The 56,230-nt window shown below is 69.3% G+C and carries 54 protein-coding genes and 2 tRNA genes (1 of these 56 cut by a window edge); 23 read left to right on the top strand and 33 right to left on the bottom strand.

The window, feature by feature from the left end:
- The 7 genes from H5T77_RS06835 to H5T77_RS06805 all read left to right on the top strand — a co-directional run.
- A protein-coding gene (locus H5T77_RS06835; RefSeq protein ID WP_292646768.1) for a TetR/AcrR family transcriptional regulator crosses the window boundary here: on the top strand, positions 1-437 show its 3' portion. The gene continues 241 nt to the left of window position 1, outside the view; 437 of the gene's 678 nt are visible here — the last part of the coding sequence; the start codon falls outside the window, past its left edge; its stop codon occupies positions 435-437.
- Positions 438-480: 43 nt separating this feature from the next.
- On the top strand, positions 481-1,938 hold the full coding sequence (gene gndA / locus H5T77_RS06830) for an NADP-dependent phosphogluconate dehydrogenase (protein ID WP_292646766.1): 1,458 nt from the start codon (positions 481-483) through the stop codon (positions 1,936-1,938).
- Between the two features lie 65 nt (positions 1,939-2,003).
- Positions 2,004-2,759, top strand: coding sequence for a class I SAM-dependent methyltransferase (locus tag H5T77_RS06825; protein WP_292646764.1), 756 nt, complete (start codon positions 2,004-2,006; stop codon positions 2,757-2,759).
- 97 nt (positions 2,760-2,856) lie between these two features.
- Positions 2,857-3,309 carry a MarR family winged helix-turn-helix transcriptional regulator gene (locus tag H5T77_RS06820; protein ID WP_292646763.1) on the top strand — a complete coding sequence of 151 codons (453 nt, stop codon included), beginning with the start codon at positions 2,857-2,859 and terminating at the stop codon, positions 3,307-3,309.
- Between the two features lie 43 nt (positions 3,310-3,352).
- Positions 3,353-5,854 carry an MFS transporter gene (locus H5T77_RS06815; protein ID WP_292646761.1) on the top strand — a complete coding sequence of 834 codons (2,502 nt, stop codon included), beginning with the start codon at positions 3,353-3,355 and terminating at the stop codon, positions 5,852-5,854.
- Between the two features lie 6 nt (positions 5,855-5,860).
- Positions 5,861-6,679 (top strand): YceI family protein, encoded by an 819-nt coding sequence (locus H5T77_RS06810; protein ID WP_292646759.1) that lies wholly within the window; start codon positions 5,861-5,863, stop codon positions 6,677-6,679.
- A gap of 159 nt (positions 6,680-6,838) precedes the next feature.
- A complete protein-coding gene (locus tag H5T77_RS06805) occupies positions 6,839-7,735 on the top strand; it encodes a LysR family transcriptional regulator (protein ID WP_292646757.1) in 897 nt (298 codons plus the stop codon).
- A 16-nt stretch (positions 7,736-7,751) separates the two neighbouring features.
- Here the strand turns inward: H5T77_RS06805 and H5T77_RS06800 are convergent, their stop codons facing one another.
- Together H5T77_RS06800 and H5T77_RS06795 are read right to left on the bottom strand one after the other, a co-directional pair.
- Complete coding sequence (locus H5T77_RS06800) at positions 7,752-8,087, bottom strand: hypothetical protein (protein ID WP_292646756.1); 336 nt, start codon at positions 8,085-8,087, stop codon at positions 7,752-7,754.
- An 82-nt stretch (positions 8,088-8,169) separates the two neighbouring features.
- A complete protein-coding gene (locus H5T77_RS06795; protein ID WP_292646754.1) occupies positions 8,170-8,520 on the bottom strand; it encodes an ArsR/SmtB family transcription factor in 351 nt (116 codons plus the stop codon).
- A gap of 89 nt (positions 8,521-8,609) precedes the next feature.
- Here H5T77_RS06795 and H5T77_RS06790 point away from each other — a divergent pair, with 89 nt between their 5' ends.
- Positions 8,610-9,932 carry an NAD(P)-binding domain-containing protein gene (locus H5T77_RS06790; RefSeq protein ID WP_292646752.1) on the top strand — a complete coding sequence of 441 codons (1,323 nt, stop codon included), beginning with the start codon at positions 8,610-8,612 and terminating at the stop codon, positions 9,930-9,932.
- Between the two features lie 30 nt (positions 9,933-9,962).
- Here H5T77_RS06790 and H5T77_RS06785 read toward each other — a convergent pair whose 3' ends face one another.
- Entirely contained in the window at positions 9,963-10,397 is a 435-nt protein-coding gene (locus H5T77_RS06785; protein ID WP_292646749.1) for an arsenate reductase ArsC, read from the bottom strand.
- A gap of 30 nt (positions 10,398-10,427) precedes the next feature.
- Positions 10,428-11,099, bottom strand: a complete 672-nt coding sequence (locus tag H5T77_RS06780; protein ID WP_292646746.1) for an arsenate reductase/protein-tyrosine-phosphatase family protein — start codon at positions 11,097-11,099, stop codon at positions 10,428-10,430.
- A gap of 135 nt (positions 11,100-11,234) precedes the next feature.
- Between H5T77_RS06780 and arsB the strand changes: the two genes are divergently transcribed.
- A complete protein-coding gene (arsB, locus tag H5T77_RS06775; RefSeq protein ID WP_292646822.1) occupies positions 11,235-12,275 on the top strand; it encodes an ACR3 family arsenite efflux transporter in 1,041 nt (346 codons plus the stop codon).
- A 22-nt stretch (positions 12,276-12,297) separates the two neighbouring features.
- On the opposite strand, the gene H5T77_RS06770 is transcribed toward arsB, so the two are convergent.
- The 7 genes from H5T77_RS06770 to H5T77_RS06740 form a co-directional block, all read right to left on the bottom strand.
- Complete coding sequence (locus H5T77_RS06770) at positions 12,298-15,498, bottom strand: BTAD domain-containing putative transcriptional regulator (protein WP_292646744.1); 3,201 nt, start codon at positions 15,496-15,498, stop codon at positions 12,298-12,300.
- A gap of 63 nt (positions 15,499-15,561) precedes the next feature.
- Positions 15,562-17,628, bottom strand: a complete 2,067-nt coding sequence (locus H5T77_RS06765) for an MMPL family transporter (protein WP_292646741.1) — start codon at positions 17,626-17,628, stop codon at positions 15,562-15,564.
- A 73-nt stretch (positions 17,629-17,701) separates the two neighbouring features.
- The gene (locus H5T77_RS06760) at positions 17,702-18,709 is read right to left on the bottom strand and encodes an SDR family NAD(P)-dependent oxidoreductase (RefSeq protein WP_292646738.1); all 1,008 of its coding nucleotides are present in this window, start codon (positions 18,707-18,709) and stop codon (positions 17,702-17,704) included.
- Positions 18,706-20,043 (bottom strand): cryptochrome/photolyase family protein, encoded by a 1,338-nt coding sequence (locus H5T77_RS06755; protein WP_292646736.1) that lies wholly within the window; start codon positions 20,041-20,043, stop codon positions 18,706-18,708. The genes H5T77_RS06760 and H5T77_RS06755 overlap by 4 nt, the downstream gene beginning before the upstream one ends.
- Entirely contained in the window at positions 20,040-21,308 is a 1,269-nt protein-coding gene (locus tag H5T77_RS06750; protein WP_292646732.1) for an SAM-dependent methyltransferase, read from the bottom strand. Before H5T77_RS06750 ends, H5T77_RS06755 begins: the two co-directional genes overlap by 4 nt.
- On the bottom strand, positions 21,305-22,060 hold the full coding sequence (locus tag H5T77_RS06745) for a DUF1365 domain-containing protein (RefSeq protein WP_292646730.1): 756 nt from the start codon (positions 22,058-22,060) through the stop codon (positions 21,305-21,307). Before H5T77_RS06745 ends, H5T77_RS06750 begins: the two co-directional genes overlap by 4 nt.
- A complete protein-coding gene (locus H5T77_RS06740) occupies positions 22,057-23,328 on the bottom strand; it encodes an NAD(P)/FAD-dependent oxidoreductase (RefSeq protein ID WP_292646728.1) in 1,272 nt (423 codons plus the stop codon). The genes H5T77_RS06745 and H5T77_RS06740 overlap by 4 nt, the downstream gene beginning before the upstream one ends.
- 103 nt (positions 23,329-23,431) lie before the next feature.
- On the opposite strand from H5T77_RS06740, the gene H5T77_RS06735 reads away from it, so the two are divergent.
- A complete protein-coding gene (locus tag H5T77_RS06735; protein WP_292646725.1) occupies positions 23,432-23,869 on the top strand; it encodes an SRPBCC family protein in 438 nt (145 codons plus the stop codon).
- 8 nt (positions 23,870-23,877) lie between these two features.
- Entirely contained in the window at positions 23,878-24,771 is an 894-nt protein-coding gene (locus H5T77_RS06730) for a MerR family transcriptional regulator (RefSeq protein ID WP_292646723.1), read from the top strand.
- A 13-nt stretch (positions 24,772-24,784) separates the two neighbouring features.
- Here the strand turns inward: H5T77_RS06730 and H5T77_RS06725 are convergent, their stop codons facing one another.
- The 4 genes from H5T77_RS06725 to H5T77_RS06710 all read right to left on the bottom strand — a co-directional run bounded on the left by H5T77_RS06725 (position 24,785) and on the right by H5T77_RS06710 (position 28,997).
- Positions 24,785-25,555, bottom strand: a complete 771-nt coding sequence (locus tag H5T77_RS06725) for an enoyl-CoA hydratase/isomerase family protein (protein ID WP_292646721.1) — start codon at positions 25,553-25,555, stop codon at positions 24,785-24,787.
- A 411-nt stretch (positions 25,556-25,966) separates the two neighbouring features.
- Positions 25,967-26,440 carry a nucleotidyltransferase domain-containing protein gene (locus H5T77_RS06720; protein WP_292646718.1) on the bottom strand — a complete coding sequence of 158 codons (474 nt, stop codon included), beginning with the start codon at positions 26,438-26,440 and terminating at the stop codon, positions 25,967-25,969.
- Between the two features lie 53 nt (positions 26,441-26,493).
- A complete protein-coding gene (locus tag H5T77_RS06715; protein WP_292646716.1) occupies positions 26,494-28,347 on the bottom strand; it encodes a YhgE/Pip domain-containing protein in 1,854 nt (617 codons plus the stop codon).
- The gene (locus H5T77_RS06710; protein WP_292646714.1) at positions 28,344-28,997 is read right to left on the bottom strand and encodes an ATP-binding cassette domain-containing protein; all 654 of its coding nucleotides are present in this window, start codon (positions 28,995-28,997) and stop codon (positions 28,344-28,346) included. Before H5T77_RS06710 ends, H5T77_RS06715 begins: the two co-directional genes overlap by 4 nt.
- 204 nt (positions 28,998-29,201) lie before the next feature.
- Between H5T77_RS06710 and H5T77_RS06705 the strand changes: the two genes are divergently transcribed.
- Positions 29,202-30,338, top strand: a complete 1,137-nt coding sequence (locus H5T77_RS06705) for an alkaline phosphatase PhoX (protein ID WP_292646713.1) — start codon at positions 29,202-29,204, stop codon at positions 30,336-30,338.
- A gap of 70 nt (positions 30,339-30,408) precedes the next feature.
- Here H5T77_RS06705 and H5T77_RS06700 read toward each other — a convergent pair.
- Positions 30,409-30,482 (bottom strand) — tRNA-Met (locus H5T77_RS06700).
- Positions 30,483-30,636: 154 nt separating this feature from the next.
- Here H5T77_RS06700 and H5T77_RS06695 point away from each other — a divergent pair.
- Both H5T77_RS06695 and H5T77_RS06690 read left to right on the top strand, forming a co-directional pair.
- A complete protein-coding gene (locus H5T77_RS06695) occupies positions 30,637-31,170 on the top strand; it encodes an MFS transporter (RefSeq protein WP_292646711.1) in 534 nt (177 codons plus the stop codon).
- 10 nt (positions 31,171-31,180) lie between these two features.
- Positions 31,181-31,762: a TetR/AcrR family transcriptional regulator gene (locus H5T77_RS06690; RefSeq protein WP_292646709.1), complete on the top strand. Its 582-nt coding sequence runs from the start codon at positions 31,181-31,183 to the stop codon at positions 31,760-31,762.
- Positions 31,763-31,815: 53 nt separating this feature from the next.
- On the opposite strand, the gene H5T77_RS06685 is transcribed toward H5T77_RS06690, so the two are convergent.
- The 6 genes from H5T77_RS06685 to H5T77_RS06660 form a co-directional block, all read right to left on the bottom strand.
- A tRNA-Met gene (locus H5T77_RS06685) sits at positions 31,816-31,889 on the bottom strand.
- A gap of 155 nt (positions 31,890-32,044) precedes the next feature.
- Positions 32,045-34,948, bottom strand: coding sequence for a UPF0182 family membrane protein (locus H5T77_RS06680; protein WP_292646707.1), 2,904 nt, complete (start codon positions 34,946-34,948; stop codon positions 32,045-32,047).
- A complete protein-coding gene (locus tag H5T77_RS06675) occupies positions 34,945-35,553 on the bottom strand; it encodes a PPA1309 family protein (RefSeq protein ID WP_292646705.1) in 609 nt (202 codons plus the stop codon). The genes H5T77_RS06680 and H5T77_RS06675 overlap by 4 nt, the downstream gene beginning before the upstream one ends.
- Positions 35,550-36,596, bottom strand: a complete 1,047-nt coding sequence (locus tag H5T77_RS06670) for a YlbL family protein (protein ID WP_292646703.1) — start codon at positions 36,594-36,596, stop codon at positions 35,550-35,552. Before H5T77_RS06670 ends, H5T77_RS06675 begins: the two co-directional genes overlap by 4 nt.
- Before the next feature lie 84 nt (positions 36,597-36,680).
- Entirely contained in the window at positions 36,681-36,917 is a 237-nt protein-coding gene (locus H5T77_RS06665; RefSeq protein WP_179659494.1) for a hypothetical protein, read from the bottom strand.
- A 37-nt stretch (positions 36,918-36,954) separates the two neighbouring features.
- Positions 36,955-37,392, bottom strand: coding sequence for a molybdenum cofactor biosynthesis protein MoaE (locus H5T77_RS06660; RefSeq protein ID WP_292646696.1), 438 nt, complete (start codon positions 37,390-37,392; stop codon positions 36,955-36,957).
- 57 nt (positions 37,393-37,449) lie between these two features.
- Here H5T77_RS06660 and H5T77_RS06655 point away from each other — a divergent pair, with 57 nt between their 5' ends.
- A complete protein-coding gene (locus tag H5T77_RS06655) occupies positions 37,450-38,808 on the top strand; it encodes a zinc-dependent metalloprotease (protein WP_292646693.1) in 1,359 nt (452 codons plus the stop codon).
- Between the two features lie 79 nt (positions 38,809-38,887).
- Positions 38,888-39,427: an NUDIX hydrolase gene (locus tag H5T77_RS06650; protein WP_292646691.1), complete on the top strand. Its 540-nt coding sequence runs from the start codon at positions 38,888-38,890 to the stop codon at positions 39,425-39,427.
- Here the strand turns inward: H5T77_RS06650 and H5T77_RS06645 are convergent.
- Positions 39,424-39,972 (bottom strand): AraC family transcriptional regulator, encoded by a 549-nt coding sequence (locus H5T77_RS06645; protein WP_292646689.1) that lies wholly within the window; start codon positions 39,970-39,972, stop codon positions 39,424-39,426. The two genes, H5T77_RS06650 and H5T77_RS06645, sit on opposite strands and share 4 nt — an antisense overlap.
- A 364-nt stretch (positions 39,973-40,336) precedes the next feature.
- On the opposite strand from H5T77_RS06645, the gene H5T77_RS06640 reads away from it, so the two are divergent.
- Positions 40,337-40,966, top strand: a complete 630-nt coding sequence (locus H5T77_RS06640) for a dihydrofolate reductase family protein (protein WP_292646687.1) — start codon at positions 40,337-40,339, stop codon at positions 40,964-40,966.
- Here H5T77_RS06640 and H5T77_RS06635 read toward each other — a convergent pair.
- On the bottom strand, positions 40,888-41,430 hold the full coding sequence (locus H5T77_RS06635; RefSeq protein WP_292646684.1) for a M48 metallopeptidase family protein: 543 nt from the start codon (positions 41,428-41,430) through the stop codon (positions 40,888-40,890). The two genes, H5T77_RS06640 and H5T77_RS06635, sit on opposite strands and share 79 nt — an antisense overlap.
- A gap of 11 nt (positions 41,431-41,441) precedes the next feature.
- On the bottom strand, positions 41,442-42,494 hold the full coding sequence (locus H5T77_RS06630) for a PHP domain-containing protein (protein WP_292646681.1): 1,053 nt from the start codon (positions 42,492-42,494) through the stop codon (positions 41,442-41,444).
- 539 nt (positions 42,495-43,033) lie between these two features.
- Between H5T77_RS06630 and H5T77_RS06625 the strand changes: the two genes are divergently transcribed.
- The 3 genes from H5T77_RS06625 to argS all read left to right on the top strand — a co-directional run bounded on the left by H5T77_RS06625 (position 43,034) and on the right by argS (position 46,027).
- A complete protein-coding gene (locus tag H5T77_RS06625) occupies positions 43,034-43,192 on the top strand; it encodes a DUF5679 domain-containing protein (protein ID WP_091051197.1) in 159 nt (52 codons plus the stop codon).
- Positions 43,193-43,426: 234 nt separating this feature from the next.
- Positions 43,427-44,197, top strand: a complete 771-nt coding sequence (locus H5T77_RS06620) for a hypothetical protein (protein ID WP_292646672.1) — start codon at positions 43,427-43,429, stop codon at positions 44,195-44,197.
- 156 nt (positions 44,198-44,353) lie between these two features.
- Positions 44,354-46,027 (top strand): arginine--tRNA ligase, encoded by a 1,674-nt coding sequence (gene argS / locus H5T77_RS06615; RefSeq protein ID WP_292646819.1) that lies wholly within the window; start codon positions 44,354-44,356, stop codon positions 46,025-46,027.
- 21 nt (positions 46,028-46,048) lie between these two features.
- On the opposite strand, the gene H5T77_RS06610 is transcribed toward argS, so the two are convergent.
- The 3 genes from H5T77_RS06610 to H5T77_RS06600 all read right to left on the bottom strand — a co-directional run bounded on the left by H5T77_RS06610 (position 46,049) and on the right by H5T77_RS06600 (position 47,872).
- Entirely contained in the window at positions 46,049-46,213 is a 165-nt protein-coding gene (locus tag H5T77_RS06610; protein ID WP_292646670.1) for a hypothetical protein, read from the bottom strand.
- Between the two features lie 79 nt (positions 46,214-46,292).
- Positions 46,293-46,775, bottom strand: coding sequence for a carboxymuconolactone decarboxylase family protein (locus H5T77_RS06605; protein WP_292646668.1), 483 nt, complete (start codon positions 46,773-46,775; stop codon positions 46,293-46,295).
- On the bottom strand, positions 46,772-47,872 hold the full coding sequence (locus H5T77_RS06600; protein ID WP_292646666.1) for an NAD(P)H-dependent amine dehydrogenase family protein: 1,101 nt from the start codon (positions 47,870-47,872) through the stop codon (positions 46,772-46,774). Before H5T77_RS06600 ends, H5T77_RS06605 begins: the two co-directional genes overlap by 4 nt.
- A 103-nt stretch (positions 47,873-47,975) precedes the next feature.
- Between H5T77_RS06600 and H5T77_RS06595 the strand changes: the two genes are divergently transcribed.
- Positions 47,976-49,619 carry a GMC oxidoreductase gene (locus H5T77_RS06595; protein ID WP_292646664.1) on the top strand — a complete coding sequence of 548 codons (1,644 nt, stop codon included), beginning with the start codon at positions 47,976-47,978 and terminating at the stop codon, positions 49,617-49,619.
- Positions 49,620-49,729: 110 nt separating this feature from the next.
- Here the strand turns inward: H5T77_RS06595 and H5T77_RS06590 are convergent, their stop codons facing one another.
- The 4 genes from H5T77_RS06590 to H5T77_RS06575 form a co-directional block, all read right to left on the bottom strand.
- A complete protein-coding gene (locus H5T77_RS06590; RefSeq protein ID WP_229788002.1) occupies positions 49,730-49,894 on the bottom strand; it encodes a hypothetical protein in 165 nt (54 codons plus the stop codon).
- A 135-nt stretch (positions 49,895-50,029) separates the two neighbouring features.
- Positions 50,030-50,347 (bottom strand): WhiB family transcriptional regulator, encoded by a 318-nt coding sequence (locus tag H5T77_RS06585; protein ID WP_292646656.1) that lies wholly within the window; start codon positions 50,345-50,347, stop codon positions 50,030-50,032.
- 105 nt (positions 50,348-50,452) lie between these two features.
- A complete protein-coding gene (locus H5T77_RS06580; protein WP_292646654.1) occupies positions 50,453-50,668 on the bottom strand; it encodes a hypothetical protein in 216 nt (71 codons plus the stop codon).
- A gap of 137 nt (positions 50,669-50,805) precedes the next feature.
- The gene (locus tag H5T77_RS06575) at positions 50,806-52,875 is read right to left on the bottom strand and encodes an ATP-dependent DNA helicase UvrD2 (protein WP_292646651.1); all 2,070 of its coding nucleotides are present in this window, start codon (positions 52,873-52,875) and stop codon (positions 50,806-50,808) included.
- Between the two features lie 99 nt (positions 52,876-52,974).
- Here H5T77_RS06575 and H5T77_RS06570 point away from each other — a divergent pair, with 99 nt between their 5' ends.
- Complete coding sequence (locus tag H5T77_RS06570; protein WP_292646649.1) at positions 52,975-53,220, top strand: mycoredoxin; 246 nt, start codon at positions 52,975-52,977, stop codon at positions 53,218-53,220.
- 15 nt (positions 53,221-53,235) lie between these two features.
- On the opposite strand, the gene nudC is transcribed toward H5T77_RS06570, so the two are convergent.
- Positions 53,236-54,147 (bottom strand): NAD(+) diphosphatase, encoded by a 912-nt coding sequence (gene nudC, locus H5T77_RS06565; RefSeq protein ID WP_292646646.1) that lies wholly within the window; start codon positions 54,145-54,147, stop codon positions 53,236-53,238.
- A gap of 25 nt (positions 54,148-54,172) precedes the next feature.
- On the opposite strand from nudC, the gene H5T77_RS06560 reads away from it, so the two are divergent.
- On the top strand, positions 54,173-56,014 hold the full coding sequence (locus H5T77_RS06560; protein WP_292646643.1) for a hypothetical protein: 1,842 nt from the start codon (positions 54,173-54,175) through the stop codon (positions 56,012-56,014).
- Positions 56,015-56,230: the final 216 nt, after the last annotated feature.

The raw sequence follows: 56,230 nt of genomic DNA, 5'->3' as shown, positions 1-56,230 counted from the left end.
ACGAGCTGCTGCGCCGCGTACGGCCCAACCTGGCTCGCACCGGGACTCCCAGCGAGGTGATCGGCGGGGTCATCGGGTCGTGCGTCGACTGGGCGGCCGAGCACCCCAACCTCTACCGCTTCGTCGCCGCCCAGCAGCAGACCAAGGCGCTGCACCGCGCCCGGATGGGTCGGACCCGCTTCCTCAACGAGCTCGTCGAGGCGATGCGCGGCTACCTGAGCGAGTCCGAGCTCAGCGGCGAGCCGCCCGACGGCGTCCTCGCCGGGTTGATGGGGATGGTCGACGCCAGCATCATCTGGTGGCTCGACCACGGCGACGAGACCCGCGACGAGGTGGTCGAACGGCTCACCCGTCAGGTCGCGGGCGTGCTCTTCGACCTGCTCGCCCAGCTCGGGCTCGAGATACCCGAGGACATGGTCTTCACCCCGCGGGCATGATGGTGGCACCCGCCCAACCCAGATGCAGCAACGAGGAGCAGCGATGCCGAACACCGACAACAGGTCCGCGAACATCGGCGTGGTGGGCCTGGCCGTGATGGGCTCCAACCTGGCCCGCAACCTCGCCTCGCGAGAGGGAAACACAGTGGCGGTCTACAACCGCACCTACGCCCGCACCGAGGAGCTGATCACCGAGCATCCCGAGGCCGGCTTCCTCGCCTCCGAGACGATCGACGACTTCGTGGCCACCCTGGCCAAGCCGCGTACGGCGATCATCATGGTCCAGGCAGGCAAGGGCACCGACGCGGTGATCGAGCAGCTCGCCGAGCGGTTCGAGCCCGGCGACATCATCGTCGACGGCGGCAACGCCAACTTCAACGACACCATCCGCCGCGAGCGCGAGCTTCGTGAGCGGGGCCTGAACTTCGTCGGCACCGGCATCTCCGGCGGCGAGGAGGGTGCGCTCAACGGTCCCTCGATCATGCCCGGCGGCTCGGCCGAAGCCTGGGAGACGCTGGGCCCGATCCTGAAGAGCATCGCCGCGGTCGCCGAAGGCGAGCCCTGCGTCACCCACATCGGCACCGACGGGGCCGGCCACTTCGTGAAGATGGTCCACAACGGCATCGAGTACGCCGACATGCAGCTGATCGCGGAGGCCTACGACCTCCTGCGCCGGGTGGGCGGGCTATCTGTGGAGCAGCTCGTGGACGTGTTCAAGGACTGGAACACCGGTGATCTGGAGTCCTACCTGATCGAGATCACCGCGGAGGTGCTCGCCCAGAAGGACGCCGAGACGGGCTCGCCGCTCGTGGACGTCATCCTCGACCAGGCCGGGTCGAAGGGCACCGGCGTCTGGACGGTGCAGAACGCCCTCGGCCTAGGCATCCCGGTCTCCGGCATCGGCGAGGCCGTCTTCGCCCGGGCGGTCTCCTCCAAGCCGGCCCAGCGCGGCGCGATGCGGGCCTCGGTGACCAACCGCCCGAAGGCGCCGGAGGTCCCCGACACGTTCGTCGACGACGTACGCGCGGCTCTGTACGCCTCGAAGGTGGTCGCCTATGCACAGGGGTTCGACCTGATCGTGGCCGGAGCGAAGGAGTACGGCTGGGACATCGATCTCGGCGCGCTCGCCAAGATCTGGCGGGCCGGCTGCATCATCCGGGCCCGCTTCCTCGACCGGATCGTGGACGCCTACGCGACCAAGCCCGACCTGGAGACGCTGCTGGTCGACCCCTACTTCGCCGACGGCGTAGCCTCCGGCGAGGATGCCTGGCGGCGCGTCGTCGGGATCGCGGCCGCCGCCGGCGTCCCCGCGCCCGGCTTCTCCTCGGCGCTCGCCTACTTCGACTCGCTCGCCGCCGACCGGCTCCCGGCCGCGCTCATCCAGGGCCAGCGTGACTTCTTCGGCGCGCACACCTACCGGCGCGTCGACAAGGACGGCACCTTCCACACGCTGTGGTCCGACGACCGCACCGAGGTCGAGACGACGCCGTCGACCCACTAGGCCCGCACCGGGAGATACCGAACTTGGGGCTGTCGGCACAGCGGACGGCGGACCTAGCCTGAAGCATGGGTTTCGACGTCGTCGCGGAGAGATATGCCCGGTTCATGGGACGCTACGCCGAGCCCCTCACCCCGCACTTCGCCGAACTCGCCCGGGTCGGCATGGGCCAGCGGGTGCTCGACGTCGGCTGCGGACCCGGCACGCTCACCCGCCATCTCGTGACCCTCACCGAGGCCCATCTGGTAGCCGCCATCGACCCCTCACCACCCTTCATCGAGGCGGTCGCCCGCGAGCTGGCCAGGGTCGACGTGCACACCGGCGTGGCCGAGGCGCTCCCCTTCGCCGACAACTGGTTCGACGTCTCCCTGGCCCAGCTGGTCGTGCACTTCATGACCGACCCGGCGGCGGGCATCGAGGAGATGATCCGGGTCACCCGGCCCGGCGGCACCGTCGCGGCGTGCGTCTGGGACGCCGACACCGGTGCCGTCTCGCCGTTCTGGTCGTGCGTGCACGAGATCGACCCGGAGGCCGAGGACGAGGCGCTTCTAGCCGGCTCCCGGATGGGTGACCTCGAGAAGCTGTTCAAGCAGGCCGGCCTCCGCAAGGTCGAGCGCAGCGGCCTGGCCGTCCGCGTCACCCATCCGACGTTCGAGGACTGGTGGGACCCGTACACCTTCGGCGTCGGCCCGGCGGGCGACTACATGGAGTCCCTCGACGACGCCGGCCGCGCCGCGCTCGAGGAGGTCGCCCGCCGACGGCTCGGGAATGGCCCGTTCACCGTGACCGCGACGGCCTGGGCCGCCCGCGGCACGGTCGCCTAGCCCGCCTCCTTGGACCCCGACTCGCCCGCGAAGCAATTTGCATCGGTCCCCTATTCTTCATAAGGTTGTAAAAGTCAACCAATCAAGAGGGGCGATGATGGAACAGGCGACCTACCGCGACCTGATGCATCGACTCAGCGAGGTCGGGGCCGTCAAGAGGGGCCTCGCGCGCAACCTCCCGCCCGGCCTACCGGCCGGCTCCGCAAGCGTGCTGGGGCTCCTGAGCCAGCACGGCGAGATGACCATCAGCGAGCTCACCGATCTGCTCGCCGTCGACATCTCGGTGACCAGCCGCCACGTCTCCTACCTGGCCGACCACGACTGGCTCGCACGCTCCCCCAACCCGGCGGACGGCCGATCGCGCCTGCTGTGTCTCACCGCCTCCGGGCGAGCCCTGCTCGCCGGGTTCTCCGACCACATCACCGAGCTGCTCTCCGAGCGGCTCAGCGACTGGAGCGACGACGAGGTCCACGAGCTGATCCGGCTCATGGCCAAGCTGCACGACAGCGTCGTCTGCCCAGCACACACGCTCACTCACGTACGCAGCTGAGGCTCTGCCCAGCACCGCTGTGCTCGATACAGAAGGGAAGTCCATGGCAACGACGACCGCCGAACGGACGCACGCAGGTCCACCGGGAGGCTCGTCCGACGGTGCCCCCGGGGCCCTGCACGGTCAGATGTCTCACCGCGAGATCATGGAGGCGCTCTCGGGCCTGCTGCTCGGCATGTTCGTGGCGATGATCTCCTCCACGATCGTCTCCAACGCGCTTCCGGAGATCATCGCCGACATCGGCGGCGGGCAGTCGGCCTACACCTGGGTGGTCACCTCCACCCTGCTCACCATGACGGCCACCACCCCGCTGTGGGGCAAGATGGCCGACCTGTTCAGCAAGAAGCTGCTGATGCAGATCGCGCTGGTCCTCTTCGTGGCGGCATCGGCCGTCGCCGGCCTGGCCCAGAACCCGGAGCAGCTGATCGCCGCCCGGGCGGTCCAGGGCATCGGCATGGGCGGCCTGACCGCCCTGGCCCAGATCATCATGGCGGCGATGATCTCCCCGCGTGAGCGCGGCCGCTACTCGGGCTACCTCGGTGCCGTCTTCGCGGTCGCCACCGTCGGCGGCCCGCTGCTCGGCGGGGTCATCACCGACGCCGACTCGCTCGGCTGGCGCTGGTGCTTCTACGTCGGCATCCCGTTCGCGATCGTCGCCTTCATCGTGCTGCAGAAGACCCTGCACCTTCCCGTCGTCAGGCGGGAGGGCGTCAAGGTCGACTGGGCCGGCGCGTTCTTCATGGCGGCCGGCGTCTGCCTGCTGCTCGTCTGGGTCACCTTCGCCGGCGACAAGTACGACTGGGCCTCCCGGGAGACCGCGGCCATGGTCGGCGGCTCGGCGGCGCTCCTGGCGATCTTCGGCATCGTCGAGTCGAAGGCCGCGGAGCCGATCGTCCCGTTGCGACTGTTCCGCAACCGGACGATCACGCTCTCCTCGCTCGCCTCGCTCTTCGTCGGGGTGGCGATGTTCGCCGGGACGATCTTCTTCAGCCAGTACTTCCAGCTCGCCCGCGACAAGTCCCCGACGATGGCCGGGGTGATGACGATCCCGATGATCGCCGGTCTGTTCCTCTCCTCGACCATCTCGGGACAGGTCATCACCCGCACCGGGAAGTGGAAGGCCTGGCTCGTGGTCGGCGCCGCGCTGATCGTCGGCGGGCTGGGCATGCTCGGCACGATCCGCTACGACACCGAGTACTGGCACGTCGCCGTCTTCATGGCGGTTCTCGGGCTGGGCGTCGGCATGACGATGCAGAACCTGGTCCTCTCCACGCAGAACCAGGTCGCACCCGCCGACCTCGGCGCCGCCAGCTCGATGGTGACGTTCTTCCGCAGCCTCGGCGGCGCGATGGGCGTCTCCGCGCTCGGCGCCCTGATGGCGAACCGGGTCGGCGACTACGTCAAGGACGGTCTGGCCGACCTGGGACCGAGGTACGCCGCGATGGCCCAGAGCACCTCGGGCGAGATCCCCGACATGGACAAGATCCCCGAGCCGCTGCGGACCGTGCTGGAGAGTGCGTACGGCCACGGCATCGCCGACATCTTCCTGGTCGCCGCGGGGGCAGCCGTCGTCGCGCTCCTCATGGTGGTGTTCATCAAGGAGGTTCCGCTGAAGACCAAGGGCGGGCTCGCCCAGGCTGCCGAGGAGGCGGCCGACGTCGACGGGCCCGCGGCTGTCGCCGAGGCCGTCGCCGGGGTGCCCGAGCAGCACCCAGCTGCCACCGCCGCTCCGGCACCATCCACTCCGGCACCATCCACTCCGGCCGCATCCACCCCGGCCGGCAACGGGATCGCGCTGCACGGATTCGTCCGCGGCGCCGGCAGCGTCCCGCTCCCGCACGCCGCCGTCACGCTGATCTCGCTGTCGGGGCGCCAGCTCGGCCGGTCCGTCGCCCATGCCGACGGCTCCTACGCGGTGGACGCACCCGGGTTGGGGACATACGTCCTGATCGCCTCGGCCGACGGCTTCCAGCCGCAGGCATCGACCGTGGTCGTGGGCGGTGAGCCGGTGGCGTACGACCTCCTGCTCAGCGGCACTACGGGCCTCAAGGGCATGGTGCGCAGCGGCGACGACGGTGCCCCGGTCCAGGGTGCGATGGTGATCGTGACCGACGTACGCGGCGACCTGCTCTCCACCGGAACGACCGTCGCCGACGGCACCTTCTTCGTCGACGAGCTGGTCCCGGGACCGGCCACGGTCGCGGTCAACGCCGAGGGCTACCGCCCGCACGCCGTGCCGATCGAGATCGGCGCGACCGGGGTCACCCGGGTCGAGGTGGAGCTGGTCACCGGCGCCCGGTTGACCGGTATCGTCAAGGCATCCTTCGGCCCTCTCGCAGACGCTCGGGTGACGCTGGTCGACGCGGCCGGCAACGTGGTCGGGACCGCGACGACCGGCGCGGACGGGGCGTACGCCTTCGCCGATCTCGACGGCGGGGAGTACACGGTCCTGGCGACCAGCTATCCGCCGGCGGCCGGCGCGGTGAGCCTCACCGGCCACGGCGTCGACGGCCACGAGATCGTCCTCTCCCACCCCGAGGACTGATCCGCGATGGCACTGACCGCACAGATCCGCACCCGCGACGGCTGGGCCGTGGCGCACGCGGTCGTCACTCTCACCGACACGGCCGGCGGTCAGGTGCTGCGGGCCGAGGCCGGCGAGGACGGTGTCGTGACCGACGGCACCGTCCTCGCCCCCGGGCCGTACGTCGCGATCGTCGCCGCGCTCGGGTGGTCCCCCACCGCGGCGACGGCGATCGTCACCGCCTCGGGAACGGCCGCGCTCGGCACGATCACGCTGTCCCGCCAGGGAGACACCTCGCTCCCGGCCCCGGGACCGTGGACGATCGACCCCGCCCACTCCACCGTCGGCGCGGTCGCACAGCACCTGGGCATCTCCAGCGTGCGCGGCCGGTTCACCGACTTCAGCGGGGTCGTCGAGATCGCCCCGGACCATCTGGAGAAGTCACGCGTCGAGGCGGTCATCCGGGCCGCCTCGATCGACACCGGCAACCGGATGCGCGACGAGCATCTTCGCAGCGGCGACTTCCTCGACGTCGAGGCGTTTCCCGAGATCGTCTACCGCTCCACCGGCCTCACCCCGGCCGGACCGGACCGCTGGACCGTCCACGGAGACCTCTCGATGCACGGCCAGACCCGCACGGTCGACCTCGACGTCGCCTACCTCGGCACCGGTCCGGACGCCTGGGGCGGCACCCGGGCCGCCTTCCGCGCGACCGCTCAGCTGCGGCGCGACGACTTCGCGATGAGCTACAACCAGGCCGTCGCCACCGGTATCGCGGCCATCGGCACGACCCTCAAGGTGGAGCTGGACATCCAGGCCGTCCAGGGCGAGACGCTCCCCACCTGAGCCGAGGCGTCAGCCGCGTCGGCCGAGACGTCAGCCGCGTCGGCCGAGACGTCAGTTGCGTCGGCCGAGTTGGCAGCTGCGTGCCATCTCGGCCGACGGGAGTGACGCCTCGGCATTCTTATTACCGCCGGCAGACTGAGACTCTGCGAATATGAATGCATGGAGCTGCGCCATCTTCGCTACTTCGTCGCGGTCGCCGAGGAGCGCCACTTCGGCCGGGCGGCCGAGCGGCTCCACATGGCGCAGCCACCGTTGTCGCAGCAGATCCGCCAGCTCGAGGCCGAACTCGGGCTGACCCTGCTCACCCGGACGACGCGACGGGTCGACCTGACCCCGGCAGGGGCGGCGTACCTGGAGCGGGCGCGGGAGATCCTCGGCGCCGTGGACGCCGCCGCCCACGAGGCGGCCAGCATCGCCTCGGGTCGGCGCGGGCGTCTGCTGATCGGCTGCGTCGGGTCGGCGACGTACTCGCTGCTTCCGGCCCTCGCCCGCACCCTGCGTGCCGAGCTGCCGGAGGTCGAGTTCGGGTTCCGGGGCGAGATGCTCTCGCCGGACCAAGCCGCGGCGCTCGCCGATGGAACCCTCGACCTCGGCCTCCTCCGGCCCCTGCCCACGGGTGGCTCCGGGGGCCCCGGCCTCTCGATCACCCACCTGCGCCAGGAGAACCTGTTGGTGGCGATGCCGAAGGACCACCGGTTCGCCGGCCGTCGTCGCGTACGCATCGCCGACCTCGACGGCGAAGACCTGGTCATCCACGCCGGCAGCGGTCGCTCGGCGATGAACGCGATGATCCAGGACCTCTTCGACTCCGCCGGGATCCACACCCACATCGCTCACGAGGTCGCCGAGACCTCCACCCTGGTCACCTTCGTGGCCGCCGGCCTCGGGGTCGCCATCGTGCCCGAGCCCACCGCGGCCCTCGCCGTCCCCGGGGTCGTCTACGTCCCCCTAACCGGCACTCCGGGCGTCGAGCTCGTCGCCGCCACTCGCGCCGGCGACGAGAGCCCGCTGCTCGCCCGCGCGCTCACCATCCTGGCCGACCTCAGCAACAACTAGCCGAGTCGGCTCAGCCTCAGCGCAGCACGAACCAGAGGCCGACGACAGAGGGCACGATCCCGAGGAGCAGCCACGGCGTGAACGGGCTGCGGCGGTGGATGAGGAAGCCGCCGGCCAGGCCCAGCACTCCGAAGGCCGCTGCGATGACGCACAGCCCGATCCGTGAGGCCTGGTAGACCGGGTCGATCGCCACGGCCGCGATGACCAGGCCGACCACCAGGTGGGCGACGGTGAAGACGGCGAGCACGGACGCGACCCACTGCTGCACGTTCGTGAGCGACTTGTCATTGACAGGCCGGATCGGGTTGTCCGGGTCCATCAGGTGTCGCGGTCGTCGCGGTTGCTCGTTCACGGTCGTGCCCTTCTGGTCCGGCTGCCACCCCATGCTTACCAGGCGCGAGAGCACCGGGAGGATCCGCCCAGGATCTCGGAGCCTAGGAGCGGGAGGCCAAGGTGGCCGCGAGCGAGTCGAGGATGCCGGGGACGATGGAGAAGTAGGCCCAGCGGCCGCGCTGCTCACGGGTGACCAGCCCGGCCTCGACCAGCAGCTTCATGTGATGGGAGACCGTCGGCTGGGACAGCCCGACCGGCTCGGTGAGGTCGCAGACGCACGCCTCCTTGTCATCAGCGGCCGCGATGATCGAGAGCAGCTTGACCCGGTGAGGGTCGCCGAGCGCCTTGAACATCCGCGCCAGCGCCTCGGCCTGGTCGTCCTCGAGGACGCCTGCGGTCATCGGTGAGCAGCACGCGACGGCGGCGGACGGGAGCACAGGGAGAGCGGTCATAGCGGACAGTCTACCCAACAACATTGACGAACGTCGATACGTGATCTAGGGTCGGCAACATATCGACGTTCGTGAATCTGAGGAGCATCATGACCGACCTACCTGTCGCCGTCATCGGCGCCGGACCCCAGGGCCTCGCGGCCGCAGCCCATCTTCTCGAGCGTGGCCTCACCCCGCTCGTGCTCGAGCAAGGATCGGAGCCGGCTGCAGCCGTCGCCGAGTGGGGCCACGTACGCCTCTTCTCGGCCTGGCCCGAGCTCGTCGACAAGGCCGCCGCCCGGCTGCTCGCGCCGACCGGCTGGGACGCCCAGACTCAGGGCTACCCCACCGGCGCGCAGTGGCGTGAGCGCTACCTCGTCCCGCTCGCCGACGCCCTCGGCGAGCACATCCGCTACAGCGCCACGGTCACCGGCGTCTCCCGCAAGGGCCGCGATCGTCTGGTCGACGCCGACCGCGCCGAGCAGCCCTTCGTCCTCCATGTGACCGGTCCGGACGGCTCCGAGGAGCGCCTCGAGGCGCGAGCCGTCATCGACGCCTCCGGCACCTGGCGCAGGCCCAACCCGGCCGGCGCCGACGGGCTCCCGGCCCTCGGCGAGCGCGCGGCGCACGCTGCAGGCGTGCTCGGCTACGCCGTGCCGGACCGCGCTCACCCCGAGGCGTACGCAGGCCGCCACACGCTCGTGATCGGCGCGGGCGACTCCGCCTTCAACGCCGTCAACGAGCTCACCGCCATCGCCAAGGACCACCCGGGAACGAAGATCACCTGGGCGATCCGCCGCGCGGTCTCGACGAACACCTTCGGCGGCGGCGAGGCCGACGAGCTCCCGGAGCGGGGCGCCCTCGGCGTACGCGCCCGAAAGGCGGTCCAGGACGGCACCGTCGAGATGGTGACCGGTTTCCGCACGGAGCGGGTCGACGGAGCCACCCTCATCGCCGAGGACGGCCGCCAGATCGAGGCCGACCAGGTCGTCGTACTGACCGGATACCGGCCGGACACGAGCTTCCTCAGCGAGATGCGTCTCGACCTCGACCCGACGCTGGAGGCGCCGCGAAACATCGCGGTCCAGATCGACCCCAACCTCCACTCCTGCGGCTCGGTGAGCGCCACCGGCGCCAAGGACCTCGCCCAGCCCGAGCCCGACCTCTACCTGGTCGGCATGAAGTCCTACGGCCGCGCGCCGACGTTCCTGGCGATGACCGGCTACGAGCAGGTACGCAGCGTGGTGGCCGAGCTCGCCGGCGACCACGACGCGGCGGCCCGGGTGGAGCTGGAGCTCCCGGACACCGGGGTCTGCGGCGGCGCCGGGGTCTTCGACGACCCCGACAGCGCCAGCAGCGGCGGCTGCTGCGGGACCCCTGCGCCGAGCGAGGAGCTGGTCACGATCAGCAGGGCGCCGATCACGCTCTCGTGATCTAGTGGCGCGTCCCGGAAGGACACACCACTAGCGCTGCGGGGGCACACCGAGCTCGTCGAGCAGGCCGAGCACTCGCTGCTCGATCTCGTCGCGGATGCCGCGTACGTGCTCGATGCCCCCGCCCTTCGGGTCGGTGACCTTCCAGTCCTCGTAGCGCTTTCCGGGATAGAACGGGCAGGCGTCACCGCAGCCCATGGTGATGACCGCGTCCGCGCTCCGGACGACCTCGTCGGTCCAGGGCTTGGGGAACTCTCCGGAGATGTCGATCCCGAGCTCGGCCATGGCCTCGACCGCGACCGGGTTGATGGCGGCGGCCGGCGCGGAGCCCCCGGACCAGCCGATCGCCTTCTCCCCGGCGTAGTGCGTGAAGAAGCCGAGCGCCATCTGCGAGCGGCCGGCATTCTCGACACAGAGAAACAGAACGGCCGGCTTGCTGTCGGTCGCGGAGTCGTCGGTGCTCATCGAGTGGTTCTCCTGGTGGGGTGTGAGGGGTCAGGAATCGAAACGGGAGGCGAGCGACCTGATCCGGTGCTCGAGCTCGAGATAGGCGGCGTCGAACGCCTCGGGGCCGTTGCCCACCGGGTCAGGGATCGACCAGTGCAGCTCGCCGCGGACCTTCGGCGTCTCGTGGGCGCGGTCGCACACGGTGACCACCAGGTCGTCCGGGTCGAGCACGTCATCGAGATGACGGGGCTCGACGATCGGAAGCTCGAGGTCGCGGCGAGAGGCGACAGCGACCGCCCCAGGATTGATGTGCTCGGCGGGGTGAGTGCCTGCGGAGTCGGCAGGGATCGTGCTGACCTGGCGCCACAGCGCCGCGGCCAGGTGGGATCGCGCCGAGTTGCCGGTGCACACGAACAGGACACGCCTGGGCACCGCCACGGGGGACGCGGTGCCCAGGCTGTCGAGCATGTCCTGCTCGAGGTGCAGGTACGTGCGTCTCCCGTCGCCCTCGGACTGGTGGCGGGACACGACGCCTGCGCTCACCAGCGCCTGGACGTGGTGAGCAAACAAGTTCGACGGGACATTCAGCATCCCGGCGAGCTCTGTGGGGGAGGCATCACTCGTCTGGAGGCTGTCGACGATCCGAAGCCGCATCGGATCACCGAGCGCCGCATGGATCTTGGCGCGGCGCTCCAGCTCCGAACTTCTCTCAACCTCCATTGACTCAATATTGACTGAGCAATCTTCCGCAGTCAAGATGTTCCCGAGATGGCCGACGAAACCGAGGAGCTCCTGGTGACCAACACTGCCGACGCCGCTGCGTCCGACAAGGACCAAGCGCCCGTCCTCCAGCAGATGTCGGTCCTCGACCGGTTCCTGCCGGTCTGGATCCTGGCAGCGATGGCGCTGGGGATCGGGCTGGGCCGAGCGATCCCTGGCCTGGACCGGGCGCTGGACGCGATCAAGATCGGCTCGGTCAGCCTGCCGATCGCGATCGGCCTGCTGCTGATGATGTATCCGGTGCTGGCCAAGGTGCGCTACCGACAGCTCGACCGGGTCACCGGCGACCGCAAGCTGCTGATCTCCTCGCTCGTCCTCAACTGGCTCGTCGGGCCGGCCCTGATGTTCGCGCTGGCCTGGCTGCTGCTGCCCGACCTGCCGGAATACCGGACCGGACTGATCATCGTCGGACTGGCCAGGTGCATCGCGATGGTGCTGATCTGGAACGACCTCTCCTGCGGCGACCGCGAGGCCGGCGCCGTGCTGGTCGCGATCAACTCCGTCTTCCAGATCCTGGCCTTCGGCGTGCTCGGCTGGTTCTACCTGCAGGTGCTGCCCGGTTGGCTGGGGCTGGAGCAGGTCGACGCCGACTTCTCGTTCTGGACGATCGTCGTCTCGGTCCTCGTCTTCCTCGGGATCCCGCTGCTGGCCGGCTTCCTCACCCGAACGTTCGGTGAGCGGAAGATGGGCCAGGAGGCGTACGAGTCGAAGTTCCTGCCGAAGATCGGCCCGGTCGCGCTCTACGGCCTGCTCTTCACCATCGTGATGCTGTTCGCGCTGCAGGGACACACCATCACCTCGCAGCCGCTGGACGTCGTCAGGATCGCGCTCCCGCTGCTGGCGTACTTCTTCCTCATGTTCGGCGGCAGCTTCGCCCTGGGCGCCGGGATCGGGCTGGGATACGAGAAGACGGCCACCCTCGCGTTCACCGCGGCGGGCAACAACTTCGAGCTGGCCATCGCGGTGGCGATCGGCGTCTTCGGCGTGACCTCCGGCGAAGCACTGGCAGGCGTGGTCGGCCCCCTGATCGAGGTCCCGGTCCTCGTGGCCCTCGTCTACGTCTCACTCTGGCTCCGCGGCCGGATGGCTCCTGCTTCGACCCAGCCGTCGAAGTGACGCCGTTCCCCGTCGACGACGACTAGCCTCCGAGCACCTCGAGCACGCGGTCGGCCTCGCGCTGCAACGGCGCGAAGCCGTGCTCGACCGCCAGCTGCCGGCCCTTGGCGGCGTGGATCCGGGCGGCGGCGTGGTCGCCCTCGGCGTGGAGCGCCTGCGCCAGCCCGATCCGGGCGCGGGTCTCGGTGAACGAGGCGACGTGGGTGTGACTGAGCCGCACGGCGTACTCATAGGTCTCGGCGGCGTCGCGGAGGCTTCCGGTCGCATAGAGAGCGGCCGCGTAGCTGCAGGCCGTGGAGGCTACGAAACGTACGTCCCCGTGGGCCCGCGCGGTCAGGTGGGCCCGGTCGGCGAGCTCGAGCGCCGAGGCGTGGTCGCCTCGGACCAGGGCGAGCAGGCTGAGCTCCTCGAGCGCGTTGGCCTCGGCGAAGGGGCTGCGGTTGCGAGTGGCCTGCGCCAGCGCTGACTCCAGCCGAGCGCCTGCCGAGTCGAGCAGGCCCAGGGCGCGCTCGGCCGCGGCCAGGGTGGAGAGCTCGAGCGGAGTGGAGCTGCCCTGCACCTCGCTCAGCTGGACCGCCAGGAGATTGTGGCGACGCCCCTCCTCGAAACGACCCTGCTGCGTGCAGGTGATGCCGAGGGCCTGGTGTGCCCAGGCACGCAGCCCCTCGGTGCCGGCCGCCTCGCCGAGGATCTCCAAAGCGTGCGCATAGGCGGACTCCGCCTCGCGTCCCGCATCCGCGACGCGGTGACGGTGACCGTCGACGATCGCCGCGAAGGCCTGGCCCTGCCTCCAGCCGCTGGTGTCGAGGAGCGTGCGGGCACGGTCCGACTCCGCCCAGGCCTCGTCCATGCGCCCCAGGACCCCGAGCACATCGGCCCGCAGCGTACGCAGGAAGGCCTCGGCCCGCACCTCGCCCTCCAGCAGGGCGGCCTCGGCTCCGACGGTCATCAGGTCGAGGTAGGTGGTCACGTCGAGGCGGGTGCGGTAGTGGATCCTGGACTGGTCGACGAGCTTCCAGGCGTAGTGGCGCTGCTGCGGGTCGGCCCCGGCCTGCTTCACGAACGCGATCAGCAGCTGCGCCTCGTGGTCGAGCCAGGTGCGAGCATCGTCGGCCGAGTCGAAGCGGCTTCCCGACGAGGGCTCGATCTCCAGCGCGCGCAGCCGCCCCGGATAGGCAGTGCCGGCGGCGCTGACGGTGGTGTCGAGCAGCCAGTCGGCAAGCCTGCCCTGCGCCTGCGGCTGCTCGGGGTCGGCCGCGGCCAGATCACCGGCATGGAGCCGGAGGAGGTCGTGGTAGTGGTAGCGACCGACGCCGTCCTCGGAGACCACGGTCTGCAGCATGTTGGCGTCGACCAGGTCCTCGAGCAGCCGCTGTGTGGTCTCCGGGTCGCGGGCGAGGACGGCACCCGCCGGAGCGGGGTCGAAGTCGTAGGCCGAGATCAGCGAGCACAGCCGGAAGGCACGCTGCACCTCGGCGGGCATCGCCGCGTAGGAGATCTCCAGGCTGGCCGCGACGCTCACCTCACCGACGGCCAGCTCGGCGAGCCGGTGGGAGCTCGCGCTCAGCCGGTCGGCGTACGTCTCGATCGACCACTCCGGCCGGCTCAGCAGTCGGGCCGCAGCGATCCTGAGCGCCAACGGGAGACGGCCGCACGCCAGCGCCAACGACTCGCTCGCGCGAGGTGCGGCGGCGACCCGCTCCCCGCCGACGATCGCGCCGACCACGGCGACGGAGGCCTCGATGCTGAGCTCGCCGAGGTGGATCTGGCGGCCGAGGTCGATCATGCCCGCGAGCGCCGGCAGCCGGTGGCGGCTCGTGATGATCGTCCGGTTCTCGCCGAGCCCGGGCAGCAGCGGGACGACCTGACTCGGACTGTCGACACTGTCCAGCACGATCAGCATCCGCCGGTCGGAGAGCTCGCTGCGGAGCAGCGCCGCGGCGTCGGCGTCGTCGGTCGGGATCTGCTGGCCGGAGAGGCCCAGCGAGCGCAGGAACCGTCTCAGCACCGAGCCGGGTGCCACCGCCTCTCCCGAGACGCCATGGAGGTCGGCGTAGAGCTGGCCGTCGGGGAAGTCCCCGGTCAGACGGGCCGCGGCGGTGAGCGCCAGCGCGCTCTTCCCAGAGCCGGCCGGGCCGGTGACGAGCACTGCCGCACCGCCGTCCTCACCGAGGCCGGCGGTCAGGGTCGCGAGCTCGTCCTCACGCCCGATCAGCGCCGGCGCCGCCGGCACCTCGCGAGGTACGTCGCGCCTGCGCGCGCCCTCGACCAGGGTCGGCCGCCTGGCGTGCCATCGTCCTTCCAGGGTGCCTTGGCGGACGTCCTCGAGGACCGGGCTCGGGTCGAGCCCGAGCTCCTCGGCCAGGACGGATCGGACCGTCTCGTACGCGGCGAGCGCCTCGGCCTGGCGTCCGGCCGCCGCCAGCACCTTCACGTACGCCGCCCACAGCGGCTCGTCCAGGGGACGCAGCCGGGCGAGCTCGCTCACGACCGGGAGCGCGTCGATGGCCTGGCCCTCCGCCACGCTCAGGCCGGTCCATCTGAGCACGACCGCGACGTACTCGTTCTCGACGGAGCTCGACAGCCACGGCGCCTCCTCGAACCGGTCCGGACGCCCACGCCACAGGCGCACCGCCTCGGTCAAGGTGTCCAGGTCGTCAGCGGCGGCGAGCTCGCGGAAGCGGACGAGGTCGAGCTCGTCGGAAGTGGCATCGAGGCCGAGCGCGTTGCCGTCGTGGGTCACCGTGATCGGGGCGACGAGCGCCCGCAGCCGCCGGAGCAGCTGGGCCATCCGCTTGCCCGCCGCGTCCGAGGTCAGCTCCGGCCACAGCAGGTCGAGCAGCTCGTCGCGCCCGACCTTCTCCCCCGGCTCCAGGGCGAGTCGCCTCAGCAGCAGCCCGACCTGTTCAGGCAGGTCGAGCGCCACCCCGTCTCGGACCACGACGGTCGGGCCGAGCACGGAGATGCTCACCACCGCGCTGTCGTCGGCGTCCCGGCTCAGCGAAGGGGCCTCGGTGAACTGCGCCGCCTCCTCCGCGGTCAGGTCGAGCGCGCGGGCGAGCGCGCGCAGAGATGCCGCCCTCGGCCGCCGGGTCCGGCCCTGCTCCAGGTCCCGGATGGAGGCGACGCTGACGCCGGCAGCCTCGGCGAGCGCACCCTGCGTCAGAGATCGCTTCTCACGCAGCAGCCGAAGCCTGATGCCGAGCAAACCCTCAAGGCGCACCCTGGCCCCCGTATCGACCCCGAGTCTGGCGAATCACCACGAGATCGTATCGGCTCGAAGCGATCAGGTGTCGATGGTCGACCCTTCGGCCTTCCGCCGGGAGATCGCCGCGGACCACCAGATCCTTTCCCCGACCAGCGCGAAGACCGCAGGCACCACCACGGTGCGGACTAGAAAGGTGTCGAGCAGGATGCCCAGCCCCACGATCAGGCCCACCTGGGTCAACGTGATCAGAGGCAGCACACCGAGCACCGCGAACACCGCGGCGAGCACGATGCCGGCGCTGGTGATGACCCCACCGGTCAGCCCGACCGCCATGACCATCGCATCGACGGTGCTGTGCTCGGCACTCTCCTCCCGGGCCCGCAGGACGAGGAAGACCGTGTAGTCGACACCGAGCGCCACCAGGAACAGGAAGGCGTAGATCGGTGTGCTGACGTCGAGCGCAGGGAACCCGAAGACGTGTGTGCTCATCCAGGCACCCAGGCCGAGCGCCGACAGGGTGGCGATCACGCTGATGGTGACGAGCACCAACGGGGTCACGACCGACCGCAGTACGACGAAGAGCACCAGCAGCACGACCAGCAGGATCAACGGAATGATGACCTTGAGATCACGCTCGGCGCCGTTTCGGCTGTCGAGGTCCTTGGCCACGCTGCCGCCGACCAGAGCACCGGTCCCGTCCAGCTCGCTGCGCATCGTCTCGATCGTCTCGATGCTCTCCGCCGTCGCGGGCGCGTCCTCGAGCGTCGCGGTGATCTTCACCAGGTCGTCGGTCTCGCCGGACGGACGCGCGCTGTCGACCCCGTCGATCTGGTTGACCGTCGCGAGCACCTTCTCGGCCTCGTCTGCTCCCACCACGATCGTCACCGGATCGGCAGCACCGGGCGGGAAGTGCTTGGAGAGCGTCTCCAGACCGTCGACGGACTCGGCCTCGACGCGGAACTGATCAGTCTGCGACAGGCCCACCTTGACGCCGAGGAGCCCCGAGGCGAGGACGCCGAGGATCACCGCGGCCGCAGCCAGCACCACTGCCGGACGGCTCACCACGGCGCGGGCGATCCGGAACCAGACGCCGTCGCGCGACTTCTCCTCCTCGCCGTTGCGGGGAACGAACGGCCAGAAGAGGCCGCGGCCGAACAACGACAGCGCGGCGGGCAGAACGAGGAGCGCGAACAGCAGGGCGATCAGCAGGCCGATGGCAGCCGAGACACCCAGGGACCGGGTGTTCGGGGCGACGCTGAGCGTCAGCACCAGCAGCGCGAGTACGACCGTGAGGTTGCTGGCCACGATCGCCTCGCTGGATCCGCGCACCGCGGCGGCGAGGGCGTCGCGGTGGTGCGCGTGCCGTCGGAGCTCCTCGCGATAGCGCGAGACCATCAGGAGCGCGTAGTTCGTGCCGGCGCCGAAGACCAGCACGCTGGTGATCCCCGACGTCGATCCGTCGAGGCCGGTGCCGATCCACTCCGCGATGATCTGGGTAGCCACCGACGCGGTGCGGTCGGCCACCGCGATCACGGTCAGCGGCACGAGCCACAGCACCGGCGAGCGGTAGGTCAGGATCAGCAGGAGGGCGACGACCACAGCAGTCACGAGAAGCAGTCGCAGATCTGCCCCTTCGAACGCCGAGGAGATGTCCGCGGCGAAGGCGGCACCACCGGTGAGCTGGACCGTGAGGCCGTCGGGCCGGTCCTCGTCGGCCGCTTCGCGCAGGTCGTCGACGAGCTCTGTCAGATCGAGGCCGGTCACGTCGGCATCGACGTCGACGGCGACGATCAGCGCCTCGCCGTCAGTGGCCGGGATCGGTGGCGAGACCTCGTTGCCGGTGACCTCGGCCCAACGCCGCGACACCTCGCCGACCCACTCCCGATCCTCCTCGGTCAGCCCACCGGCACGCTCGACCACGGCGACCGCGGGCAGCACGTCCCCGCCCGGAAACCTCTGCTGCAGCTCCGCAACCTGCGCGGACTCGGCATCCGCCGGCAGCGGGTCAGGGGCCGAGCTCGTCTCCCCCAGCGACGACCCCAGCGCCATCACCCCGCCGGCCAGGAGGAACGCGACCACCAGGACCACCCACGCCGTCGCCTTCCTCGTGGTGACTCGCGCGAGACGTTCTATCGCAGACCGCATGGTCGGGCCTTCCAAGTTTGTCGTGTTGTGCAGGTCGGCGAAAGGGATCGAGTCGCCGGTCCGGGCGTCGGGCCTACGGCCGGTCCACGCCAGCAGCCGCCGCCACCCATCGCCACAGCCTGTCGGTGTCGCCGGGTTCGGGACGGGTCGAGGACCGGTAGCTCGTCGGACGCTGCTGCCGGTCGTGCCAGAACGTGCCGGAAGCGGGGGACGGGTCGGTGGCCCCGAGCCACACTGCTGTGTCGGCGCCTGCCTCGGCCGGCCGCAGCAACGGCCGGCTCAGCGTACGGAAGGCGGGAAGCGATCGGGACAGACCCGGCGTGTCCGCCCAGCCCGGGTGCATGACGTAGGTCGAGAGGCGATCTGGTGACCAGCGCCGGTCCAGCAGCGGCGCCAGCTCCACCTGCATGCGCTTGGATCTGGCGTAGGCCACCGCACCCCCGTAGTCGCCGCGTTGGAAATCCGGGTCGTCCACCGGCAGCGGCTGGGTATACATCCCGCCCGAGGCGACGAAGACCACCCTGGCGCCGTACTCCGAGCGTCGCAGCGCCGGGAGCAGCCGCTCGGTCAGCCGGATCGGTCCGAGCACGTGGGTGGCGACGGTCAGCTCGTGGCCGTCGACCGACTCGGTCCGTTCCGGGGGCATGACCCCGGCGTTGTGCACGAGCACGTCGAGAGTCGTGGTGCCACCGTCACGGGAGCAGAGGTCTTCGGCGAACGCATCGACGACGGACAGGTCCGAGACGTCGCAGCGCTCGATCCGCAGATCGGCGACCAGACCCTCGTCACGCAGCTGGCGCTCGATCCGGGCGACCGCCGATGCGGCGCGCTCGGGTGAGCGCACGAGGACGTGCACGCGAGCGCCGAGCCGCGCCAGTCCCAGCACAGTGGCCGCACCGAGACCGCTGCCTCCGCCGGTGACCAGTGCCGTCCGCCCGGTCAGGGCTCCAGGACGCGGGTCGGCAGACGCCCACCGGCGGCGACGGATCGCATAGCCCAGGCGGGAGTAGCCCAGCACGACCGTCCGGTCGAGCACTCGGTCCAGGCCCCTGTCCTCGGTGGTCGTACGCGACGGAGTCATCGGGTCGAGTCCTTCACCTCTGTCATCCGGGCCAGCGCCTCGTGACGCTCCTCGGCGTGGTCGACGATGCGACCAGGGTAGCCCTTGGCCGTCCCGTCGGGGTGGAGCCACGGCTCGTGTGCCGCCGCGCCGGGAAGATGGCGAAGCTCAGGCACCCAGCGTCGGACGTAGTCGCCCTCCGGGTCGAACCGGAGCCCTTGGGCGACCGGGTTGAACACCCGGAAGTACGGCGCGGCGTCGGTCCCGGTCCCGGCGACCCACTGCCAGCCGTGACTGTTGGATGCCAGGTCTCCGTCGAGGAGATGGTCGAGGAAGTGCCGGGCCCCGGCCGGCCACCACATGTGCAGGTCCTTGACCAGGAAGCTCGCGACGACCATCCGTACGCGGTTGTGCATCCAGCCTTCCGCGAGCAGCTGGCGCATGCCGGCGTCGACGAAGGGAAAGCCCGTCGTGCCCGACTTCCAGGCCGCCATCAGGGCGGGGTCCTCGTCGTAGTGCATCCCGCGTAGCCCGCCACGCAGGTCTCGCCAGGCCGACTCGGGGTTTTGCCAGAGCACGTCGGCGTAGAACTCGCGCCAGGCCAGCTCGGCGACGTAGCGCTCGACGTCATCACCGGTGGCATCCGTGCTGCGCGCGGCCAGATCCGCCAGGAGCGTACGCGGGTGGATCTCGCCATACTTCAGCGCTGTGGAGAGGCGGCTGGTCCGATCCAGGTCAGGTCGGTCCCGGGCCGAGGCATAGCCGGCCAGGTCCTCGTCGCAGAAGTCCTCCCAGCGGCGGAGGGCCGCGCGCTCACCGGCCTCGCGGTCAGGATGGGACGGCAGCGGCTCCGAGTCGAGCTTCGTCATCCACTCGACCTGGGGATCACCTGCCGGCGCCCTCCACCCGTGCTCCCGCCAGGCCCGCAGGAAGGGCGTGAAGACTCGGTAGGGAGATCCGCCCGTGTTCAGGATCCTGCCCGGGGTGACGGCGTACGGGCTGCCGGTGCCGACCAGGGCGATGTCGTCTGCCGCCAGACGCTGCTCCACGGCTGCGTCGCGCCGCCGGCCGTAGGGGGTCGTCTCGGTCGAGACGTGCACCCGGCTCGCCCCGGCCTCGGCGGCGACCTGGGCCACGACCTCGGCCGGGTCACCCTCCCGGATGACCAGGGCCCCGTCGGTCTCCTCGCGCAGCGCCGCGAGCGAGGCGAGGAGACGCTCCCATCTCGGCCCCGGGTGGGCGAGGCGCGGGTCGATCACGAACAGCGGCACGACCTGCCCGTCACGAGCCGCGGCCTGCAGCGCGGGATGGTCCCCCAACCGCAGGTCCCGCCGGAACCACATCAGCGATGTCATGGCATCTCCCGCCGGTCGGCTTCCAGACGGATCTGGGCAACATCGATGACCCCGGCGCGGAAGCCCGCCTCGCAGTAGGCCAGGTAGAACTCCCAGGTGCGCCGGAACTCCTCACCGAAGGCGTCCGACCGGATCGACGGCCACGCGGCCAGGAAGGCTGAGCGCCAGCGGCGCAGCGTCTCGGCGTAGTCGGCGCCGAACGTGTCGGTGCGGGTCACCGCCAGGCCGACCCGGCCGGCATGCTCGTAGATGGCTGTCTCGGACGGGATCAGGCCGCCCGGGAAGATGTGCTTCTGGATCCAGCCGTAGGAGTGGCGGGTCGCCAGGTAGCGCTGGTGCGGCATGGTGATCGCCTGCAGGGCGATGGCCCCGCCGGGGCGGACCAGCCGGGACAGGGTGGCGAAGTACTCCGGCCAGTAGCGCTCGCCGACCGCCTCGATCATCTCGATGCTGACCACGGCGTCGAAGGTGCCGACGACGTGTCGGTAGTCCCGCACCAGCACCTCGACCCTGTCGGCGTACCCGGCGTCCTCCACCCGTTGCCTGGCCATCGCCGCCTGCTCCACCGACAGCGTGACGGTGGTGACCCGGGCGCCACGACGGGCCGCCTCGATCGCGAGAGTCCCCCATCCCGTACCGATCTCCAGCACCTCGTCACCGGCGCCGACGCCCGCCAGGTCGAGGGCGGCGTTGACCTTGCGCAGCTGCGCCTCCTCCAGGTCCTGCCCGGCGAGCGGACGCGTGCGGTCGAAGACGGCGGAGCTGTAGCTGAGGGTGGGGTCGAGGAACGCGGCGAACATCTCGTTCCCCAGGTCGTAATGGGCGGAGATGTTCTCCTGGGTGTCCTCCACAGCCCCACGCTGGTCGGCGGGGATCGGCTGGTCGACCAGGCCGCGCAGACGCAGCATCCAGGCCGGGAGCAGCCCGGAGAGACGTTCGGCGTACGGCGTGAGCGCATCCGCGAGGTCGGTGCCGTCAGCGGTGTCCCAGTCCTCGGCGGTGTACGCCTCGCCGAGGCCGATCTTCGGGTTCGCCGCGAGGCGGCCGAAGAACGACTCCGGGCGCCGCAGCACGATGCCCGGCCTTCCGGCGGTGGGCGAGCCGCCGCGACGGTAGAGGAGACTCCCGTCCGGAAGCACGACGTCGACCGGGACCTGCCGGGTCGCCAGACGCAGTATCTGCTTGGCGATACCTGCTCGCAGGCTCCCGGTCGACGCCGGCGCCTTGCGCACCGGCCGGTTGAGCGTCACGGACTCCGCGCTCATGATGTGGCCTCCTTCTGGGTGGCAGGACGAGTGAAGACGGGCAGCTTGCGCAACCACAGCCGGATCCCGTGGAACCGGATGAGAGCGCTGACCCGATGGGGCATCAGCAGGTGGGTGAGGCTCACCCGGAGCAGCGCGCGACGCGTCGCCGGCTCGGGGGTACCTCGGGTGGTCGCCGTCAGCACGCGGACGCCGTCGCGGTCCAGGCCAACGGTCACCGCGACCTCCCCCGGGTCGACCCGCAGCCGGATCTCATAGCTGCCGGCCATGTCGTTGAACGGCGAGACGTAGAAGGCCTTGTCGATGCGGGCGTGTCCGCGACGATCGACGTCGAGCAGGTAGGCGTGGCGATCGCCGTAGGTGTTGTGCACCTCGAAGACGACCGCTCGCAGCACACCGTCGTCCGACTGCACCCAGAAGACCGTGAGGGGGTTGAAGACATGACCCAGAACGCGGGCGTTGGCCAGCATGAGCACCCGATCGGTCGGCGCGAGGTGGACGCCGCATCCGTCCAGGAACACACCGAGATCACCACGTACGCCACGCCCCGACGAGCCCCCGTCGAGATGGTCCTCGACCCGGAACCCGGCCAGAGGACGCAGCCAGAGAGGGAGACGAGGCGGATCGTCGACGTCGATGAGCCACTGGTAGCTGCGGTGGCGAAAAGCGTGCCGCACCGGCACCTCACGGGCGTGGCTGACATGACCCACGACCAGCGCGGGGACCTCGGGAAAGGCCGGTGACGGGATCACCAGGTCGCTCCGAACGATTCCGCCGCCTCCACCCCGGAGCGGCAGCCGTCCTCGTGGAAGCCCCAGCCGAGGTGCGCCCCGGCGAAGGCCAGCCTGGGGCCGCCTGCGGTACGCAGCCGCGTCGCCGCCGCGACGGCCTCGGTGGTGAAGACCGGGTGCTCGTAGGTCATCCGTGCGGTGACCTTGGCCGGGTCCACGTGCTCGGTGGCATTGAGGGTGACCACGTGCTCGTCGCGGTCGTCGAGGCCCTGAAGACGGTTCATCCAGTAGCTGACGACCACCTTGTCGGCGCTGCCGCCGCACGCGGCCAGGCGGTAGTTCCACGACGCTCGAGCTCGGGGAGGATCCGGCAGCAGGGTGGCATCGCGGTGCAGCCAGGTCTCGTTCCGTGCGTATCCGATGGCGGCCAGATCCGCCTTCTCCTCCGGGGTCGCATCCGCCAGGAGCCTCAGGGCCTGGTCTGCGTGGGTCGCCACCACCACTCGGTCGAAGCCTCTGGTCCCGGTCGCGGTGCGCACCTCGACACCATCGGCAGATCGCGCCACCGCGGTCACGGGCTCGCCGACGCGGACGTCTCCGAGCCGCTCGGCGAGCTTGTCCACGTAGGTGCGGGAGCCGCCCACGACTGTTCGCCACGTGGGTGATCCGGTGACCTGGAGCATCCCGTGGTGGTCGAGGAAGGCGAACAGGTGCCGGGCGGGATAGCCGGCGGCGTCCTCGTCACCGCACGACCAGACGCAGGAGACCAGCGGCACTGCGAAGTGCTGGATGAAGTAGTCGCTGAAGCCGCCGTCGGCCAGGAACTCTCCCCAGGTCAGGTCGCTGTCGGTCTCGAGCAGGCGGCGGGCTCGGCGGTGGAAGCGGGGAACCTGCGCCAGCATGCGGACGAAGCGTGGATCGCGGAGCCGCCCCGGCTGGGCCAGGATGCCGCCGAGACCCCTGCCCCCGGCGTACGCCAGACCGCAGTCGTCGCAGACGATGCTCATGCTCATCTCGGTCGGCCGGGTCTCGACGCCGAGCTCGCCGAAGAGGCGGAGCAGGTTCGGATAGGTGCGCTCGTTCATCACGATGAAGCCGCTGTCCACGCGCAGGACGGCACCCGATGCGGTCGCGACGTCGTGGGTGTGCGCATGGCCGCCGAGTCTCTGGTCGGCCTCGAAGAGCGTGACGTCGTGGGTGCGTCCGAGGAGGTGGGCTGCGGTCAGTCCGGAGACCCCGCCCCCGATCACGGCGACCGTCGGCCGCAGGGTGCTCGCCGCTCGGCTCATGACATCTCCCTCTTCGAGCAGCGGCGTTGCCGCTGGCTAGTTCCAGGGATCGAATGTACAATCCTTGTTCAAGGTATGTCAAAGGTTTGAAAGGGACGCGATCATGAGAATCGACCGAACCGTGGAGACCTCCGCGCCGACCGCCGAGGTGTTCGACTTCTTGGCCGACTTCACCAACACCGAGCACTGGGACCCGGGGACCGTGCGCACCGACCTCGTCTCCGGAGACGGCGGGGTGGGGACGACCTACGCGAACACCTCTCGCTTCCTCGGGCGCACCACCGATCTCACCTACGTGGTGGAGACCTACGAGCCCGGCAGCCGGATCGTGCTCCGCGGCGAGAACAAGACGGTCGTCGCTCATGACACGATGACGTTCGTACCGACAGCCAACGGCGGGACATCTGTGCGCTACGTGGCCGAGTTCGACCTGAAAGGCATGACCAAGATCGTGGCCCCACTGCTGGCTCCCGCATTCACCCGCCTGGGCGACAAGGCTTCCGAGCAGCTGCGCGCGACCCTGGGCCAGCTGGCGCGGTAGCCGACCAGATGTACACCATCAAGCACGCGGCGCAGCGGGTCGGCATCACCACCGCGACGCTTCGTGCCTGGGAACGCCGGTACGGGGTGATCACCCCACACCGGTCCGAGAACGGCTATCGCCTGTACGGCGATCACGACGTCGCCGTACTGCTCTCGATGAAGCACCTCGTGGACCAGGGCTGGTCGGTCGGCCTGGCTGCGGCCGAGGCGGTCCGGCTCGATCGCGAACACTCTGCTCCGGACACGACCCCGGGGTCGCCGGAGAGCGGCCGCGCCGCCGACCCGCGCCCCGACCTCGCGGAGCGACTGACCGCTGCCGCATCAGCACTCGACACCACCGACCTGGCCGCAACCCTGGACCAGGTGTTCGCTCTGGGCAGCTTCGAGACGGTGATGACCGACCACGTCTTTCCCGCCCTCGAGAAGCTCGGCGAGGCATGGGCGGACGGCCGGGTCAGCGTCGCCGGCGAGCATCTGTCGTCGAACGCGGTGATGCGGCGCCTCGCCGTCGCCTACGAGGCGGCAGCCGCCCACGGGCACGGCCCTCGCATCGCCCTCGGACTGGCTCCCCGCACCCGGCACGAGATCGGGCTCTTCGCGTTCGCCGTCGCCGCCCGCCGCGGCGGCATGGACACCGACTACCTGGGTGCCGACCTTCCGCTCGACGACTGGCTCGGTGTCGTCGACGATCCCGATCTCGCCGCCGTCGTGCTCGCGATCCCGACCTCCGCCGACCTCCCCTGCGCCGACGAGGTGATCACCGCCCTGTGCGACCGCCGCCCCGATCTCGTCGTGGCCGTCGGCGGCGCCCAGCAGGCCCACGCTCCCGAGCCCGCCTTCCGCCTGGGCCACGACATCGCTGCCGCGGCGGGGATCCTCGCCGCGGCGATCTCCCGATAGCAACGGACGAGACTCAGCGCCCGAGCACCGCGCGGAGCCGTCCGACCTGGGCGGTGCGCTCGGCGAGACGCTGCTCGTCGAGACTCCGCCTCGACGCAGCCGCCAGGAGCTCGTGCGTACGCCGCACCGCGGTCGCGTCGTGGGCGACGAGCGACCCGACCAGGTCGGTGAGCGTGGAGTCCAGCTCGGTCGCCGGCACCACACTCTGGGCGAGGCCGATCCGCTCGGCCTCGAGAGCTCCCACCTTGCGTGCGGTGGCGCAGATCTCGAGCGCCCGCGCATAGCCTACGGCCTCGACCAGCGGCTTGGTGCCGGCCAGGTCGGGCACCAGCCCCAGCGCAGGCTCCTTCATGGAGACCCAGGCGTCCTCGGCCATGATCCGCAGGTCGCAGGCCAGCGCCATCTGGAAACCGGCACCGATCGCGTACCCGTCGATGACGGCGATCGAGATGAACCTCGGGTCGGCCAGCGCCGCGAACGGCCGCTGATACTCACCGATCAGGTCGATGACCTCCTGATCGCTGCGTGCCAGCGTCGCGACCAGGCTCCCCGGCACCTCGGTCTCACTCGGGTCGACCAGCGACAGGTCCAGCCCCGCGGAGAACGTGCCGCCGGCCCCGCGCACCACCACGACCCGCACCTCATCCGGAAGCGACTCGAGGAACGCTGCGATCGCCGCCCACATCGCCGGATGCTGGGCGTTGCGTACGTCAGGACGGTTCAGCAGCACGGTCGCCACCGCACCATCGATGCTCAGAGCGACACCTGGTTCGTTCACGTTCATGGCTTTGCCGATCCCTTCGGAAGGAGTACGTCTGGCGACGCATGACCAAACCTAGAGGGCGCGGAAATGTCGTGACACCGGCAGTGCCTAGGCATCCGGCAGGAGCATCTTCCCAGCCTCAGCAAAGAGCCCGCGTAGCGAGGCCTCCCACCCAGGTAGGTCCTTTGCGAGCGTCAACCACGTGAGCTCACGGTTGATCTCGTCGTACTGTGGATGATGAAGTTGCGGTTGGCCACGGCGAGTGCCCACTCCACGTCGTCGGGCGCCAAGACACCGTGCCGGGACATTCGGTTCGCCGCCTCGCCGAGCTTCATCATGAGCGAGTCTCCAGCCTCCTGAAGGAGGGGGCGGCGAGGTAAGCGTCTAGCCAGGCCTGGATGTGCAGCAACTCCTTGGCTCCCTTGAGATCCATCAGAGCAGCACCGCATCACGTCGTACGTCATCGTCAAGCCCCGGCTTCAGGCCGCCGTAGTCGACTAGGTCGACCTCCCGTCCGAGGATCTGCTCGAGCATCTTCTTGAACCGGATGAACCCGAAGGACGACGTTCCTTCCGGCGCCTCGACGATCAGGTCTATGTCAGAGTCGAACCGCGCCAGGCCGCGAGCCACAGATCCGAAGACCGCGAGGCGGCGGTAGCCCGCGTCGTCGGCGACACTCCGGAGGACCGGCCCAGCGGCCTCGACCAGGTCTGCGGGGTGAAGCCGTGCCAGGTCCTGTGCCACCTTCAACTGCTGACTGACCGCAGGCTGACTCACGCCGAGCTCGGCGGCGATCTCCCGCTGACTCATCCCTGAGGCCACCATCGCGCGCAGCGCGAGCCCACGCCGAAGCCGCGCGACCTCTTCCTCGTGTCGCGCTTGGCGGTACGCAGCCAACACCGTCATAAGGCCACCTTATCAGGATATCTGCCGCTCCAGTCGCCGTCCGCTGGGCCGACTCAGATGGCGATCTCAGGGCGCACTCGCTTCGGCGTCCAGACCCGCTGCCTACGGGCGCCGACGCTCGTCAGCAGCAAGGCACCGACGAGGAAGGCAGCCAGGACGAGTGCGTCCGCGACGACGCGCCCCGACAGCCCGCCGTACATCAGCTGCCGCAGCCCGTCGACGGCATAGCTCATCGGCAGTACGTGGTGGAGCCAGTGCAATGGTTCGGGAATCGTCTGCCAGGGGAAGGTGCCGCCGGCGGTGACGAGCTGGACCACCATCAGGACCAGGCCGAGGAACTGCCCCGGTGCGCCGAGGAGCGCGTTGAGCATGTGCACGATCGCGATGAACGTCGCGGAGGTGAGCAGCAGGAATCCGAACGTGCCGAGCCAGTTGACCGGGGTGATGTCGACGGCGAGACCGACGACCACGAGCACGACGACCATCTGCGCGGCGCCGATGAGGGCAGGGGTGAGCCAGCCGCCCAGCGCCACTCTCAGCGGGGTCTGGTTGGCGGCCAGTGCGCGGGTCGAGATCGGCCGGACGAGCAGGAAGAGGACGTACCCGCCGATCCACGCGCCCAGGGCGAGGAAGAACGGCGCGAGCCCAGCACCGTAGGAGGACGCCTTCGCCTCGGAGACCGAGTCGATGGCGACCGGGTCGGCGATCGTCGAGGCGATCCGGTCGCGCAGCTCCTCGTTGGTGGCGGGCGCCTGCTCGGCGCCGTCCTGCAGACCCTCCTTCAGGTCGCGGGCCCCGGTCGTGAGCTTGCCGGCGCCGTCGCGCAGCTGGATCGCGCCAGCGCTGAGCTCACCGGCGCCGTCCGCCGCCTGGGAGATCCCGGCGACGAGATCGGGCATCGCGCCGGCCAGCTGCTCGTTGCCGTCGGCGACCTGGTCCGCCCCTGTGGCGAGCTGGTCGAGCCGGCCGGAGACATCGCCGACACGCTGGTCGACCCGGTCGAGCGGGGCAGAACCTCGGTCGTAGATGGCGAGCACCTCGGCTCGCTGCTGCTCGTCCAGGCCCTGTGCTTCGAGACGGGTATCGAGATCAGCCCGGTTCGACTCGTACGCCGCGACAGCATCGTCGACGGCGGTCGCGGCCCGCTGCCCGGTGGCGGCGATCTCGCCGTTCGCGTCGGCCACCTTCCGGGCGCCGGTGGCGAGCTCGCGTGTCTTGGCGGGCAGGTCGGTGACCTTGCCTTCGATCGTGTTCAGGCCGTCCTCGAGGTCGCCCGCTCCGGTGACCAGCTTCCCGGCCCCGTCGCGGAGCGTGCCGGCGCCCTTCTCCAGCTTCGCGGCACCGTCGGCCGCCTTCGTCAGGCCCGAGCGGAGGTCGGAGATGCCGAGCAGGAAGCTGGCCGCAGCCTGCTCGGAGACCTCGCTGGCGATGGCGTCGCGGACCTTGTCGGTGACGTTGGTCGCGATCGTGGTGGACAGATAGGAGTTGGCATCGTTGGTGATGACCTGGATCTGCGCCTGCTTCGGGTCGAGCCGCTCCGCGCCGGTCAACGTTCGGGAGAACCCCTCCGGGATCCGCAGCGCGAAGTAGTAGTCCCCCTCGCGGATGTCCTTCTCCGCCTCGGCCGCGGAGACCTCCGACCACTCGAAGTCGCCCGACTTCAGCAGGTTGTCGGCGACATCACGCCCGGCCTCGATCTTCGTGCCGTCGGTCGTCGTGGCCCCGGTGTCCTCCACGACGAGGGCTGCCGGGAGCTCGTCGAAGTGAGCGTACGGATCGTGGTTGGCGTAGAGGTAGAGCCCGGCGTAGAGCGTGGGAACCAGGACGAGCGCGACGATGACGAGCTTGGCCAGACGGCCGGCCGTGATCCGGCGCAGCTCGGTGAGAGCGATACGCAGCGAGTTCATGCTTCCTCCGCAGGGCCGATGGTGAACGTCCGGACTCCGGCCGGGATGACGACCGCACGACTCGCGGTGACGAGGACACCGGGCCGACCCTCAGCACCGGCGAGGTCGCTGGCGATGTCCAGCCACCGTGCGACCGGCAGACCGAGCCGCTCGGGGTAGGTGAGGACGAGGTAGCGAGTGCCTGGCCGCATCAGCGCCATCCGCCCCAGGATCTCCAGACGTGGTGCAGGCGGGACGGCCTCCGTGGTGATGCCGGTCGCGAGGTCGTACGTCCCCAGCCAGCCGTCGATGGCCGCAGCACTCGGCTTGTGCTTGGCCATCGCGAGCTCCTCGCCGAGGATCGTGCGGAACGGCACCATCTCGTCCGGCTCGGAGACCCCCGGCACGTCGACCAGTGCCACCGCGGTCTGCAGGGCCCGCGGTGACGCGTCCCCGTCCACCTCCACCCTGCCTGCGTCCAGCGGGAGCCGCCCCGCCAGCGCCAACGCCAACGACGTGTGCCCGCCTCCCGGCGGGCCGACAGCCACCGCGACCTCTCCCCCGTGCAACGTCAACGACGTGGTCGGGAGCAGGCTCCGCGCCCCCTGCCGAACACGTACACCGAGGGCTCGCAGCCTCGTCGTCTCCTCCTCGACCGCGTCCTCGCTCATGACCATGACCCTGTCACCAAACGTCACCAAAGACGGTCAGGCACAACGATCCTGCCGCGACCGGCGAACGGTCAGTTGCCGTCTCCGCCACGGTCAGCGCTGGCGCGTTGAGCATTGTTCGTCCTGAGGACGCCTGGGCAGGGGCCCCGATCTCTAGCGTATGTCGAGCACCTTCCCGATCTGTCGAGTCTCGGAGGACCCCCCATGGATCGTCGTAACTTCCTACGTGCTGCCGTCGTCGGCGCTGGAACCGTCGCGTTCGGGTTCAGCGTCACCCGTCCCGCCATCGCCTACCCAGCCAAGACCGGGCCTAGCCCCTACGGCAATCTCCTCGGTGCCGACGCCAACGGCATCATGCTGCCCCAAGGGTTCACCAGCCGAGTGGTCGCTCGCTCGACGAGGACTGTCGCGAACACCGGATACGTCTGGCACGGCGCCCCGGACGGCGGCGTCTGCTTCGCCGACGGAACCGGATGGATCTACGTGTCCAACTCGGAGATGAGCAGCGGCGGCGGAGGGGTGAGCGCCCTCAAGTTCGACAGCAACGCCAACATCACCGACGCCTACCGCATCCTCGGCAACACCACCCGGAACTGCGCGGGTGGACCGACGCCGTGGAACACCTGGATCTCGTGCGAGGAGCATGACGCGGGCTACAGCTGGGAGACCGACCCGTGGGGCGTCAAGCCTGCCGTCCGTCGTCCCGCGATGGGCCGGTTCACGCACGAGGCCGCGGCCTGCGACCCGGTCCGCAAGGTCGTCTACCAGACCGAGGACAAGAGTGACGGCGGCTTCTACCGCTTCGTCCCGACCACCTGGGGTGACCTGTCCGCCGGGAAGCTGCAAGTTCTCACCACGGCCCTCACCTGGGCCGATGTTCCCGACCCCGACGGCTCCCCGAAGCCCACGCGCGACCAGGTGTCGAACATGAAGGTGTTCAGCGGCGGCGAGGGCGCCTACTACCGCAACGACATCTGCTATTTCACCACCAAGGGCGACAACAAGGTGTGGGCCTACAACGCCGCCGCCAACACCCTCGACGTCGTCTATGACGACAACCTGACCAGCAACCCACCGCTCACCGGCGTCGACAACATCATCGGTGCCGCGGCAGGAGACCTCTACGTCGCCGAGGACGGCGGCAACATGGAGATCTGCATCATCACTCCCGACGACATCGTGGCACCGTTCCTCCGGGTCACCGGGCAGAGCTCGTCAGAGCTGTGCGGTGTGGCGTTCAACCCCGCCGGCAACCGCATGTACTTCTCCTCCCAGCGAGGCACGAGCGGCTCTTCCAGCGGCGGCATCACCTACGAGATCAGCGGCCCCTTCCGCTCGTAGCCGGCCGAACCACAAGTCACAGCCAAACCACGAAGGCCCGGACCGTCTGGTCCGGGCCTTCGTCTTGGAGTAGCGGGGACAGGATTTGAACCTGTGACCTCTGGGTTATGAGCCCAGCGAGCTACCGAGCTGCTCCACCCCGCGTCGCAAGAAGAACACTACCCGCGAACTGAACCGAACCCCAATCTGGGGGCATCTCCACGTCGACCAGGAGTCGGCGGTTTCCTCGTTTGCCTTAGTTGTACGATCGTACAATTAGTACTTACGTACAACTATCGATCTGAACGAGGTGTTGTGGATGACGATGAAGACACCGGCGCGGGCTGGGTTGCGGCAGTGGGCCGGCCTCGCACTGCTGGCCCTGCCGACGGTGCTGCTCGGACTGGGCGTGACCGCGCTGTATCTCGTCCTGCCGAACCTGGCCGAGGACCTTGATCCCACCGCGGCCGAGACGTTGTGGATCATGGATGTCTACGGCTTCTTCATCGCCGGGTTCCTCATCACGATGGGGACGCTCGGCGACCGGTTCGGGCGACGCCGGATGCTGATGATCGGCGCGGTCGCGTTCGGCGCGGCCTCCGTGATGGCCGCCTTCGCGCCGACGGCAATGTGGCTCATCGTGGCCCGTGCACTCCTCGGTGTCGCCGGGGCCACCCCGGCGTGGGCCACGGACCACGCACAGGCCGCATTCGTCAGCGGGCTCAACGCTGCCGCCCTGGCAGGGGCATCGGCGTCGCCGCTGCTTCGCTGGCATGCTTCATCACGTTGCGACACCTGCGATCTCTCGGCGACCAGAGCGAGCAGGAGACCAGCACCTCGGTGGGCGAGGTGATCAGCGAGCGATGACGGCGGTGAGTGGCGAGATGGCGGATGAGCAGGGCGTGACGGATGGGCGCAAGCTCCGCGGCCAGCGTCGTCGGACACAGATCATCGAGGCGACGCTCGCCGTGGTCCGTCGCGACGGGGCCGCCGGCGTCACCCATCGCACCGTCGCCAAAGAGGCCGGCATCACCACAAGCCTGACCCTCTACTACTTCGCGACGCTGGACGACCTGCTGGTCGCGGCGCTGACCAGCGTCACCGACGCGTACACACGACGCATCCGCGAGCTGATCGATGCGGATGCCGACCCTGTCAGCGGTCTCGCTGACCTGATCGCCGAGTCCGCCGGCTCGGGCCGAGAGCGCGCGCTCGCCGAGCGCGAGCTGTCGACGCTGGCTGCCCGGCGACCCGCGCTGCGGCCGACGGCGCGGCGGTGGCGCGAGAACGTCGCCGACCTCGCGCGGACCCAGACGAGCAGTCGCGAAGCCGCGGACGCCTTCGTGGCTCTCTCCGACGGCCTGTGTGCAGCGATCCTTCTCGATGACGACCCGAAGCCGGACCCCCACCACATCAGCGCCATCCTCCGCGCTGCGTTGGGCTGAGCCCTCGAAATCGAAGAAGCCCGGACCAGATGGTCCGGGCTTCTTCTTTGGAGTAGCGGGGACAGGATTTGAACCTGTGACCTCTGGGTTATGAGCCCAGCGAGCTACCGAGCTGCTCCACCCCGCGTCGCAAGAACAACGTTACATGCGGGGGAAACGGATCCCAAATCGGGGAGGTGTATCGGAGCTCCTCCCCTATGCAGGACCTCCCCACGCCCAAGAGCGTGGGGAGGTCTCGACAAGCTCGACCACCGGCACAGGCTCGACCACCGGCCGCCGGCGTCAGCCGCCAGCGATCAGGTCGGCGGCCTGGTCGACCTTGTCCTGCGCCTCGGCGATGAGCCGCTCGCGCTCGGCGTAGTCGCCGGACTTGCCGGCCTCGTCCGCCTGGGCGAACAGGGTGCGAGCATCTTCGAGGAGCTGGCCGACCTCGCCCGGTGAGTCACCGGATGAGGGTGGCTCGGTCTCAGCCGGTTCCTCGTCCTCGGGATCCGTGGTCGACGGCGGCGTCGGTGCGGCGCCGGTCAGCGCGACCTCGAGGGCCTCGTTCAACGTCGAGCCGTAGCCGACCCGGCCGTCGTAGGAGACCAGCACGAAGGCGAGCTGGGCGTAGCCGGAGGTCGAGGCGGTCGCCCGGCGGGCATAGATCGGCTCGACGTACAGGATGCCGTCCTTTGCCGTCGGGTACGTGATCACCTGGCCCCAGACCGGTGCCGAGCCGGAGCGGTTGAACGAGGCGACCTCGTCGGCGATCGCCTTGTCCGTACGGAACTCGTTGGAGACCATGCCCGGACCCTGGGTGTCCTCGGGGAAGCCGGTGGTGATCCGGATCTTCCCGTAGTTCTTCGAGGTGGCGTCCGAGTCGACCGACATCATCGCCGCCAGGTTGGGGCGGTTGTAGGGCACGAAGGCCGAGGTGAGCGACCAGCGAGCCGTCCCCGAGCCGTCGTCGAGGAACATCCGGTAAGGCGTCTGCTGGTGGTTGTCGTCGTTCGGGTCCTCGGGTACAGCCCAGCGCTCGTTGCCGGAGAAGAAGACGTCCGGGTCGGAGACGTGGTAGCGCGCCAACTGGTAGCGCTGCACCTTGTAGAGGTCCTCGGGGTAGCGAAGGTGCTCCATCAGCTCCTTCGGGATCGACGACTTCGGCATCACGGTGCCGGGGAAGGCCGCCTGCCAGGTCTGCAGGATCGGGTCCTCCTCGTCCCACTCGTAGAGGGTGACCGTGCCGTCGTAGGCGTCCACGGTGGCCTTCACCGCGTTGCGCATGTAGTTGATCTCGTCGGTGGGCAGCGTCTGCACCCCGGTCGAGGACTGGGTGGCGTCGTCGGTCATCGACGCGAACGAGTCGCTCGCCGACTGCGGGTAGCGGTCGGTGGTGGTGTAGCCGTCGACCACCCACTGGATCCGCCCGCCCACGATCACCGGATAGACGTCGTCGTCGAGCGTCAGCCACGGCGCGACCTTCTGCACCCGCTCCTTCGGAGAGCGGTCGTAGAGGATCTCGGAGTTCTCGTTGACGCTCGAGGAGAGCAGGAAGTTCGTGGAACCGAACTGGATGGCGTACATCAGCTGGCGGAAGTTGGACCCGATCGGGACCCCGCCGGAGCCTTCGTACGTCGTCCGGGTCTCGCCGTCCTCGGAGTTGTAGTCGAGCTCGCGAGCGGCGCCGTCGGCGACCTTGCCGACGATGGAGTACTCCGGCGAGTCCTCGCCGAAGTAGACCTTGTCCTGGAAGTCTTCCTGACCCGAGGTCAGGTCGTGCTGGCCGGTGCGGTCGCCCTCGGCCCACTGCATCTGGTTCGACTCGGTCTCGTCATCGGCGCCACGCATGTTGGCGTAGGCGGCGATCACGCCGTTGGAGTGGGTGTAGACCGTGTGCAGGTTGGTCCAGGTGCGGTCGGAGTCGGAGATGCCGGCCTGGTTGAGCTCGCGCACGCCGAGCACGACCGCCCGCTCCTTGCCGCCGACCTCGTAGGTCGAGATGTCGAGCGGCTCGTGCACCGAGTAGTAGGAGCGGCCCTGCTGGACCTGCTCGAACTCACGGTGGACGACCGTGGAATCGACGATCGGCAGCGACGAGGCGGTCTCGTCGAGCTTTTCGGGCGAAGCGCCGTCGGCCTCAGCCTGCGAGCCGTACTTGGTCATCTCGAGGTCGTCCTCGGCGATGCCGTAGGCCTCCTGGGTGGCCTTGATGTTGGCCGCCAGGTAGGGCTTCTCCTTGTCCTGCTCGCTCGGCCGGACCTGGAAGCCCTGCACGACCGCGGGCCAGATCATGCCGATCAGCAGCACCGAGATCACGAACAGCGAGATCGCGATCGAGGGCAGCTGCCAGCTGCGTCGCCACATGTTCAGGATGAAGAGGATCCCGCAGATCACCGCGATCGCGAGCAGGATCTGGTTGGCCGGGAGCACCGCGTTCTCGTCGGTGTAGGTCATCCCGTCCAGGCGAGGGCCCGAACCGTTGACCAGGTCGTAGCGGTCGACCCAGTAGTCGAGCCCCTTGACAAGCAGGATCAGGCCGAACATGGCACTGAGCTGGACCTGCGCCGAGCTGGTGAACCGGTCGCGCTGCGCGGTGAGCCGGATCCCGCCGTAGACGTAGTGGACGACCATCGCGCCGATGGTGCCGAGGATCAGCCCGGTCAGGGCGAAGTTGACCAGGTAGTGCAACCACGGCAGATCGAAGATGTAGAAGCCGACGTCCTTGCTGAAGAACGGGTCCTTCTTGTCGAAGTCGCGCCCGTGGCGCCACATCAGGTACGTGCGCCACTGACCCGAGCCGGAGAACCCGGCGAAGATCCCCGAGACGCCGGCGATGCCGATCAGCAGCCAGGTGCGGATCGGGGCGATCGCGTCGCGGTAGCGGTCCAGGCCGCCGATGTCGTCGGCCGGGTGGAAGTAGGGGCGGGTGCGGTAGGCGAGCGCCGCGGGCAACCCGATCATGATCGCCATCAGGACACCGAAGATGACGAAGAGCGCCGTCCGCGTCCAGAAGACCGTGCCGAAGACGCTGCTGAAGTCGATCGCGTCGTACCACAGCGCGTCGGTGTAGATCGCCGCGAAGGCGCTGATGCTGAAGAAGAGCACGATGACCGAAACGGCCGCGATCGCCAGCCAGCGGTTGCGACCGGTGCTCTGGGTGCGCGCCGGCGCCTGCGCCGGGTCGTCGTCGTCAAACAGACTCATGCGTCAGCCTCGCTGTCTGGGTTCTCCTCAAGAGTGACACGCAGCAGTTGGAGCAGCTCCGGGACCAGGTCAACACCGCCGATGACCGACTGGTCGTCGTCGTGCGCCTTCAACCTCAGCGCACAGTACGTGGCACCAGCACGTGTCGCGCCGGCCACGATGCGTACCTCTTGCCGGTCTGGGTGTGCCTTCGCGAACTCCGCGGCCGCCTCGGCGTCCTCGGGGATCTTGCCGTCGGCGTCGGGCGGCAGCACCAGACGCTCGACGACCGCGGCGCAGCCGGTGACGCCTTGCGGCCAAGCGGTCGTCTGGAGGACCTCCTCCAGCTGGGTCGTCACCGGGATCTGATCCTGCTCGATCGGGGTCAGCGACCCGTCCTGGTCGGGAGCGTCCAGGCCCATCATCGTGGCGAGCGCGGGCTCGGCCTCGACCAGCGCGGCGGTGTCGACGAGCGCGAAGAGCCTCGCCGGTCCGTCCCACCCCTCGCCGGCGACGTGGGTCTCGATCTCGAGGACGGCCGTGGCCAGCGCGGGGTCGGTCTCCAGATCGAGTCCGCGGCTGAGCTCGGGCATGGGCTCAGGCGTGGGCTCAGGGGTGTCGTTCACTTCGTGCTCCCACAGGTCGGCAGCTTGGCATTGGGGTCCTCGGTCCAGGTTTCGATTGCCTCGATGGCGTCATCGAGAGTCTCCACACGGGTCAGGCGCATGTCACCGTTCGCGGCGCCCTCGACGTCTTGGCAGTTGCCGGCGGGCACCAGGAAGAGCTCGGCTCCGTCCTCGGCCGCACCCGGGATCTTCTGTTGGATCCCGCCGATCGGGCCGACGTTGCCGTCACCGTCGATGGTGCCGGTGCCGGCGATCTTCCGCTCGTCGGTCAGCGGATCCTCGGTGAGGGTGTCGTAGACGGAGAGCGCCATCATCAGTCCCGCGCTCGGCCCGCCGATGGCCGGGTCGAGGGTGATCTTGATGTCGTAGGGGAACTCGTAGGTCGCCCCCAGCGAGACGCCGATGTAGGCCTTGCCGTCCTTCTCACCGGTCTTGACGGTCTCGGTGCGCTTCTTGCCGTCGCGCTCGACGGTCATCTCGACCGTGTCTCCGGGCTCGACCTTCTGCACCTCGGTGACGACCTCTTGAGGGGTGTCGACCGCCTTGTCGCCGACCTTGGTGACCACGTCGTCGGCCTTCAGCTTGCCGGTTGCGGGCGCGTCCTTGGCCACCTCGGCGACCGAGACCTCGTCGACGTCCTCACCGAGCTGGGTCAGAGCCGCCGCGATCGCCGCATCCTGGGCGCTGGCCATCTGCACCTGCCCGGCTTCACGGTCGTCCTCGACGGTGCCCTGGTTCGGGTAGGCGACCTCGCGCGGGTAGACCGCCTCGGTGTCGCTCATCCACGCACCCAGCAGGGTCCACAGTCCGAGCCTGGCCTCGCGGGTGGTCTCGGAGACCGTGGTCATCCGCAGCTGTCCCTCGTCGTCGTAGGTCTTGTGACCCTCGACCTGGACGATGTCCTTGCCGTCGAACTCGCCCAGGACGTTCACCGTCGGCCCAGGGCTGTAGATCGTGAAAGGCAGCGGAACCACCCAGGCGATCACGATCAGGGCGACGACGAGCGGCAGGGCGATGAGACCCGCCAGGGTGCGCTGCGTCATAGCGTCACCTTCTCATCCGGGACAAACAGGTGAACGAGGGTGGGTCTCGACAAGCTCGGGGCCACTTCGTTCAGACCCCGGAGCCTAGGAGGCATCGCGGTTGACACGGACCGCGAGCCCGGTCGACCTGTCGGGCGGCGGCTGGGGCGCTGCGTACTTCTTCGAGCGCTCGCGGGTCTTGGTCTTCTCCAGCGCGATGCCGAGGCGGCGGACGACCTCTTCCCGGTCCTCCTCGCGCCCCTCGCGCCCCAGGAAGGCGACCCAGGCCATCGCCAGCACGGTGATGACCGCGGAGGGTACGAGCCAGAGCAGGATGTCCACGATCAGCAATGCTATTTGGTGTCGCCAACAGCGCGCATCAGGGCGCGCCGACCCACTCGTCCGTGCCGTCGGCGAAGACCTGGTGCTTCCAGATCGGGACCTCGGCCTTGAGAGTGTCGATGAGATCGCGGGACGCAGCGAAGGCCTCGCCGCGGTGGCCGGAGGCGGTGGCGACGATGACCGCGATGTCACCGATGTCGAGGTGGCCGGTGCGGTGGACGGCGGCGACACCCGCGACGCCGTGGTCGGCGGCCACCTTCTCGGCGACCTCCGTCAAGCGCGCGAGGGCGGTCGGGTGGGCCTGATAATCGAGCCCAGTCACGCCCTTGCCGCCGTCGTGGTCACGTACGCGACCGACGAAGAGGGTCACCCCGCCGGAAGCGTCGTCGTCGAGTGCGTCCATCACCTCGGTGACGTCGAGCGGGGTCTGCCGGATGTCGAGGAGCTTCACGGCACCCTTCTTAGGTTCAGCCATGAGATACAGACTAGTCCTTGCCGACGTTGGGCTTCCGTAACCGCGTAGGCTGGAGACATGAGTCAGACCCCAGGTGGCCCCGACGAGCCGGAGGAGCCGGAGAACCCGTTCAAGGGCACGCCCTTTGAAGCGTTCTTCGGTGGTTTCCCGATCGGCGGCGTCGGTGGTGGCCCCGGCGGCATGCCTGACCTGAGCCAGATCTTCGGTCAGATCCAGTCGCTGCTACAGCCCTATGACGGCCCACTGAACTGGGACGTCGCGATGGACCTTGCCCGCAAGGTCGCCGCATCCACACCCGACCCGACGCCTTCTCAGCGACAGAAGGACGCGGTCGCCGACGCGATCCAGCTGGCCGACCACTGGCTGGAGGAGACCACCTCCTTCCCCGCCGGCGTGAAGTCCGCCACCGCCTGGTCGAAGGCGGAGTGGCTGGTCAACACGCTGGACGCGTGGAAGCCGCTGATCGAGCCGGTCGCGGCCTCCACGGCGAGCGCGATGAGCGGTCAGCTCCCCGAGGAGATGAAGGCCCAGATGGGCCCGATGATCGGGTTCGTCGGCAAAGCGATGGGCGCGTTGTACGCGAACCAGGCCGGCACCGGCCTCGGCCATCTCGCCGGCGAGGTCATCTCGGTCTCCGACATCGGCATCCCGCTCGCCGAGCTCGGTCAGGCCGCGCTGCTGCCGGTCAATGTCGAGCCCTTCGCCGAGGGACTGGGCGTCAGCACCGACGACGTGCTGCTCTTCCTGGCGCTGCGCGAGGCGGCCCATCAGCGGCTCTTCGCGGGCGTGCCGTGGCTGCGCGACCATGTCGTCGCCGCCGTCACCGACTACGCGCAGGGCGTGGAGCTGAACATGGAGGCCATGCAGCAGCGGATCGAGGAGCAGATGCGCGGCCTCGACCTCTCCACGATGCAGGACCCCACGCAACTGCAGAACATGTTCGAGGAGGGCATGTTCGAGGTGCCCGACTCGCCGGTGCAGAAGGCCGCGCTGGAGCGGCTCGAGATCGTGCTGGCGCTCGTCGAGGGCTGGGTCGACGAGGTCGTCGCCCTGGCCACCGCCGACAAGATGCCGGTTGCCACACAGCTGCAGGAGGCCGTACGCCGCCGCCGGGCTGCCGGCGGTCCGGCCGAGCAGACCTTCGCGACCCTGGTCGGCCTGGAGCTGCGACCGCGGCGGCTGCGGGACGCGGCCGCGCTGTGGGGCTCGCTGCGCACCCGGCAGGGCATCGAGGCCCGCGACGGCGTCTGGATGTCCCCGGCGCTGCTGCCCACCTCGGCCGACCTGGACGACCCGCTCGGCTTCCGCGAGGGCGCCGAGGCTCCCGACGTCGAGGCGATCGACTTCGACGAGGAGCTCAAGAAGCTGCTCGGTGGCGACGGAAGCAGCGACGCCAGCGGAGACTCGAAGGAGTGAGCGAGCGCCAGCGAGCGAACCACAAGCGCAACACGCCGCCGGGTCCGTACCCTGGCGCTTGCGCAACGGACGTGGCTGCGTGAGTCTGCACGCCGACGCGCTCGCGCTGCTGCGAGCGTGGGCAGCGCCGTCCGACTCGCAGGAGGCTCTGCGGCAGCGCTATGTCGCCCACCTCGAGGCGAACCCTGACGGGGTCTTCAAGCCGTGCGTCCCCGACCACCTGACGGCCTCGTGCCTGGTGGTCTCCGAGGACGGCTCGCAGGTCCTGCTCACCCACCACCGCAAGGCCCGGCGCTGGTTCCAGTTCGGTGGTCACCTCGAGCAGGGGGACCCGACGCTGTGGGCCGCGGCCGCCCGAGAGCTGCGCGAGGAGTCGGGTGTGCCCGACCTGGAGCCGCTGCCCGGCATCGTCCAGCTCTCCGAGCACCCGGTCCCCTTCTGCGCGCCGTCCGGTGACGTCCACCATCTCGACGTACGCTTCGTGGCCCTCGCCCCCGCCGGTGCGGCTCCGGAGGTGAGCGAGGAGTCGCTGGACGTGCGTTGGTGGCCGGTCGACGCCATCCCAGACCCCGAGGAGAACCTCCTCGAGCTCATCAAGCTCGCCCAGGCGCGTCGCTAACCCGGAGTCCTCCCGAGTGCGGTGTGAGCGGTCGGCCGGCGGCTGACCGCGAGCGTGGCGGGCGGCTCGCCGGCGTATCTGACGGCGTCGCGGGTCAGGTGACTCTGGTCGGCATAGCCGTGACGGACGGCGACCTCTGCGACCGGGAGGGTGCCGAGGTCGGAGGCGGCGCGTTCGAAACGTACGACACCGGCAGCTGCCTTCGGAGTGAGCCCGACCGCGCGCTGGAAACAGGTCGTGACGTATCGGTGACTCCATCCGGTCTCGGCCACGAGCTCCCGGATGCGGACCTGACCTCCGGACTCGGTGATCCGGTCCCACAGCCAGGCCACCAGCGGGTCGGCCGGGCCACCGGCCCGCGCCAGCAGAGCGGACTGCACCAGGTCGAACCTCGGTCGCCAGGTCCCGGCCTCTGCGAGCTGCTCCGAGAAGGACGGCCCGAGCTGGGGGATCAGGTCCTCGACCGCGATCACCCTGCCGGCCACCTCACGACCCGGGACAACGAGCAGCTGGGAGACGCCGAGCGGCGTCAGATAGACCTGCACGCACGCATGGTTACGGCCGGACCGGGTCGAGACCGGCCCGGGCATGAACCCGGACAGGAACGACTCGTACGTCCCGACGCCTTCCCCCGCGGCGACGTCGACGATCTCGACGGGTCCCCGAAGGAAAGGACCAGCGGAAGCAGGGTCCCCGCGGGCTGGCGCCGTTCGAGCGGCGTGGCCGACTGTTCACGGAAGCCGACGACGCCCGCCACCAGACCCCGCAGACCAGGGTGGGTGGGCAGGCGCACGATTTCGCGGGTCACGCCGGTCATATACCGATGATCGCCGGTCGATTTCGTTCAAGCCAGACGATTCGAGAAAGGCGCAGGCTATGGACATGCGAAAACTTGCGATCGTTGAGTTCTTGAGCGTTGACGGCGTGATGCAGGGGCTGGGCTCCCCGGACGAGGACCGAGACGGTGGATTCGAGCACGGCGGGTGGGGCGCGCCCTACGGCGCCGCGCTCGGGGAGGTCCTCTCCCCCGAGGTCGGTGCGCAGACCTCGGCGTACGTCATGGGACGGCGGACCTACCAGAAGATGGCGGAGTTCTGGCCGACCCAGCCCGACACGAACCCCATGGCAGCGAGCCTCAACTCAGCCCCGAAGCACGTCGCGACCCGCACGCTCGACGACCTGTCCTGGAGCGGTGCCAGCGCGATCGAGGGAGACGTCATCGAGGCAGTCGCAGGTCTCAAGGCCGAAGGGAAGGGCATCATCGTGGCGCTCGGGAGCGGCAACCTCGTCCGTCAGCTGATGAGTGCCGGACTCGTCGACGAGCTGCAGCTGTTCCTGCATCCGTTGCTGCTCGGTGCTGGCAAGCGACTCTTCGGTGATCTGCCGCTGCCGTGCTCGCTGCGGCTCGAGGACATCGCCTCGACGAGTCTCGGCACGGTCGCGCTCACCTACGCCGTCGGTCAGTCAATCTCTTCGACGTCGTCGTCCTCCCCCGGAGGGGCGGGAAGCTTGGCCGCCGCGGACCAGCCGGCCAGGTAGCCCTTGGCGCGCTCGGCCTGGGGGTAGCGGTCGACCCAGGCCCAGAAGGCGTCGTTGTGCTTGGCCTCGAAGAGGTGGGCGAGCTCATGGACGAGCACGTAGTCGATGACCCAGGCCGGCATGCCACGCAGCCGGTCGCTGAGCCGGATCGAGCGGTCTCCCGGGGTGCAGGAGCCCCAGCGGCTGTTCTGGTTGTCGACCCAGCGTACGGAGTCCGGCTTGGCCAGACCGCCGAAGTACTGGTCGCTCAGGGCGACGGAGCGCCGCATCAGGTCGTCGTCGCTGGGCTTGCGGCGCCGCTCGGCCTTCTCCAGCCGGGCGACCATCTGCTCGACCCACTCGGACTCCTCCCGCTGCGACATCGCGGCCGGGATCATCACGATGATGCGGTCGCCGTCACGGTAGGCAGAGACCGTACGCCGACGCCGCTTGCTGCGTCGCACCTCGATCTCCGGGCCGTCCATAGGACAAAAAACTACCTGTTCGCCCAGGCCAGCAGGCGGTCCCGCGGCCAGGTGTTGACGATCCGTTCCTCTTCGATACCCGCCGCTTCGGCTCGTTCGCACCCCAGGACGAGGAAGTCGAGCTGACCCGGAGCGTGCGCGTCCGAGTCGATCGAGAAGAGGCAGCCGATGTCGCGAGCGAGCTCGAGGAGCTTGGTCGGCGGGTCTCTCCGCTCGGGCCGGGAGTTGATCTCGACCGCGACCTGGTGCTCGGCACATGCCTCGAAGACCTTGCGGGCGTCGAACTGGCTGCCGGGCCGGGTGCCTCGGTTTCCGGTGACCAGTCGGCCGGTGCAGTGGCCGAGCACGTTCATCCGGGTCGTGGAGACCGCCGTGACCATGCGCCTGGTCATCTGCTCCTTCTCCATCTTGAGCTTGGAGTGGACGCTCGCGACCCGGAGCTCGAGCTTGTCGAGCATCTCGTCGGTCTGGTCGAGGCTGCCGTCGTCGAGGATGTCGACCTCGATGCCCTTCAGCAGGGTGAACCCGTGTCCGGCGAGATGGTCGTTGACCGCGTCGACCACGCCGAGCTGGCGCTCCAGGCGGGCGACGCTGAGACCGTTCGCGATGGTCAGGCGCGGGCTGTGGTCGGTGAGCACGAGGTAGTCATGGCCGAGCTCGATCGCGGTGAAGGCCATCTCCTCGATCGGCGACCCACCGTCGGACCAGTCGGAGTGACTGTGCAGATCGCCACGGATCCGGCTCCGCAGCCCGTCCCCGGCGCCATCAGAGGTCAGCGACCCGCCGTGCGCCTGCTCGGTGTCCCGCAGCCGCTGCGGAACCTCGCCGCGCGCCGCCTCGGCGATGACCTTGGCCGTGCTCGCACCGACCCCGCTCAGCTCGGTCAGGGTGCCTTCGTCCGACCGACGGCGGATGTCGTCGTCGGAGAGGGGAAGGATCGCTGCCGCCGCGGCGCGGAAGGCCTTCACCTTGTAGGTGTCCTCGCGACCGCGCTCGAGCAGGAACGCGATCCGACGCAGGGCCGCGACGGGTGACAACGCCTCGCCTACCAAATCTTCCTCCAACTATTTTCTCCTCCACAGCAGGTCGAGAATGATTTTCCCAGGTCAAGGTCTTGATTCCACTCAACATTCTCCATCCGCATCCATGGTTACTCACAGGAACGGACGTGTCATCCACCGGATGTCCCCAAGCAAAGCCGGGTTCTCCACATCTTGTCCACAAGGATCGCGGAGTGGGACGTTGACGTGCCCCGCCATCCTCTTTAGGTTCGATATCAGTGGGACCCCCGGCGCCGCCGGACGGCCTTCGCAAGGGGAAGGCGAAGGACGATCCAGGCACCGGGGGTCCCTCCATATTTCCAGCGACTCGGCTCCGCGACGACGACTCTCTGCACCGCAGTCGCGAGCACCTTCGATACTCCCTCGAAAGCCCCGAATCCCGCGGTATCACGCCAACACGCCGAGACTCGCTCGATAGCCCGTGTTGCCGCCGCGAGCGTCGTGTGTCGTAGGGTCGAAGCGGCTCGCCATGGCGAGCTTCCGACGGGCTTCCCTGACCACCCCGTCGCGACGACCAGTTACATCGAGGCAAGGAGGCCGTCATGGCGGAGACCTGGAGCGGCGAGTTCTACTGCGTGAAGTGCAAGGAGAAGCGCGAGGCGACCGGTGAGATTCGGGTGAACGACAAGGGCACCAAGATGGCCAAGGCCGTCTGCCCCGTCTGCAGCACCAACCTGAACCGCATCTTGGGCAAAGCCTGAGCCTGCGACTCCGCGACGAAGGAGCGGAGTCGCAACGCGAAGGGATCGAGCGAGCGAGCGGCTGAGCTTGCGAAGTCGCGACCGCGGGTCGAGATACTCCACTCAGTTCATCCTGAGCCCACGCGGCGGCGTCCCCGGCATGTCCGGGCGGCGCCGCTGTCGCATTTCAAGAGTTATCCACAGGCCAGGTGGATTGTCGATGCAAGGATCCTGAGCCGATGTGAGACTCCCGGTATGAGCACGCGCTACCGGATTCGGCCGGGGTATGTGGCCGTACGACGTGATGATTCCCGACTCCAGATCGGCATCGACCCGCCACGACGGGCGATCGTGCAGGACGGTGTGGAGATACGCCGCCTGCTGACCGACCTCGTCGCCGGAAGGGCCGTCGAGCCCGACCACCTGCCGGGGCGGCACGCGATGCAACAGCTCGGCAACGCCGGTCTGCTGGCGGACGCGGACGGCGAGGAGCCGCCGCCACGGGTCGCCTTCGACGGGCCGCCCGCGATGGTCTCGGCCGCTCGGGCACTGCTCGGGCCGGCGCCGACGCCGAGCGACCCGGGCATCGTCGTGCTCCTCTCCGAGGGACCGCTGGATCGCGAGCGCGCCGACGAGATGGTGCGTGGCGGACGGGCACACCTCGTCGTCGAGAGCGGCCCCGACACCTGGACGGTGGGCCCGCTGGTCGTGCCCGGTGTCACCGCATGCCTACGGTGCGTCGACGCAGCCCTCGCCGAGGAGGACGCCCGGCGTGCCGTGGTCGTGAGCCAGCTCGTCGGCATCGAGGTGCCCAGCGATGCGTTGCTGCGGTCTCTCGCGCTCTCCTGGGCCGTACGCGACGCCCGCACCTACCTCGCCGGACGCTCACCGGCCTCGTGGTCGACGACGGTGATCCTCACCCGTGACGACGCGCCCACGATCCGGCCGTGGCTTCGGCACCCTTACTGCGGCTGCGCCTGGGACCTGATCGCCGCAGCGGGCGCGGAGGACGGCGAACCGGCTTGACCGGGGGTCGGACCTCCGGCACCCTTGCGGACATGGTCACGAAGAGCGCGCTGCGACGACGAGGCTCGGGTCTCTGACCCCGCCTTCGCGTCAGCCTGCCCTCTTCACCTCCTAGGACCACTCGTGCACGAGCACACCCTCGCCCTGTCCGCACACCTGCAAGACGCCGTCGTCATCTGCTTCGGCGACACCTACGCCGGCATCGACCCCGAGCTGCGGCCGGCCACCCGGCCCGAGTTCGGGCACCTCCAGTCCAACCTCCCGCTGCGACTGGCCGGCCCCCTCGGTCTGCCACCGCGGGACGTCGGCGCCCGCCTCATCGACGCCGTGGACCTCAGCGGGCTGGGCACCCTCGAGCTGGCCGGCGCCGGGTTCATCAACCTCACCTGGTCCCCCGACGTCCTCGGCGCGGTCGTCCGGGACCTGCTCACCGACCCGCACCTGGGCGTACCCGCTCCCGAGAGCCCGAAGCGGGTCGTCGTGGACTACTCCTCCCCCAACGTCGCCAAGCAGATGCACGTCGGACACCTGCGTTCGACCGTCATCGGCGACTCGCTGGCACGGGTGCTGACCTGTGCCGGCCACGAGGTCGTCCGGCAGAACCACCTCGGTGACTGGGGAACACAGTTCGGCATGCTGGTCGAGGAGCTGCTCGGGGAGGGTCTCCGCGACCCGGCGGCGGTGTCAGGCCTGGACATGGCCGAGCTGCTCGCGCTCTACCAGCGGGCCAAGGCGCGCTTCGACGACGATCCGGGTTTCGCCGACTCCGCCAGGCGGCGGGTGGTGGCGCTGCAGTCCGGCGAACCGACCACGCTCGCCCTGTGGCAGGCGCTGGTCGACGCCTCGATGACGGAGTTCGACGCCGTCTACGGCCGGCTCGGCGTACTCCTGACCGCCGACGACTTCGACGGCGAGAGCCGTTACAACGACCGGCTCCCCCAATGCGTCGACGACCTCGACGCATTGGGGCTGCTGACCGAGTCGGCCGGCGCGCAGGTCGTCTACCCCGACGGCTTCACCGGCCGCGACGGCGCCCCGCTGCCGCTGATCGTGCGGAAGTCCGACGGTGGGTTCGGCTACGCGGCCACCGACCTCGCCACGATCCGGCACCGTGTCGACGACCTCGCCGTCGACCGGGTCGTCTACATCGTCGACCACCGGCAGAGCCAGCACTTCGAGATGGTCTTCGCAGTCGCTCGCGCCGCCGGCTGGCTGCCCGACTCGGTGGAGGTCCAGCACATCGGCTTCGGGACCGTTCTGGGCCCCGACGGTCGGCCCTTCAAGACCCGCTCGGGCGAGACGGTCACGCTCACCGCGCTGCTGGACGCCGCTGAGGAGGCAGCCGCGGCCAGCTATGCCGGCCCCGAGGTCGTCCGCATGGTTGCCAACGCCGCCGTGAAGTACGCCGACCTCTCCAATCATCTCGCCCGCGACTACGTCTTCGACCTCGCCAGGATGTCGGCCACCACCGGTGAGACCGGCCCGTATCTGCAGTACGCCCACGCCCGGGTGTGCAGCATCCTCGGGCAGGCGCCCCAGCAGACGTACGCCACCGGCACCCCGCACCACCCGGCCGAGCAGCGGCTCGCGCTGGAGCTGGCCGGCTTCGCGCCGGTGGTCGCCAAGGTCGCCGACACCTTGGAGCCGCATCACCTGACTGCGTACCTCTATGGCCTGGCGACCGCGTTGACGGCGTTCTACGAGAGCTGTCCGGTGCTGAAGGCGGAGGGCGAGGTCAGAGAGACCCGGCTGGGGTTGTGCGAGGCGACCCGGCGGGTGCTGTCAACAGGCCTCGGGCTCCTCGGGATCGAGGCGCCGAAGCGGATGTGAGCGAGTCCGACTGGTGAAGCCCTAGGCCCACCAGTCGGAGTCGAGCTTGGCTTCCATGGAGCGCACGTGACGACGCGAGCAGGCCTCGCAGAACGACTTCGCGCGCCCACGCTCAACCGCGGTGGTCCATGCCAGGAGACGCTTGGGGTCGGCCTCGTAGCATCCGCAGAAATCGCAGGTCTTCATGGCTCAACGATAGGTCGAGATCCCGCGGTTCCGCGGGCACAACACCGAAATTCTGCGTCTCCTGGATGTCAGATCCGGGTTACCTGTGGGACGGCAGGACGCAGGCGGTGTCGAGGCCCAGGACGTGGTTGAGCCGACCGAACGCCAGCCACGACCCCAGGCACATGCTCAGCTCGACGATCTCGGCGTCGGTGTAGTGGGCCGACATCCGGTCCCAGAAGGACTGGTCGATGCCGTGGTGGTCGTTCGCATAGCGTTCCGCGAACTCGGCCGCGAGCCGGGTGCGGTCGTCGAAGGCGCCCGTCGTACGCCACTCCTCGACCGCCTCGGCGAACGACTCCTCCACCGTCTCGCCGTCGCGTTCGGTGCGCCAGTCGAGACAGAAGACACATCCGTTGATCTGCGCGATCCGCAGCCGGGCGGCTTCGAACTCGCGAAGCCCGAGCGTGGTGTGCTCGTAGACCGCGAGCGAGAGACCGGCAGCAGCCGGACCGATCCCGGGGACCATCTCGCCCCAGACGTACTCGATCGGGTCCCGTCCGTCGGGGACGTCGATGATCATGCGGTCACACCTTCCTGGGCGGCCTTGGCCGCGCCGAGTCTGCCGGTCGCCGGACGCAGCGGCACGTCCAGCGCGTCGTAGAGACCGGGGCCTGCGTCGATGAGCCACTCGATCGCCCCGACGAGCCGACCGACGGCGGTGGCGTTGCCGCCCGCCGCTCTGTTGCCGGTCTTGTCGGTCGCCTCGACCGTCACCTCGATCCGAGGGTCACCCTCGATGATCACCCGGTGGGCGCCGTCGCCGTCGGGCGGCGTGGGCCAGTGCGGAGCGCAGGACGGGTGGATGCGGGTGACGTGCTCGACGACGATGAGCGGCTCGCCGTCGACGATGCCCTGGACCTCGAAGCGCACCGCGCCCTGGGTGCCCTTCTCGAAGTCGCCCATCGATGCCGTGGTCACGGTCTCGTCGAGCGGGAGTCGCTCGACGGTCTCCCGGACCTCGTCGAGCTCGACCTCGAGCGCCCTGGCCAGCAGCCGGACCTGGCCGCCCCACACCATGGTCGGCACCGTTTCGGCGAGCATCGGGACGTCGTAGTCCATCGGCTGTCCCATGCCCACGAGGTAGCGGACCGAGTCGGGCTGGTCGTAGGTGGAGTAGTCGAAGATCTCCTGGCACCGGACGACGTCCACGGTGCTGCCCAGGCCGCTGACGAGCAGCGGCAGCACGTCGTTCGCCCAGCCCGGGTCGACGCCCGAGACGAAGAGGGACCCGCCGCCATCGGCGATCGCGGCCAGCACCGGCTCGCGCATCTCCGGCGGCGCGTTGCGCTGGTCGTAGAGGGCGTAGAGGGCCGGCGTGACGACCACCGCTCCGGTCCCGAGCGCTCGCACGATGTCGGCGAGGGCCTCGTCAGGACGGATGTCGCCGGACGCGGCGTACACCACCGCCTGCGGGCGGGACGCGAGCACGGAGTCGATGTCGGCGGTCGCGGCGACGCCCAGGTCGCGGCCGAGCTCCCCGAGATCGCCCGCGTCGCGGCCGACCTTCTCGGGGTCATGGACGAGGACGCTCGCCAGCTCGAGACCTGGATGTGCGTCGATCGCCCGGATGGCGAGTCGACCGATGTTTCCTGTGCCCCAAACGCATGCGGTGACCATGCGATCTCCTTGTCGGTCAGCGTGAATGTTGCGAAACCCCTGACACCCCCACCGGCATACTAGAACATGTTCTAGCAATCAGTGATGGAAAAGGGAGGTCATCATGAGCAACACACCAAGAGAGGACGGGCCGCGAGGTCTGTCACGCCGAGGATTCGTGCTCGGCGCAGGATCGCTCGCCGGGGTCGGAATGCTGGGAGGAGCATTCGGAACCAGCCCGACGTGGGCAGCCTCGGCATCGTCGATCGGCAACGGCGCACGGGTCCCGGTGCTGGTCATCGGCACCGGGTACGGCGGCTCCGTCGCGGCGCTGCGACTGGCCCAGGCGGGCGTCGACGTCCACATGGTCGAGATGGGCCAGGACTGGTCCACGGTCCCGCCTGGGCCGGACGGCAAGATCCACCCGAAGGTCTCCAGCCCGGACTACCGCTCCTTCTGGATGCGCACTCGAACCAAACAGCCGCTCAGCAACTTCCTGGGGTTCCCCATCGACAAGGCGGTTCCGAAGTACGCCGGCATCCTGGACGCCGAGGACTTCGCCGGGATCTCCGTCTACCAGGGGCGTGGCGTCGGCGGCGGCTCGCTCGTCAACGGCGGCATGGCGGTCACCCCGAAGCGTCAGAACTTCGCCGACATCCTGCCCTCGGTGAGCGCCGAGGAGATGTACGGCACCTACTACCCTCGCGCCAATGCCGCCCTCGGCGTCAGCACGATCGATCCCGCCTGGTTCGAGCGGACGTCGTACTACCAGTACTCACGGGTGGGGCGTAAGCACGCCGAGCGCTCGGGCTTCGACTGGACGTTCGTCCCGGCCGTCTACGACTGGGACTACATGGAGGCCGAGGACAACGGGAGCGTCCCGAAGTCGGCCCTCGGTCAGGAGATCCTCTACGGGAACAACCACGGCAAGAAGACCCTGCCGAAGACCTATCTCGCACAGGCCACCGCCACCGGGCGGGTCTCGATCTCCGCGCTGCACCGGGCCACCTCGGTCAGGCCGGCCGCGGCCGGCGGCTACGACGTCGTCCTCGAGCAGATCAACACGGCCGGCGATGTCGTGGCCACCAAGACCGTCAACGCCGGCAAGATCTTCTTCGCAGCCGGCAGCGTCGGCACCAGCAAGCTGCTGGTGAAGATGAAGTCGACCGGCGCGCTGCCCGCGCTGAACGGCGAGGTCGGCCAGGGGTGGGGCGACAACGGCAACATCATGGTCGGACGCGCCAACCACATGTGGGACGCGACCGGCGACGTACAGTCGACGATCCCGTGCTCGGGCATCGACAACTGGGACGCCGGCGGTGCCTTCGCGGAGGTCGCTCCCCTGCCTGCAGGGCTCGAGACGTTCGCGTCCTTCTATCTCGCGATCACCAAGAGCCCGCGCCGGGCCGCGTTCAGCTACAACTCGGCCAGCGGCAACGTCGACCTGTCGTGGCAGACCTCCTGGAAGCAGGACTCCATCACGATGGCGAAGACGATCTTCGACAAGATCAACAGCAAGGAAGGGACGATCTACCGCACCGACCTGTTCGGCGTCAACAAGATCTGGGGCGACCACCTGACCTATCACCCGCTCGGCGGCGCCATCTTGAACAAGGCGACCGACAACTACGGCCGGCTGCACGGTTACGACGGTCTCTACGTCATCGACGGTGCGCTCATCCCCGGAAACACGAGCGTCAACCCGTTCGTGACGATCACCGCCCTCGCCGAGCGCAACATCGAGAGGATCATCGCCGCCGACCTCTGAGCGAGCCGGGGCGAAATGTCTGGACCGGCCAGTCCGAGGGTTTCTCGGACTGGCCGGTCATCTTCCACACCCGCGATCAGAGGGGTGAGGTTCGGTGTCCCGTCGGGGACTTACAGCGCGCGGGCAAGGGCCAGCTTCGCCTGGACGGCGGCTCGCTCGGCCTTGCGGCCCAGGCGAGCGGCCTTGACGAGGGCATGTCCTCGCCGCAGTTCACGCGCCTCTCCCAGGCGCGCGGACATTTGCGCGCGCGCCAGGTCTTCGTAAAGCAAGTTCATCTGAGTGCTCCGTACTCGGTTGGTGTTCATGTCTGTCGGTCTCCTGGCGGTCAGCGGACTTCGAGGCCCGTGGTCGGCACGATCATGTTCATGGTGTTGCCTTTCGTCGTTGAACGGCTTGCGTTGTTCGTCTGCTCAGGCGGCGTCCTTGCGGGGCCGGCCACGGGGCCGCTTGCGGGGGATCACCTTCCCCTGCAGGAGCAGCTGGCCACCCCAGACACCCCAAGGCTCACGCCGGTCGAGGGCGCCGGCGAGGCAGAGCGGCTGCACGGGGCAGGTCGCGCAGAGCGTCTTGGCGAACTCGACGTCGGCGGGCGACTCGGCGAACCACAGCTCGGGGTTGTTGGCCCGGCAGGGCAGCAGGTTCTCGTCGTAGCTGTTGGCGCGGTCGTGGAGAACGCCGAGAGTGGCCTCGACAGGCTCGACCACCGATGGCTCGAGAATGCTGGTCATATGTACACCTCCTTTTGTGACTGATCGCGGGTTTTGAGAAACAGAAAGGCCGCGGATCCCGGGTTTCGGGTTCCGCGGCCTGGAGGCTGCTGTGGCTACGTGGTTCTACGTAGCCGGACAGCTCCAGGCTCGAATCCCGTGGGACTTGACCTTGATGGCATCCGCCTGCGGGGACACGAGTCCCTCGACGCGCATGCCGTAACCGGCGCCCATAAAGGCACCAGCAGCCGGGGTGGCCCAGGTCGGGCTCGACAGCTCGGGGTGGCCGCACGCGGACATGGCGATGCCATTGATCGGCGTCTTGATCGTGTGGATCTTCACTGGGGCCACCTCCTTCGGGGCTATCGGGCGCGCTCAACAGCGCGCGGCTTTACTTGATGAAAGAACAGTAACGGGCCGGACAGGTCAGCCGCAAACGATTAAACCGGTTGATTTCGAGTAATTTTCGTGGAGCCTTTTCAGCTGTTCGCGGCGATCACATCAAGAACTTCCGAGCCGTACGTCTCCACCTTGCTGCGGCCGATTCCGGCGATGCGCTGCAGATCCTGGAGCGTGCCCGGCTTCTGCTCGGCGATCTGCTCCAGGGTGGCGTCGGTGAAGATCACGAACGCCGGCTTGCGGGCCTCCTCGGCGGTCTCCTTGCGCCACTGCTTCAGCCGGCCGTAGAGCTCCTCGTCGTAGGGCGCGTCGCAGCCCTCGTGACGCCCCATCCGCTTCTCTGCCGCCGAGCCGAGCGGCCCGCCGCAGGACTTGCACATCCGCGCCTTGCCGGACCCGGGGCGCCGCGCCGGCGCTGTCGCCCGCGCCGGCCGCAGCGGGTCGAGGAACCGCGACGGCCTACGTCGCGCAGCCTGACCCGGCTGACGGGCCAGCGCCCAGGAGAGGGTCAGGTCGACCCGGGCCCGGGTGAGACCGACGTAGAGCAGCCGGCGCTCCTCCTCGATCTCGGCCGGGGTCGGCTCCTCACCGCGCAGGATGAACGGCATCGTTCCGTCCTGGAGGCCGACCAGGAAGACCGAGTCCCACTCCAGCCCCTTGGCTGCGTGGAAGGTCGCCAGGGTCACCCCCGACGGCACCGGTGCGTGCTGCTCGGCCGCCCTGCGGTCGAGCTCGGCGACGAGACCGGCCAGGTCGCCGCCGGACGCGGCGAAGGTGCGCGCCTGGTCGATCAGCGCCTGCCAGGACTCCCAGCGGTCACGGGTCTGGCCGCGGCCCTCCGGTGGCTCGGAGGTCCAGCCCATCCCGGCCAGGATGCCGTGGACCGACTCCAGTAGCTCGTCACCGAAGACGGCTCCCTGGCCACCACGCGCCGCACCGCGGATGCGGGTCACCGCCTCGCGGACCTCGGGCCGGTCGAAGAACCTCGCGGCACCTCGGAGGACGTAGGGGATCCGGCGCGCGGTGAGAGCGTCCTCGTAGGCCTCCGACTGGGCGTTGATTCGGAACAGGATCGCCATCTCGTGGTAGGGCTTGCCGGACTGGTGCAGGCGCAGGAGCTCGGCGGCGACTCCCTCGGCCTCGGCCACCTCGTCGGGCTGCTCGACATGCTCCACGGCAGGCCCGGCGTCGCGCTGCGCCTGCAGCTGGACACCGGCGCTCGGCGTACCTTCCAGGATCTTGTTGGCGGCCATCACCACCTGCGGGGAGGAGCGGTAGTTGCGGACCAGCTCGACCGAGGTGGTGCCGGAGTGCTTCTTCGGGAAGTCACGCAGGTAGGCGGCGTCGGCGCCGGCGAAGGTGTAGATCGTCTGGGCAGGGTCGCCGACGACACAGATCTCGTTGCGTCCGCCCAGCCAGAGGTCGAGCAGCGCCGACTGCAGCGGCGAGACGTCCTGGAACTCGTCGACGGTGAACCACTTGTACTGCCGCCTGACCTGCGCAGCGACCCGCTCGTCGTGCTCGAGGAGACCGGCGGTCAGGAGGAGCACGTCCTCCATGTCCATCCGCGCCTGGGTGCGTTTCACGTCCTCGTACGCCGCGTAGATGTGCCCCACCATCGACGGGGTCAGCCCGCCGACCTCTCGGCCCCTCGTCTCGGCGGACTTCGGGTAGTCGTCGGGGTGGACGTTGGACACCTTCGACCACTCGATCTCCGAGGCCAGATCACGCGCCTGGGCCTGGTCGACGTTGATCCGCTGGCGCTGGGCGGCGGCTCGGATGAGCGGGATCTTCGACTCGGTCAGGTTGGGCAGCTCGGTGCCGTAGACCTTGGGCCAGAAGAACCGCAGCTGACGCAGGGCGGCGGAGTGGAAGGTGCGAGCCTGCACCGCACCGGCGCCCATGGTGCGCAGTCGCTGCCGCATCTCCCCCGCGGCTCGGGTGGTGAAGGTGACCGCGAGGACCTCCTGGGGCGCGTAGACCCCGGTGGCGACGCCGTAGGCGATCCGGTGGGTGATCGCCCTGGTCTTTCCGGTCCCCGCGCCTGCCAACACCCGGACCGGACCCCGTAGCGACTCGGCCACCCGGCGTTGCTCTGGGTCGAGCGCGGCGAGGAGGGACTCGGGGGTCGTGGGAGCGACGGGGTTCAATTGGGAATGGCTCCTGGGCATGGGAACGTTAGGGCTTTGTTGCCAACACTATGGGTCGGCACCGACAGTCCGATGAGGACCCGTTTGATGAGGAGAGCCATGAGCAGCTTCACGATGTACACCACCCCCTGGTGCGGATACTGCCAGCGGCTCAAGGGACAGCTCGGCCGTGAGGACATCACCTTCGACGAGGTCGACATCGAGCAGGTCCCCGAGGCCGCCCAGATCGTCGAGAAGGTCAATGGCGGCAACCAGACCGTCCCCACCCTCGTCTACTCCGACGGCACCGCGATGACCAACCCGTCGATCGCCCAGGTCAAGGCGAAGCTCGCCGACCTGGCCTGATCCTTCGCGTCTCGATCACCACGATCCGGGGAGCTCGCCGCCGTACCACGCCTCGATCAGCGACCGGCTGATCGAGATGCCGCTGGGCAGCCTGATCTCGCCGCTCTCGGCGACGGCGGCGAGCTCGGCGCGGGTGAACCAGCGCGCCTCCCGGATCTCGTCCTGGTCGACCATGATTTCGGTCGACACCGCCCGTGCGAAGAAGCCGAGCATCAGGCTGGCCGGCAGCGGCCAGGGCTGGTTGCCGAAGTAGTCGACCTCCCCGACGCGTACGCCGACCTCCTCGGCGACCTCGCGACGGACCGCGTCCTCGAGCGACTCGCCCGGCTCCACGAAGCCGGCAAGCGTGGAGTAGTTGGGCGCGGGCCAGCGGGTGTGGTTGCCGAGCAGGCAACGCTCCTCGTCCGATCCGGGCTCACCGGTCGTCACCAGCATGATCACCGCCGGGTCGGTGCGCGGAAAGACCGAGTGTCCCTCCGCGCAGGCCAGCTCGTGCCCGGCCGCGCGCGGCTCGAGGCTCCCACCACAGCGCGAGCAGAACCGGGTCGCCCGGTGCCACTCGGCCAGGCCGATCGCGTGCATCAGGAAGCTCGCCTCGGTCGTGTCGGCGAGCATCGCCGGGAAGAGTCCCCGCAGGTCCCGCCAAGTCTCGCCGGCCTCCTCACGGCCGGTGAGCACCGCGAACCGGGCACCTTCGGGGGTGTCGCCAAGGAGCAGTCGTACCCCGTCGGGAGAAGCCGCCGGGGTACGCCACCGCACCCGCGCCCCGTCCGCCGGCTCGACCCTGTTGCCGGCGACCACCAGGACTCTCGTGGTCTGCTCGGACCAGGCCTTCTCGACCCAACCGTCGTCGGCGCGAAGGTGGCCGGAGCGGTCGTGAGGATCCTGGGTGATTCGCAGATGGATGGGCAGCTTCGGGGAGTCCACCCGGCAGAGCCTATGAGGTGGGTATATGTTCCGCGGCGTGGATCGGTTCTGGCGCATCGCCGCTGTCGTCTCCGTCGTGGTCGCACTGGCGGTCAACGTCTACATCGCCTGGGGCTCCAACCTCTCGTTCATGTACGACGAGATCGGCACGGTCATCCATGGACGGACCGTCCTCGGACTCGACTCGCCACAGCTGAACACCCCCGGCTACTACCCCGGCTGGGGCGTGCTGCTGGCACCGTTGTGGCTGGTCACCTCGAACGTGTTCACCTTCTACAAGATGGCGATCGTCGTCGGGCTGGCGATCAGCATGCTGACCATCTGGCCGCTCACCCGGGTCGCGGTGCGGCTCAGCGGTGTCACGCCTGCGCAGGGCGTGGTCGCGGCCGCCACCGTGATGGCCTTGCCGCCGCGGGCGATCCAGGCCGACTACATCCTCTCCGAGAGGCTGATCACGCTGCTCGTCGTCGTGGCGACCCTGGTCGCGTTCCGGCTCCATGCGAAGCCCACCTACCGCGGCGTACTCCTGCTCAGTCTGCTCGCCGGTCTCTCGCTCTTCTCCCACGCCCGGATGCAGGTCTTCGTCGCCGCGATCGCGCTGTGGTTGATCTGTCTTCTCGTCCACAGCCTCCTGGTTCGCAAACGACAGGTCGCCCTGATCAGCCTCGTCGGCCTCGTCGCCACGGGTGTGCTCGCCGTGGTCGCCAACAAGGCCGCGCTCTGGTTCCACGCGCAGCTCGTGCCGTGGAAGTTCATCCAGGCACAGGGTTTCCTCGACAAGGTCCTCGAGGCCAGCCCCCGGTTCTGGGTCAACACCTTCGCCGGTGAGGCCTGGACACAGATGGTCGGCAGCCTCGGCGTCGTGATCGTCGGCCTGGTGGTGGTGACCGCGATGTTCTGGAAGGAGCTCCGTGCACGGCAGGTCGGCCCGGCCGGGTTCGTGCTGATCGCGGCCGGGTCGATGTACGTCCTCAGCTGTCTGAACTGGGGCACCGAATACGCGCTGTTCACCATGGAGTGGCGACGCTTCGACTACTGGATCTACGGCCGCTACATCGACCCGGTTTTCGCGGTCCTCGTGCTGGCCGGGGTGTGCGCGGCGATCCGGGCCGTACGCTCCCGGGCGGTGCTCGTCTCGACGTGGGTGATCGCCGCCGGGATCTCTCTCGTGACCATCCTGGTCGTCGCCCCCGACGCGCCCACCTGGGCCTACACCACACCGGCCCACATCCCGGGTGCGATCACGTTCTGGTGGGCGCTTCCGGACGGCCAGTTCCCGCAGCCCGGCCCGATCCCGTCGTTCACCAACGACAACCGCTTCTGGCTGATCGCGACGCTGTGCGCACTGGTGCCGCTGGCGATCTGGACGCTCCTCGCCGCTGTCTCGCGGGTGAGTCCACGGCCAAGCTCATGGACGGGCGACCGGGTGCGCTCGGTGGTCGTGACCGCGCTCGTCCTGGTGCTCGGCACCACCGCCTCCGCCGTCGCCGACGTGGCCTCCGACAAGTTCCACGACCGCTTCGATCACGCCACCCCGGTCATCGACGACCTCCGCTCGATCCTCGCCGAGCACCCCGACGCGGTCGTCGCCTATGACGACAACTGCCCCCGCAGACCTCCATCGATGAACTCCGAGCGCAACTGGCTGATGTGGTGGATGCTTCCCACCGTCGTCGAGCGGGAGTGGGAGTGGGGTGACGACATCGTCTTCTCCTGCCCGTCCGGCGAACCGTCTTTCGTCACCGGGGCGGTGATGCTGCGTGAGCGGCCCTTCCCGCTGGCCACGATCTGGATCATGCCGGGGGATCTGCTCGACTCGTTGCGTGAGTCGGGCGAGCTGCCTGAGGTTGCTCGGACGGTTGAATAACTCGGCTTCGTGACTCAGTTGCGTGGCTCGGTCTGGCATTCGTTGAGGGCTGGTTTTTCGGGGTTGGTCTGGGCCGCCGACCCGACTTCGAGGGTCTTCTCGACCTGCCCCGGAGTCAAGGACGGCCTGCGGCCGCCGGCTACGCCGGCCGCTTACGCGGTCCTTGACACCGGACCATGTCGAGAAAGATTTTGGCTGGCTATCGGGGCGGCGGCC

It is taken from the genome of Nocardioides sp. (genome assembly GCF_014360585.1).
In the GTDB taxonomy this organism is placed as follows: domain Bacteria; phylum Actinomycetota; class Actinomycetes; order Propionibacteriales; family Nocardioidaceae; genus Nocardioides.
The sequence above is the reverse complement of the archived record's forward strand: the minus strand, read 5'-3'. Positions and strand labels throughout refer to the sequence as shown.

Coding starts and splice junctions, on each gene's coding strand:
- gndA (WP_292646766.1), top strand. CDS start 481: ATGCCGAACACCGACAACAGGTCCGCGAACATCGGCGTGGTGGGCCTG.
- H5T77_RS06825 (WP_292646764.1), top strand. CDS start 2,004: ATGGGTTTCGACGTCGTCGCGGAGAGATATGCCCGGTTCATGGGACGC.
- H5T77_RS06820 (WP_292646763.1), top strand. CDS start 2,857: ATGGAACAGGCGACCTACCGCGACCTGATGCATCGACTCAGCGAGGTC.
- H5T77_RS06815 (WP_292646761.1), top strand. CDS start 3,353: ATGGCAACGACGACCGCCGAACGGACGCACGCAGGTCCACCGGGAGGC.
- H5T77_RS06810 (WP_292646759.1), top strand. CDS start 5,861: ATGGCACTGACCGCACAGATCCGCACCCGCGACGGCTGGGCCGTGGCG.
- H5T77_RS06805 (WP_292646757.1), top strand. CDS start 6,839: ATGGAGCTGCGCCATCTTCGCTACTTCGTCGCGGTCGCCGAGGAGCGC.
- H5T77_RS06795 (WP_292646754.1), bottom strand. CDS start 8,520: ATGACCGCTCTCCCTGTGCTCCCGTCCGCCGCCGTCGCGTGCTGCTCA.
- H5T77_RS06790 (WP_292646752.1), top strand. CDS start 8,610: ATGACCGACCTACCTGTCGCCGTCATCGGCGCCGGACCCCAGGGCCTC.
- H5T77_RS06785 (WP_292646749.1), bottom strand. CDS start 10,397: ATGAGCACCGACGACTCCGCGACCGACAGCAAGCCGGCCGTTCTGTTT.
- H5T77_RS06780 (WP_292646746.1), bottom strand. CDS start 11,099: ATGGAGGTTGAGAGAAGTTCGGAGCTGGAGCGCCGCGCCAAGATCCAT.
- arsB (WP_292646822.1), top strand. CDS start 11,235: ATGTCGGTCCTCGACCGGTTCCTGCCGGTCTGGATCCTGGCAGCGATG.
- H5T77_RS06765 (WP_292646741.1), bottom strand. CDS start 17,628: ATGCGGTCTGCGATAGAACGTCTCGCGCGAGTCACCACGAGGAAGGCG.
- H5T77_RS06760 (WP_292646738.1), bottom strand. CDS start 18,709: ATGACTCCGTCGCGTACGACCACCGAGGACAGGGGCCTGGACCGAGTG.
- H5T77_RS06755 (WP_292646736.1), bottom strand. CDS start 20,043: ATGACATCGCTGATGTGGTTCCGGCGGGACCTGCGGTTGGGGGACCAT.
- H5T77_RS06750 (WP_292646732.1), bottom strand. CDS start 21,308: ATGAGCGCGGAGTCCGTGACGCTCAACCGGCCGGTGCGCAAGGCGCCG.
- H5T77_RS06740 (WP_292646728.1), bottom strand. CDS start 23,328: ATGAGCCGAGCGGCGAGCACCCTGCGGCCGACGGTCGCCGTGATCGGG.
- H5T77_RS06735 (WP_292646725.1), top strand. CDS start 23,432: ATGAGAATCGACCGAACCGTGGAGACCTCCGCGCCGACCGCCGAGGTG.
- H5T77_RS06730 (WP_292646723.1), top strand. CDS start 23,878: ATGTACACCATCAAGCACGCGGCGCAGCGGGTCGGCATCACCACCGCG.
- H5T77_RS06725 (WP_292646721.1), bottom strand. CDS start 25,555: ATGAACGTGAACGAACCAGGTGTCGCTCTGAGCATCGATGGTGCGGTG.
- H5T77_RS06720 (WP_292646718.1), bottom strand. CDS start 26,440: ATGACGGTGTTGGCTGCGTACCGCCAAGCGCGACACGAGGAAGAGGTC.
- H5T77_RS06715 (WP_292646716.1), bottom strand. CDS start 28,347: ATGAACTCGCTGCGTATCGCTCTCACCGAGCTGCGCCGGATCACGGCC.
- H5T77_RS06710 (WP_292646714.1), bottom strand. CDS start 28,997: ATGAGCGAGGACGCGGTCGAGGAGGAGACGACGAGGCTGCGAGCCCTC.
- H5T77_RS06705 (WP_292646713.1), top strand. CDS start 29,202: ATGGATCGTCGTAACTTCCTACGTGCTGCCGTCGTCGGCGCTGGAACC.
- H5T77_RS06695 (WP_292646711.1), top strand. CDS start 30,637: ATGACGATGAAGACACCGGCGCGGGCTGGGTTGCGGCAGTGGGCCGGC.
- H5T77_RS06690 (WP_292646709.1), top strand. CDS start 31,181: ATGACGGCGGTGAGTGGCGAGATGGCGGATGAGCAGGGCGTGACGGAT.
- H5T77_RS06680 (WP_292646707.1), bottom strand. CDS start 34,948: ATGAGTCTGTTTGACGACGACGACCCGGCGCAGGCGCCGGCGCGCACC.
- H5T77_RS06670 (WP_292646703.1), bottom strand. CDS start 36,596: ATGACGCAGCGCACCCTGGCGGGTCTCATCGCCCTGCCGCTCGTCGTC.
- H5T77_RS06660 (WP_292646696.1), bottom strand. CDS start 37,392: ATGGCTGAACCTAAGAAGGGTGCCGTGAAGCTCCTCGACATCCGGCAG.
- H5T77_RS06655 (WP_292646693.1), top strand. CDS start 37,450: ATGAGTCAGACCCCAGGTGGCCCCGACGAGCCGGAGGAGCCGGAGAAC.
- H5T77_RS06635 (WP_292646684.1), bottom strand. CDS start 41,430: ATGGACGGCCCGGAGATCGAGGTGCGACGCAGCAAGCGGCGTCGGCGT.
- H5T77_RS06625 (WP_091051197.1), top strand. CDS start 43,034: ATGGCGGAGACCTGGAGCGGCGAGTTCTACTGCGTGAAGTGCAAGGAG.
- H5T77_RS06620 (WP_292646672.1), top strand. CDS start 43,427: ATGAGCACGCGCTACCGGATTCGGCCGGGGTATGTGGCCGTACGACGT.
- H5T77_RS06610 (WP_292646670.1), bottom strand. CDS start 46,213: ATGAAGACCTGCGATTTCTGCGGATGCTACGAGGCCGACCCCAAGCGT.
- H5T77_RS06605 (WP_292646668.1), bottom strand. CDS start 46,775: ATGATCATCGACGTCCCCGACGGACGGGACCCGATCGAGTACGTCTGG.
- H5T77_RS06600 (WP_292646666.1), bottom strand. CDS start 47,872: ATGGTCACCGCATGCGTTTGGGGCACAGGAAACATCGGTCGACTCGCC.
- H5T77_RS06595 (WP_292646664.1), top strand. CDS start 47,976: ATGAGCAACACACCAAGAGAGGACGGGCCGCGAGGTCTGTCACGCCGA.
- H5T77_RS06590 (WP_229788002.1), bottom strand. CDS start 49,894: ATGAACTTGCTTTACGAAGACCTGGCGCGCGCGCAAATGTCCGCGCGC.
- H5T77_RS06585 (WP_292646656.1), bottom strand. CDS start 50,347: ATGACCAGCATTCTCGAGCCATCGGTGGTCGAGCCTGTCGAGGCCACT.
- H5T77_RS06570 (WP_292646649.1), top strand. CDS start 52,975: ATGAGCAGCTTCACGATGTACACCACCCCCTGGTGCGGATACTGCCAG.
- H5T77_RS06560 (WP_292646643.1), top strand. CDS start 54,173: ATGTTCCGCGGCGTGGATCGGTTCTGGCGCATCGCCGCTGTCGTCTCC.